At 40.3% G+C, this 57671-nt stretch carries 47 protein-coding genes and 3 rRNA genes (2 of these 50 running past the window's edge); 40 read left to right on the forward strand and 10 right to left on the reverse strand.

Translation table 11 applies throughout. The features are described from left to right. The 12 genes from AC3KZC_RS01460 to AC3KZC_RS01515 all read left to right on the forward strand — a co-directional run. Positions 1 to 2478, forward strand: the 3' portion of a protein-coding gene (locus AC3KZC_RS01460) for a TonB-dependent receptor domain-containing protein (RefSeq protein ID WP_490578211.1). The gene continues 396 nt to the left of window position 1, outside the view; the window shows 2478 of its 2874 coding nt (coding positions 397–2874); its start codon lies off the left edge, out of view; its stop codon occupies positions 2476 to 2478. An 830-nt stretch (positions 2479 to 3308) separates the two neighbouring features. Continuing rightward, the gene (locus tag AC3KZC_RS01465) at positions 3309 to 6248 is read left to right on the forward strand and encodes a TonB-dependent receptor domain-containing protein (protein ID WP_490578210.1); all 2940 of its coding nucleotides are present in this window, start codon (positions 3309 to 3311) and stop codon (positions 6246 to 6248) included. Positions 6249 to 6307: 59 nt separating this feature from the next. After that, positions 6308 to 8275 (forward strand): alpha/beta hydrolase family protein, encoded by a 1968-nt coding sequence (locus AC3KZC_RS01470; RefSeq protein ID WP_490578209.1) that lies wholly within the window; start codon positions 6308 to 6310, stop codon positions 8273 to 8275. 152 nt (positions 8276 to 8427) lie between these two features. Continuing rightward, positions 8428 to 8811 carry a YacL family protein gene (locus tag AC3KZC_RS01475; protein WP_490578208.1) on the forward strand — a complete coding sequence of 128 codons (384 nt, stop codon included), beginning with the start codon at positions 8428 to 8430 and terminating at the stop codon, positions 8809 to 8811. 524 nt (positions 8812 to 9335) lie between these two features. Beyond that, positions 9336 to 10877, forward strand: a 16S ribosomal RNA gene (locus AC3KZC_RS01480). Positions 10878 to 11148: 271 nt separating this feature from the next. Further along, positions 11149 to 14035 (forward strand): 23S ribosomal RNA (locus AC3KZC_RS01485). A gap of 182 nt (positions 14036 to 14217) precedes the next feature. Continuing rightward, positions 14218 to 14332 (forward strand): 5S ribosomal RNA (gene rrf / locus AC3KZC_RS01490). The 16S, 23S and 5S rRNA genes sit together here, the layout of an rRNA operon. A gap of 228 nt (positions 14333 to 14560) precedes the next feature. Continuing rightward, positions 14561 to 15178, forward strand: coding sequence for a transcriptional repressor LexA (gene lexA, locus AC3KZC_RS01495; RefSeq protein ID WP_490579602.1), 618 nt, complete (start codon positions 14561 to 14563; stop codon positions 15176 to 15178). 237 nt (positions 15179 to 15415) lie between these two features. Beyond that, on the forward strand, positions 15416 to 16543 hold the full coding sequence (gene coxB / locus AC3KZC_RS01500; RefSeq protein WP_490579601.1) for a cytochrome c oxidase subunit II: 1128 nt from the start codon (positions 15416 to 15418) through the stop codon (positions 16541 to 16543). 2 nt (positions 16544 to 16545) lie between these two features. Beyond that, positions 16546 to 18123 carry a cytochrome c oxidase subunit I gene (gene ctaD / locus AC3KZC_RS01505; RefSeq protein WP_490579600.1) on the forward strand — a complete coding sequence of 526 codons (1578 nt, stop codon included), beginning with the start codon at positions 16546 to 16548 and terminating at the stop codon, positions 18121 to 18123. Further along, positions 18123 to 18695, forward strand: coding sequence for a cytochrome c oxidase assembly protein (locus tag AC3KZC_RS01510; protein ID WP_490579599.1), 573 nt, complete (start codon positions 18123 to 18125; stop codon positions 18693 to 18695). Before ctaD ends, AC3KZC_RS01510 begins: the two co-directional genes overlap by 1 nt. Then, positions 18679 to 19560 carry a cytochrome c oxidase subunit 3 gene (locus AC3KZC_RS01515; RefSeq protein WP_490579598.1) on the forward strand — a complete coding sequence of 294 codons (882 nt, stop codon included), beginning with the start codon at positions 18679 to 18681 and terminating at the stop codon, positions 19558 to 19560. The genes AC3KZC_RS01510 and AC3KZC_RS01515 overlap by 17 nt, the downstream gene beginning before the upstream one ends. On the opposite strand, the gene AC3KZC_RS01520 is transcribed toward AC3KZC_RS01515, so the two are convergent. Continuing rightward, positions 19460 to 19765: a DUF2909 domain-containing protein gene (locus AC3KZC_RS01520; protein WP_490579597.1), complete on the reverse strand. Its 306-nt coding sequence runs from the start codon at positions 19763 to 19765 to the stop codon at positions 19460 to 19462. The genes AC3KZC_RS01515 and AC3KZC_RS01520 overlap by 101 nt on opposite strands. A 19-nt stretch (positions 19766 to 19784) precedes the next feature. Between AC3KZC_RS01520 and AC3KZC_RS01525 the strand changes: the two genes are divergently transcribed. The 13 genes from AC3KZC_RS01525 (at position 19785) to AC3KZC_RS01585 (ending at position 32702) form a co-directional block, all read left to right on the forward strand. Beyond that, complete coding sequence (locus tag AC3KZC_RS01525) at positions 19785 to 20525, forward strand: SURF1 family cytochrome oxidase biogenesis protein (RefSeq protein WP_518525904.1); 741 nt, start codon at positions 19785 to 19787, stop codon at positions 20523 to 20525. Beyond that, positions 20515 to 21018, forward strand: coding sequence for a redox-active disulfide-containing membrane protein (locus AC3KZC_RS01530; RefSeq protein WP_490579595.1), 504 nt, complete (start codon positions 20515 to 20517; stop codon positions 21016 to 21018). The genes AC3KZC_RS01525 and AC3KZC_RS01530 overlap by 11 nt, the downstream gene beginning before the upstream one ends. A 16-nt stretch (positions 21019 to 21034) precedes the next feature. Then, a complete protein-coding gene (locus tag AC3KZC_RS01535) occupies positions 21035 to 22030 on the forward strand; it encodes a COX15/CtaA family protein (RefSeq protein ID WP_490579594.1) in 996 nt (331 codons plus the stop codon). Between the two features lie 14 nt (positions 22031 to 22044). Next, positions 22045 to 22962 (forward strand): heme o synthase, encoded by a 918-nt coding sequence (gene cyoE, locus AC3KZC_RS01540; protein WP_490579593.1) that lies wholly within the window; start codon positions 22045 to 22047, stop codon positions 22960 to 22962. After that, the gene (locus tag AC3KZC_RS01545; protein ID WP_490579592.1) at positions 22962 to 23567 is read left to right on the forward strand and encodes an SCO family protein; all 606 of its coding nucleotides are present in this window, start codon (positions 22962 to 22964) and stop codon (positions 23565 to 23567) included. The genes cyoE and AC3KZC_RS01545 overlap by 1 nt, the downstream gene beginning before the upstream one ends. Positions 23568 to 23749: 182 nt before the next feature. Beyond that, positions 23750 to 24019 (forward strand): STAS domain-containing protein, encoded by a 270-nt coding sequence (locus AC3KZC_RS01550; RefSeq protein WP_490579591.1) that lies wholly within the window; start codon positions 23750 to 23752, stop codon positions 24017 to 24019. 11 nt (positions 24020 to 24030) lie between these two features. Beyond that, the gene (locus AC3KZC_RS01555; RefSeq protein WP_490579590.1) at positions 24031 to 24393 is read left to right on the forward strand and encodes a response regulator; all 363 of its coding nucleotides are present in this window, start codon (positions 24031 to 24033) and stop codon (positions 24391 to 24393) included. 12 nt (positions 24394 to 24405) lie between these two features. Beyond that, positions 24406 to 26511: a chemotaxis protein CheA gene (locus tag AC3KZC_RS01560; RefSeq protein ID WP_490579589.1), complete on the forward strand. Its 2106-nt coding sequence runs from the start codon at positions 24406 to 24408 to the stop codon at positions 26509 to 26511. Position 26512: 1 nt separating this feature from the next. Further along, positions 26513 to 27025 (forward strand): chemotaxis protein CheW, encoded by a 513-nt coding sequence (locus AC3KZC_RS01565; protein WP_490579588.1) that lies wholly within the window; start codon positions 26513 to 26515, stop codon positions 27023 to 27025. Positions 27026 to 27057: 32 nt separating this feature from the next. Then, positions 27058 to 30153, forward strand: coding sequence for a methyl-accepting chemotaxis protein (locus tag AC3KZC_RS01570; RefSeq protein ID WP_490579587.1), 3096 nt, complete (start codon positions 27058 to 27060; stop codon positions 30151 to 30153). A gap of 80 nt (positions 30154 to 30233) precedes the next feature. Then, positions 30234 to 31031: a CheR family methyltransferase gene (locus tag AC3KZC_RS01575; RefSeq protein ID WP_490579603.1), complete on the forward strand. Its 798-nt coding sequence runs from the start codon at positions 30234 to 30236 to the stop codon at positions 31029 to 31031. 1 nt (position 31032) lies between these two features. Continuing rightward, a complete protein-coding gene (gene cheD / locus AC3KZC_RS01580; RefSeq protein ID WP_490579586.1) occupies positions 31033 to 31650 on the forward strand; it encodes a chemoreceptor glutamine deamidase CheD in 618 nt (205 codons plus the stop codon). 8 nt (positions 31651 to 31658) lie between these two features. Next, complete coding sequence (locus AC3KZC_RS01585) at positions 31659 to 32702, forward strand: protein-glutamate methylesterase/protein-glutamine glutaminase (RefSeq protein ID WP_490579585.1); 1044 nt, start codon at positions 31659 to 31661, stop codon at positions 32700 to 32702. Positions 32703 to 32706: 4 nt separating this feature from the next. On the opposite strand, the gene AC3KZC_RS01590 is transcribed toward AC3KZC_RS01585, so the two are convergent. Next, on the reverse strand, positions 32707 to 33705 hold the full coding sequence (locus AC3KZC_RS01590) for a polysaccharide deacetylase family protein (protein ID WP_490579584.1): 999 nt from the start codon (positions 33703 to 33705) through the stop codon (positions 32707 to 32709). A gap of 9 nt (positions 33706 to 33714) precedes the next feature. Between AC3KZC_RS01590 and AC3KZC_RS01595 the strand changes: the two genes are divergently transcribed. Continuing rightward, positions 33715 to 35040 (forward strand): MATE family efflux transporter, encoded by a 1326-nt coding sequence (locus tag AC3KZC_RS01595; protein WP_490579583.1) that lies wholly within the window; start codon positions 33715 to 33717, stop codon positions 35038 to 35040. Here AC3KZC_RS01595 and AC3KZC_RS01600 read toward each other — a convergent pair. Both AC3KZC_RS01600 and nfuA read right to left on the reverse strand, forming a co-directional pair. Beyond that, entirely contained in the window at positions 34994 to 35272 is a 279-nt protein-coding gene (locus AC3KZC_RS01600; RefSeq protein ID WP_490579582.1) for a hypothetical protein, read from the reverse strand. The genes AC3KZC_RS01595 and AC3KZC_RS01600 overlap by 47 nt on opposite strands. A 9-nt stretch (positions 35273 to 35281) precedes the next feature. Continuing rightward, positions 35282 to 35857 carry a Fe-S biogenesis protein NfuA gene (gene nfuA / locus AC3KZC_RS01605; protein ID WP_490579581.1) on the reverse strand — a complete coding sequence of 192 codons (576 nt, stop codon included), beginning with the start codon at positions 35855 to 35857 and terminating at the stop codon, positions 35282 to 35284. A 139-nt stretch (positions 35858 to 35996) separates the two neighbouring features. On the opposite strand from nfuA, the gene AC3KZC_RS01610 reads away from it, so the two are divergent. Then, a complete protein-coding gene (locus AC3KZC_RS01610; RefSeq protein ID WP_490579580.1) occupies positions 35997 to 38552 on the forward strand; it encodes a M14 family metallopeptidase in 2556 nt (851 codons plus the stop codon). A 1-nt stretch (position 38553) separates the two neighbouring features. Here AC3KZC_RS01610 and AC3KZC_RS01615 read toward each other — a convergent pair whose 3' ends face one another. Then, a complete protein-coding gene (locus AC3KZC_RS01615; RefSeq protein WP_490579579.1) occupies positions 38554 to 39246 on the reverse strand; it encodes a ComF family protein in 693 nt (230 codons plus the stop codon). Between the two features lie 94 nt (positions 39247 to 39340). On the opposite strand from AC3KZC_RS01615, the gene bioH reads away from it, so the two are divergent. The 3 genes from bioH (at position 39341) to AC3KZC_RS01630 (ending at position 41399) form a co-directional block, all read left to right on the forward strand. Then, entirely contained in the window at positions 39341 to 40081 is a 741-nt protein-coding gene (gene bioH, locus AC3KZC_RS01620; RefSeq protein ID WP_490579578.1) for a pimeloyl-ACP methyl ester esterase BioH, read from the forward strand. A gap of 108 nt (positions 40082 to 40189) precedes the next feature. Next, on the forward strand, positions 40190 to 40477 hold the full coding sequence (locus tag AC3KZC_RS01625; protein ID WP_490579577.1) for a hypothetical protein: 288 nt from the start codon (positions 40190 to 40192) through the stop codon (positions 40475 to 40477). A 1-nt stretch (position 40478) separates the two neighbouring features. Beyond that, positions 40479 to 41399, forward strand: a complete 921-nt coding sequence (locus tag AC3KZC_RS01630) for a putative metalloprotease CJM1_0395 family protein (protein WP_490579576.1) — start codon at positions 40479 to 40481, stop codon at positions 41397 to 41399. A gap of 70 nt (positions 41400 to 41469) precedes the next feature. On the opposite strand, the gene AC3KZC_RS01635 is transcribed toward AC3KZC_RS01630, so the two are convergent. Together AC3KZC_RS01635 and greB are read right to left on the reverse strand one after the other, a co-directional pair. Next, positions 41470 to 43788, reverse strand: coding sequence for a Tex family protein (locus AC3KZC_RS01635; RefSeq protein ID WP_490579575.1), 2319 nt, complete (start codon positions 43786 to 43788; stop codon positions 41470 to 41472). 226 nt (positions 43789 to 44014) lie between these two features. Then, on the reverse strand, positions 44015 to 44497 hold the full coding sequence (greB, locus tag AC3KZC_RS01640) for a transcription elongation factor GreB (protein WP_490579574.1): 483 nt from the start codon (positions 44495 to 44497) through the stop codon (positions 44015 to 44017). A gap of 229 nt (positions 44498 to 44726) precedes the next feature. Between greB and ompR the strand changes: the two genes are divergently transcribed. Both ompR and envZ read left to right on the forward strand, forming a co-directional pair. Further along, a complete protein-coding gene (gene ompR / locus AC3KZC_RS01645) occupies positions 44727 to 45452 on the forward strand; it encodes an osmolarity response regulator transcription factor OmpR (protein WP_009840602.1) in 726 nt (241 codons plus the stop codon). A 75-nt stretch (positions 45453 to 45527) separates the two neighbouring features. Next, positions 45528 to 46829, forward strand: a complete 1302-nt coding sequence (gene envZ, locus AC3KZC_RS01650; protein WP_490579573.1) for a two-component system sensor histidine kinase EnvZ — start codon at positions 45528 to 45530, stop codon at positions 46827 to 46829. An 81-nt stretch (positions 46830 to 46910) separates the two neighbouring features. On the opposite strand, the gene AC3KZC_RS01655 is transcribed toward envZ, so the two are convergent. From AC3KZC_RS01655 to hslR, 3 genes are all read right to left on the reverse strand, one after another. Continuing rightward, positions 46911 to 48452 (reverse strand): phosphoenolpyruvate carboxykinase, encoded by a 1542-nt coding sequence (locus AC3KZC_RS01655; RefSeq protein ID WP_490579572.1) that lies wholly within the window; start codon positions 48450 to 48452, stop codon positions 46911 to 46913. A gap of 257 nt (positions 48453 to 48709) precedes the next feature. Further along, positions 48710 to 49558 (reverse strand): Hsp33 family molecular chaperone HslO, encoded by an 849-nt coding sequence (gene hslO, locus AC3KZC_RS01660; protein ID WP_490579571.1) that lies wholly within the window; start codon positions 49556 to 49558, stop codon positions 48710 to 48712. Between the two features lie 13 nt (positions 49559 to 49571). After that, on the reverse strand, positions 49572 to 50030 hold the full coding sequence (hslR, locus tag AC3KZC_RS01665) for a ribosome-associated heat shock protein Hsp15 (protein ID WP_490579570.1): 459 nt from the start codon (positions 50028 to 50030) through the stop codon (positions 49572 to 49574). Between the two features lie 189 nt (positions 50031 to 50219). Here hslR and gspC point away from each other — a divergent pair, with 189 nt between their 5' ends. The 8 genes in view from gspC to gspJ are tightly spaced (at most 36 nt apart) and all read left to right on the forward strand, a layout consistent with a single transcriptional unit that may run on beyond the window. Next, positions 50220 to 51152 (forward strand): type II secretion system protein GspC, encoded by a 933-nt coding sequence (gene gspC / locus AC3KZC_RS01670; RefSeq protein ID WP_490579569.1) that lies wholly within the window; start codon positions 50220 to 50222, stop codon positions 51150 to 51152. Positions 51153 to 51180: 28 nt separating this feature from the next. Next, entirely contained in the window at positions 51181 to 53250 is a 2070-nt protein-coding gene (gene gspD / locus AC3KZC_RS01675) for a type II secretion system secretin GspD (protein WP_490579568.1), read from the forward strand. Next, the gene (gene gspE / locus AC3KZC_RS01680; protein ID WP_490579567.1) at positions 53243 to 54730 is read left to right on the forward strand and encodes a type II secretion system ATPase GspE; all 1488 of its coding nucleotides are present in this window, start codon (positions 53243 to 53245) and stop codon (positions 54728 to 54730) included. The genes gspD and gspE overlap by 8 nt, the downstream gene beginning before the upstream one ends. Then, entirely contained in the window at positions 54730 to 55947 is a 1218-nt protein-coding gene (gene gspF, locus AC3KZC_RS01685; protein ID WP_490579566.1) for a type II secretion system inner membrane protein GspF, read from the forward strand. Before gspE ends, gspF begins: the two co-directional genes overlap by 1 nt. Before the next feature lie 36 nt (positions 55948 to 55983). After that, complete coding sequence (gene gspG, locus AC3KZC_RS01690; protein WP_490579565.1) at positions 55984 to 56409, forward strand: type II secretion system major pseudopilin GspG; 426 nt, start codon at positions 55984 to 55986, stop codon at positions 56407 to 56409. Between the two features lie 23 nt (positions 56410 to 56432). Beyond that, positions 56433 to 57011, forward strand: coding sequence for a prepilin-type N-terminal cleavage/methylation domain-containing protein (locus tag AC3KZC_RS01695; RefSeq protein ID WP_490579564.1), 579 nt, complete (start codon positions 56433 to 56435; stop codon positions 57009 to 57011). Next, positions 57008 to 57418 carry a type II secretion system minor pseudopilin GspI gene (gspI, locus tag AC3KZC_RS01700; protein ID WP_490579563.1) on the forward strand — a complete coding sequence of 137 codons (411 nt, stop codon included), beginning with the start codon at positions 57008 to 57010 and terminating at the stop codon, positions 57416 to 57418. Before AC3KZC_RS01695 ends, gspI begins: the two co-directional genes overlap by 4 nt. Further along, a protein-coding gene (gene gspJ, locus AC3KZC_RS01705) for a type II secretion system minor pseudopilin GspJ (RefSeq protein ID WP_490579562.1) crosses the window boundary here: on the forward strand, positions 57415 to 57671 show its start. Its footprint extends 361 nt past the window's final position; the window shows 257 of its 618 coding nt (coding positions 1–257); it begins with the start codon at positions 57415 to 57417; its stop codon lies off the right edge, out of view. Before gspI ends, gspJ begins: the two co-directional genes overlap by 4 nt.

A 57671-nucleotide genomic window follows, 5' to 3' on the forward strand; every position in this document is an offset into this window, starting at 1 on the left:
TCAGTTGATTTAAACAACATTGCGACTTCTTTTATTGATCGTATTGAAATCTCTACTGGTGGTGCGTCTGCTGTGTATGGCGCTGATGCTGTAGCGGGTGTGGTAAACATCATTACACGTAAATCATTTGAAGGTGTTGAAGTTGATGTATCAACGACGAATCCTTTAGAGGGGGCAGGTGAACAAACATTTGGTTCAATCACTTTTGGTAAAGAGTATGGTAGCGGTGGTTTTATTATTAACTACGATTATGCTGACCAAAAGCAAATGGCACGTTCTGATAAATCTTGGTACATGGATAACCCACTAACTACGATTGCTAATCCGGCAGATACAAGCGGTAGTGATGGTATTCCTGGTCGTATTATTTTGAACCAGCAAACACATTACGGTTTATATGATGAGTCGAGTGAGTTCTTATTAGGCGCTAATCAGTGGACATTTGATGAAGCGGGTAACTTACGCCCGTTTAATCATGGTGATGGTTTATTGCCTAAAGGTGGATTACCTGGTGCGGCTAAAAACTGGTATTACACGGGTGAATTTGGTGATGGGATAGCCTATGCTGCCGATCAGTTCTTTCGCACACCATTGACGCGCCATACTGTTAACTTTGCAGGTCACCAGACTTTTGCAGAAGATCACGATGTGAGTGTTGATTTTACCTATGCAAAAAATGAAGCGTTTGGACAAAGCACGCCAATTTTTTTCAGAAGCATTAAAATTAACCGTGATAATGCATTCATCAAAAATGATTTAGCAAAATTAATGGACGACGCTGGAGTTAAAAGTATTTCAATGCGTCGCTTAAGCGATGATTTTGGTCCGCGTATTTATAATCAAAAGCGTGAAACTATTCGAGCATCAATAGGGTTTGATGGTGCAATTACTGATAACTGGACATATTCGGCATACCTACAACATGGTGAGTTAACACAAGATACGTCTTGGTACGGCGAAGTGTTAATGGCAAATGTTAACAAGGGCTTTGATGCAGTTAACTTTGAAGGCAATGTAGTATGTGCTGAGCGTGATGCTAAAGGTAATGTGATTGGTGCTGTTGAAGGGTGTGTGCCGTTAAATGTATTGGGTAAATACCCGTTAAGCCAAGCACAATTAGATTATCATTCAACAGTTGCAACAGCCGAACAAGGTCATAAACAAACGAGTTACGGTGCAACGGTAACAGGTGATGTATTTGAACTACCAGCTGGTTTTGTGCAAGCAGCCTTTAGTTATGATTGGCGTAAAGAAAGTGCCTATGAAACACCCGATAATAAAATTCAAGGTGGTTTAGTCTTTGGTAACTCAGGTTTACCTTATGAAGGTGAGTTAACAGTAAAAGAATACGCAACTGAAGTATTGGTACCGGTATTTGCTGATCAATTCTTAGCGCAAGAGGTCAATGTTGAGTTTGCCTACCGCTATATGGATTACAGCTCTACAGGCACAGATAGCGCTTATAAATTAGGTCTGACATGGCAAGTAAATGACGATGTGCGTTTTCGTGTAGCCAAAGCGCAATCGGTTCGTGCGCCTAACGTAGGTGAGCTATATTCGTCAGTTGGAACGCAGTTTGCCAGCCGTGCAGAATCATGTGCCGCAGACTCAATCGCCAAAGAAGATCAATATAAAGAGCAAGTAACACGTAACTGTGCTGCCGATAATATTCCTGTCGGTTGGACGCCATCAGAAGATTGGCGCTCAGGTGGTTCATTACAAGGCAGCACCGGTGGTAACATTGGACTTGGTAATGAAGTATCAAAAGACATCACATTTGGTGTTGTTTATACCCCAAGCTTTATTGAAAACTTTGAAATTACTGCAGATTATTGGAGCTTTGAAATTGAAGATGCAATTAGCTTCTACGATTATGAAAGCGCAATGCAAAACTGCTATCGCTCTGAAAGCTTAGTTAATCCATTTTGTGGCAAATTTACCCGTGATCCAAATACGCATGAAGTGACTGATTATTTAGAAACATCACTTAATGCTGCGGTTGAGAAATTAAGCGGTGTTGATATTGAATCGGTTTATAAATTCGATACAACATTTGGTCAATTTGGTTTTAAATTAGTTGCAACATATTTAGAAAACCGCGAGCGTAACCCGACGGGTAATGCAGAAGATAACCGTGTTCACACTGGTGAAGAAGCGCGTCCTCGTTGGAGAGCTCGTTTTAATACGAGTTATACTTTAGATGATTTACGCGTTGTTTTAGTTGCAAACTATCGCCACAGCACAGTGATGGATCGTAATGATTGGTCGATTGAAGATCATGATTATAACGATATTCCGTCATACACTACGTTTGATTTAAGTAGTACTTATAACTTAAATGACAATGTTAATTTACGTTTAGGTGTGCAAAATCTAGCCGATAGAACAACACCATATCATCCAGCAGCTTTCACCGATGGCGCTTATTATGATGTGATTGGTCGCCGCATTACAGCGGGTGTCAACGTTAAGTTTTAATTTATAACTAACACAAATGCCGCTCACCTGAGCGGCTTTTTTATGCGTGTAAGCTTTTTCGTTCAACATCACCATCAATAAGTTCTGGATAAAAATATTACTAATATATTAATTTAAAAGTAGAGTGCTAGCTGTATTTCACCGTTCAAAAACTTCAGCGATAGTAAGGTAGATTGGTGGTACCTCAAGATCTGCTCATTGTAAGTTAATCTAAACGTTGTTAACGCTTAAAATTAAAGCAATCAAGTCTTTAAGTTGCATATCTTTTGTGCTTTAAAGCAATCACCTTCGTTTTGATATGTTAATGCTGATTGTATTTTAAAGTCGCTAAATACTCGCTAATTATCAAAGTTACGGGCACCTCATTTACGTAAAAATATTCCCGCTAAGTACGTATTTATAAGTGATGGCTTTATTGTATTCCCCTTATTTAGAGCAACTTTTTGTTTTAATATTATAGCTATGCAATATTTTGCATATTTATGCAGGTTTTTGGGTGAAAGCTGTTTTTTAATCTTCAGTCAAAGTGTTATAGGCTAAATAATTCATAAGTTACTGTAAATGAATGTAAATGATAATTGATTTGTAAATTTTTATTTGTATTGTTGCTTTTTTCTGTATTAATTCTAACGCCATAAAATACAGGTTAAACTTCCAATTTTAAATTTAAAATGTGAATTTTGTTAATCGCTTGTTATTTTTGTTGTGGTAAGCGGCTCTTTTTTATCTCCCTGAATATGATAAAAAAGAAGAGTTAGTAATTCTTATACATAATTATTCATATTTGCTAACAAAAAATAACAATATTTAGATACTTCAGGGAAATCATTTTGAAAAAATTAAATTTATTAGCAGTCGGTATAAAAACCGCATTGCTTGCAAGTGCTGTAGGTGGTTTTAACGCTTATGCAGAAGACGCAACCACAACTGCAGATGCAAAAAAAACAGAGCGTATTCAGGTAACAGGGTCAAGGATCCGTACTGATAGTTTTGGCAGTGATGTACCGATTGACATCATTACTGTTGATGATGCGATGAAAGAAGGTATTAAATCTTTAGGTGACCTATTAAGAACGAGTACTGCCGCAGCAGGTTCAAACCAAGTTACTGCAGCGTTATCGGTTGGTTATGTAACTGCTGGTGGTAAAGGCACTGAAACAGCAGCTCTTCGTGGTTTGGGAGCTTCACGTACACTTGTTTTACTTAATGGTCGTCGTGCTGGACCTGCTGGTACTCGTGGTCAAGTCCAAGCGTTTGACTTAAATACTATCCCTCTGTCTACGATACAAAGCGTTGAAATTTTAAAAGATGGCGCATCATCACTTTATGGTTCAGACGCTGTTGCGGGTGTAATTAATATTATCACTAAGAAAGGTGATGAAAAATCAGTGACTGTTGATTTAAGTCAACCTCTAGAGTCGGGTGGCGAAGAGCAGCGCATAAATGCCTCTTACGGCAAAGAGTTCGAAAAAGGTTCATTTCGTGTTACCGCTGATTATAAAATTCAAAAAGAATTAAAGCGTGGCGATCGTGACTTCCTTGCCTGTAGTGAGCGTTTATTATCATATCCTGATGGCACATCAGCTGATCCAATTAACCCTAGAACTGGCAAGCCGCAATGTAATGAGTCAGGCTATGGTATTTGGGTTTATGGTGCAGGCGCATCAAATGTTGTTGGAAGTGGCCCTAATTTAGCGTTTGACTATGACGGATTTTTTGCAAAAAATGGTTACGCTAACTACAACTCAACGGCAACTGGACCGAAAGATGTAAGAACTCCTGATGGTTGGTACCCAGTTTCATACGATAAAGAAAGTGATGGTTGGTGGGATCTAGATCACCCGTTTCGTGATAACGAAACAATGGGCCCTGAAAATAAAACATGGACTGTATATGCTCAAGGTGATTATGAGTTAACTGATACTATCGGTGCATATGCTGAGTTAATTCATAGCTCTCGTACTTCAACAGATACGGCTTATCGTCAATTTTGGATAGGTGATATTGGAGCTCAACCTGCAAGTTATTTTGATGGTTTTAGCGGTAACGCATATTTAATGCCTGTGGCACTTTCAGATCATTATGGTTCAGAAACAACAGTCGATTATACCCGTGCTGTTATTGGCTTTGAAGGTAGTATCGGTTTTTGGGATTGGGATGTTTCTTACCAAAACAGTTATAATGATGGGCAGTACAAGAATAAAATCTTTTATCGCGATTCATTATTAATGTCTCAATCAAATCTAGCTAACGGTGTTAACTGTAGTGGTGAAGTAACCGAGTTTTCAAACAAAACATGTGTTGACATCAATTGGATGGATCCACAGTTTTTAACAGGAAACCCATCAGCTGAAGTTAGAGATTTTATTTTTGGTAATGATGTTGGTAATACTATATATAAACAACAAACTCTTGATGCATATATTACAGGTGACTTATTCGAATTACCTGCAGGTGCAGTCGGTTCTGCTTTCGGTTTAGCTATCCAAAAAGATGAGATAGATGACACACCTGGTGAGCATACAATCAATGGTAACTCTTGGGGTTTAACAGGTGCAGGACGCACAGCAGGTTCTCAAGTATCTCGTGCTGTTTATGGCGAAGTCCGAATCCCTCTGGTTTCTGATGTATTTTTAGTTAATTCTTTAAATATGACAGCGTCGGCTCGTTGGACTGATGTATCGACCTATGGTAACGATACAACATTTAAGCTTGGTCTTAATTGGTCTATTATCGACGGTTTCAGTATTCGTGCAAATCGTGGTACTTCATTCCGTTCACCAGCTCTTTATGAGCTGTATTTGGCAGATCAAAGTGGCTTCGGTGGTCAAACATCTATTGACCCTTGTTTAGATTGGTCGGCAGAGCTTGCAGCTGGTAACATCACTGATTTACGTGCGCAAAACTGTCAAAATGATGGTATTCCTGCAAGTTATACTACCCCAGGTAGTTCGGCTACCATTTATACAAGTGGTGGTGCGGGACGCTTATCTGCAGAAACTGCAGTTAATGAAACCATTGGTTTTGTGTGGACTAGCCCAGAAGATACATTCGCAGCATCGATAGATTATTACAACATTGCAATATCTGATGAGGTTACAAGCTTATCAGGTGGCCAAATTACATCACGTTGTTATGATTCTTTAGATTTTGCTAACGAGCCATTATGTGCTCTATTTACTCGTCGTACTGGTCAAAATGGCGACTGGGGTGTTGATGTCGTTAATAGTGGTTATGTGAATGTTGCAAGTCAAATAGCTCGAGGCATTGACTATAACTTCACTTATCAAGATAACTTCGATTTTGGTTCAATTCGCTTCAGACTAGAGCATACAATGCAGATCGAGCGCAAATATAAAGTGTTCGAAGATAGCGTTGAAAATAATGAAGTGGGTGAGTTAGGAGATCCTAAGCATGTTGGTAATGCTTCGTTAACCTATTCATACGAGGACTATAGCTTAACTTGGACCGCTCGTTATGTTGATTCAACTAATAATTATGAATATAACAATGACTCGAATGAGACAACTTACCGTGGTGAAACAGTAACTGTTATTCGTGAGACACCATGGGTTACTTATCATTCATTATCGGGTTCAGCTAAATATGACAACGGTATTGATGTGACTGTAGGTGTTGCAAATTTATTTGATAAAGAGCCTCCGATAGTATCAAGCAGCGGTACATTGAATGTAGGTAATGCAGCTCTTTATTCGCAGTATGACCGTGTTGGTCGTCGTTTATTTGCTAACTTAACTTACAAATTCTAATAAATGTAATAAAAAATAAAGCTCTCACTATGTGAGGGCTTTTTTTTTAAGGAAAAAAAATGAAAGCACGTTTAGTTTTATTTATAGTTATTGCATTTCTGGTTTTTGATATTAAAGCATTTAGTATTAAAAACTCTGTTTTAGAAGCATACGCTAAGCATGATCAATATATAGATATCAAAATTTCACCCAGTGGGCAGTATTTAGCGTCAACGTCTAGAAATGAAGAGGGGGTGGTCAGCCTCACTGTATTAGATTTAACAAAAAATAAAATAGCGTCTGTCACTCGAGGTAAGGGGAAAGAGTCTGTCAGTAGCTTTGGGTGGCTTAACGATGAGCGTTTGTTACTAACCATGGCAAGGGAAGTTGGTTCGTTGGAAAAACCTATGCAAACTGGTGAATTGATTGCTATGAATGCTGATGGCAGTAAAATGGTTTTCCTTACAGGCCCTCGATCTGAGCATAAAGAAGGTGGTTTTTCTGCTTTGGTCGATATTTTACCTAATGAGCCAGATCAGGTGCTGATTTATAATGTTTCTTGGTTTTCATCAGAGCCATTTTTAGATTTATATCGCATGAAAGTAACAAATGGACGAAAACGCTCACTTGGTAGAGTGCCTTTAAAGGCTTATCGAGGTAGTAATGTTGGCGTGTTTGCTAATAAAGAAGGTGAAGTCCTCGCTGCCCAAGGAATAGATCCGAATAAAAATAATAAAATTATACTTATCGCTCGCGAGACAGTTGACGAGCCATGGAAGACTATTCTTGAAAAGGACGAAGATGAAGGAAGTTTCAGTCCACTTTATTTTTTAGATGATGGCATTACCTTGGTTGGTATCAGTACTCTTGAAACTGATACTAAGGCAATGGCGACATTGAATATAAAAACAAAAGAACACACCATTCTACTTAGTCACGAAAAGGCTGATCTATCGCCAATAATAAGTATCATTAATGGCAAAGCGGGAGAGCTAATTGGTGCTTCATATCAATATGATAAATTGGGTTATTTTTTTCTAGATTCAGTCACTGATAAGGCTAATCAGTCTGTAATTAAAAGTTTGCTGAGCTCATTTGAAGGACAGTCAGTGAGTGTGACTTCGGCAACAAAAAACAATGCATCAATGGTAATAAAGACTGAATCATCAAACTATCCCTCATCATTTTATTTATTTGATAACGTAAATAGAAAACTGAGTGTATTGACCCCATCTACTCCTTGGCTGACTCAAGATATTATTCCAACTACTGAATTGATTACGTACAGGAGCCGGGATGGACTTGAAATTACAGGTCTATTAACTTTACCGCAGGGAAAGAAAAAAGATTTGCCGCTTATTCTAATGCCTCATGGTGGGCCTCATGGTGTTAAAGATGAAATAATGCAAATGAATAATGGAAATAAAGATGCAAAAGTCTTAGCTAATCATGGGTATGCTGTTTTTCAACCTAATTTTAGAGGGTCGGGTGGGTTTGGTAAAAGCTTCCTAGCGAAAGGGTATCGTAAGTGGGGTACTGATATGATCCATGATATGACAGATGGTGTTAATTTTTTAATTGAAAAGGGTGTCGCAAATAAAGGCCGCTTGTGTGTCTATGGTGCATCCTATGGAGGTTATGCTGCTTTACAAAGTGTAATCAATGAACCTGATATGTATAAATGTAGTGTTGGATTTGTCGGTGTTTATGATTTAGATATGATGTTTACGGATGGAGATATTCCAGAAAACCAATCAGGAATCAACTTTTTAAATAAAGTTCTACCTATAGGTGAAGACCGAGTAGCTCAAACGCCAGTAAACAATGTCGATAAAATTAAAGTGCCAGTATTTATTATTCAAGGAGAGAATGATGAGCGTGTACCAAAAGAGCATGCCTTCAAGTTGCGAGATGCTTTGAAAGCAAAAGGGCATTCATACCAATGGATGATGAAGGAAGGCGAAGGGCATGGTTTTTATAAGCCAGAAAATAATATTGAACGCTGGCAAGAAATTTTGAAGTTTTTTGATAAGTATTTAGGTCAATAATAATGTACTCTAAATTGAAAAATTAAATCTATAGTCAAGAAAGCTCAAATCTTAATTTCGATTAAGTTTGAGCTTTAAATTTTACTTTTATATAGACTCTGATCCGTTAGCATTATCCGCTATACTCCTCGCTAATTTTTAAGGGGGAGATTATGGAATACCAATTTGTACGCGATCCAATTTTTGGTTTTCGCGCTAAGTTTAATGACGAGCAGGCTTTGTTTGGCCGCTGGTTAACTGAAGAAATTAATACCCACCCTGAGAAACTAAACCAGTTGCTGATGTTAATCACACAGGCAAGAACTCTCCAGCAAGATGAAGTACAATTATTAGGTCAAGAAGTAACATTAACATTGAGCTCTGCAGAAGCATTATTAGAAGCAAATGTGTTACACCATCAAAATGACGACCTATTACAATACCAAGATGATGCCCTCATGCTTGATGACGATGGATTAATGGCAGTATGCGGCTATGAAGATTTTGTTGCCCTTATACAAGCTTGGTGTGAGTTTATACGTTTTAAGCATCAATAAATATAACTTACCCACAGCTTTTTGTGAGTAAGTTGAGGGTAAGGTGGTGTTAAGTCTGTATGACTAACTAAGTGAAATAAATCGTAAATTTATGCAAAATAACGCTTGCCAAAAAAGTTAGCCGCCCTATAATGCGACCCCACTGAGACGGCAGACAGCAACGCTTAGCGAGGCAAGAGTCGACTCACAGAGTTAGATAAAACTTAGTTTGGTTTTGAAAGAAATTTAAAATTAAGTGTTGACTTGAAAAGTGAAACGTTTATTATGGCGCTCCACTTCGCAGCAAGCTCCTAGAGTTAGCGCTGCAACGTTCTTTAACAATTTAAGCAATCATCTGTGTGGGCACTCGTACAGGTTGAGTTCTAACAGCTAAGTTACTTCGGTAGCAAAGCAAAAAATTTAGAGTCTCAATAATGAATGAGTGGCTATACAGTCAATTTGATTTCACTTTCTCTTTTTATTAAGAATTGTGGAAACAAAAATCAGAATTCATTGAGCTGAACCGCAAGGTTCAAAAAAACTTTTAATTGAAGAGTTTGATCATGGCTCAGATTGAACGCTGGCGGCAGGCCTAACACATGCAAGTCGAGCGGCAGCACAAGGGAGTTTACTCCTGAGGTGGCGAGCGGCGGACGGGTGAGTAATGCTTGGGAACATGCCTTTAGGTGGGGGACAACAGTTGGAAACGACTGCTAATACCGCATGATGTCTACGGACCAAAGTGGGGGACCTTCGGGCCTCACGCCTAAAGATTGGCCCAAGTGGGATTAGCTAGTTGGTGAGGTAATGGCTCACCAAGGCGACGATCCCTAGCTGGTTTGAGAGGATGATCAGCCACACTGGAACTGAGACACGGTCCAGACTCCTACGGGAGGCAGCAGTGGGGAATATTGCACAATGGGCGAAAGCCTGATGCAGCCATGCCGCGTGTGTGAAGAAGGCCTTCGGGTTGTAAAGCACTTTCAGTCAGGAGGAAAGGGTGTGTTTTAATAGAGCATATCTGTGACGTTACTGACAGAAGAAGCACCGGCTAACTCCGTGCCAGCAGCCGCGGTAATACGGAGGGTGCGAGCGTTAATCGGAATTACTGGGCGTAAAGCGTACGCAGGCGGTTGATTAAGCGAGATGTGAAAGCCCCGGGCTCAACCTGGGAACTGCATTTCGAACTGGTCAACTAGAGTGTGATAGAGGGTGGTAGAATTTCAGGTGTAGCGGTGAAATGCGTAGAGATCTGAAGGAATACCGATGGCGAAGGCAGCCACCTGGGTCAACACTGACGCTCATGTACGAAAGCGTGGGGAGCAAACAGGATTAGATACCCTGGTAGTCCACGCCGTAAACGATGTCTACTAGAAGCTGGGGTCCTCGGACAACTTTTTCAAAGCTAACGCATTAAGTAGACCGCCTGGGGAGTACGGCCGCAAGGTTAAAACTCAAATGAATTGACGGGGGCCCGCACAAGCGGTGGAGCATGTGGTTTAATTCGATGCAACGCGAAGAACCTTACCTACACTTGACATCCAGAGAAATCGCTAGAGATAGCTTTGTGCCTTCGGGAACTCTGAGACAGGTGCTGCATGGCTGTCGTCAGCTCGTGTTGTGAGATGTTGGGTTAAGTCCCGCAACGAGCGCAACCCCTATCCTTAGTTGCCAGCGAGTAATGTCGGGAACTCTAAGGAGACTGCCGGTGATAAACCGGAGGAAGGTGGGGACGACGTCAAGTCATCATGGCCCTTACGTGTAGGGCTACACACGTGCTACAATGGCGAGTACAGAGGGCAGCAAGCTGGCGACAGTGAGCGAATCCCTTAAAGCTCGTCGTAGTCCGGATTGGAGTCTGCAACTCGACTCCATGAAGTCGGAATCGCTAGTAATCGCAAATCAGAATGTTGCGGTGAATACGTTCCCGGGCCTTGTACACACCGCCCGTCACACCATGGGAGTGGGTTGCACCAGAAGTAGCTAGCTTAACCTTCGGGAGGGCGGTTACCACGGTGTGATTCATGACTGGGGTGAAGTCGTAACAAGGTAGCCCTAGGGGAACCTGGGGCTGGATCACCTCCTTATCACGATTTAGAACTGATTTGTTCGTAGTGTCCACACAGATGATTGTTAGTTAAATGGCTTAGGCTGTTTAATTAATATTGCTCTTTAAAAATTTGGAAAGCTGATAGAAAAAATTCTTTGAATCGAAAGATTTAAAAGAGTTTTCAAAAGTAAAATTATGCCATTTGCATCGAAAGATGTGATTGGTGTCTACTTTAGTATTCAATATTTAACTTCTGGCGAAGTTTAAATCAGTCCTTTATGTATAACTCAAACTATTTTGGGTTGTATGGTTAAGTGACTAAGCGTACACGGTGGATGCCTTGGCAGTTGGAGGCGATGAAGGACGTATTAACTTGCGATAAGCCTAGTCAAGCTAGTAAAAAGCGCTTGAGACTAGGATTTCCGAATGGGGAAACCCACCTATTTATAGGTATCATATGGTGAATACATAGCCATATGAGGCGAACGCGGAGAACTGAAACATCTAAGTACCCGTAGGAAAAGAAATCAACCGAGATTCCGGAAGTAGCGGCGAGCGAAACCGGAGCAGCCCTTAAGTTTATTTGTGATTAGTGGAATGTTCTGGAAAGGACAGCGGCACAGGGTGATAGCCCCGTACATGAAAATCTATAGTAAATGAAATCGAGTAGGTCGGGACACGTGTTATCTTGACTGAATATGGGGGGACCATCCTCCAAGGCTAAATACTCCCAACTGACCGATAGTGAACCAGTACCGTGAGGGAAAGGCGAAAAGAACCCCTGTGAGGGGAGTGAAATAGAACCTGAAACCGTGTACGTACAAGCAGTAGGAGCACCTTCGTGGTGTGACTGCGTACCTTTTGTATAATGGGTCAGCGACTTATATTTTGTAGCGAGGTTAACCAATTAGGGGAGCCGTAGGGAAACCGAGTCTTAACTGGGCGTATAGTTGCAAGGTATAGACCCGAAACCCGGTGATCTAGCCATGGGCAGGTTGAAGGTTGAGTAACATCAACTGGAGGACCGAACCCACTAACGTTGAAAAGTTAGGGGATGACTTGTGGCTAGGAGTGAAAGGCTAATCAAACCGGGAGATAGCTGGTTCTCCCCGAAATCTATTTAGGTAGAGCCTCGGACGAATACTTACGGGGGTAGAGCACTGTTAAGGCTAGGGGGTCATCCCGACTTACCAACCCTTTGCAAACTCCGAATACCGTAAAGTACTATCCGGGAGACACACGGCGGGTGCTAACGTCCGTCGTGAAGAGGGAAACAACCCAGAGCGCCATCTAAGGTCCCAAAGTGTATGTTAAGTGGGAAACGATGTGGAAAGGCCCAGACAGCCAGGAGGTTGGCTTAGAAGCAGCCATCCTTTAAAGAAAGCGTAATAGCTCACTGGTCGAGTCGGTCTGCGCGGAAGATGTAACGGGGCTAAACATACCACCGAAGATGCGCCTGCGTACTTTGTATGCGGGGTAGGGGAGCGTTCTGTAAGCCGTTGAAGGTGATCCGAGAGGGTTGCTGGAGGTATCAGAAGTGCGAATGCTGACATAAGTAACGATAATGGGAGTGAAAAACTCCCACGCCGGAAGACCAAGGGTTCCTATCCCATGTTAATCAGGGTAGGGTGAGTCGACCCCTAAGGCGAGGCGGAAACGCGTAGTCGATGGGAAACGGGTTAATATTCCCGTACTCGACATGAATGCGATGGGGAGACGGAGCAGGCTAGGCAGGCATGGCGTTGGTTGTCCATGTGAAAGTAAGTAGGTTGGAGACTTAGGTAAATCCGGGTTTCCTTAAGACTGAGATACGAGACGAGCTACTACGGTAGTGAAGTTGTTGATGCCATACTTCCAGGAAAATCCTCTAAGCTTCAGTTCATGTGGAATCGTACCCCAAACCGACACAGGTGGTCAGGTAGAGAATACTAAGGCGCTTGAGAGAACTCGGGTGAAGGAACTAGGCAAAATAGTACCGTAACTTCGGGAGAAGGTACGCTGCTGACGGTGAAGGGACTTGCTCCCGGAGCTGTTGGCAGTCACAGTAACCAGGTGGCTGGAACTGTTTATTAAAAACACAGCACTGTGCAAAATCGCAAGATGACGTATACGGTGTGACGCCTGCCCGGTGCCGGAAGGTTAATTGATGGGGTTAGCGGCAACGCGAAGCTCTTGATCGAAGCCCCGGTAAACGGCGGCCGTAACTATAACGGTCCTAAGGTAGCGAAATTCCTTGTCGGGTAAGTTCCGACCTGCACGAATGGCGTAATCATGGCCACGCTGTCTCCACCCGAGACTCAGTGAAATTGAATTTGCGGTGAAGATGCCGTATACCCGCGGCTAGACGGAAAGACCCCGTGAACCTTTACTATAGCTTGGCACTGAACATTGAACCTACATGTGTAGGATAGGTGGGAGACTTAGAAGCAGGAACGCTAGTTCTTGTGGAGTCGTCCTTGAAATACCACCCTTGTAGTTTTGATGTTCTAACGTAGGTCCCTAATCGGGATTGCGGACAGTGCCTGGTGGGTAGTTTGACTGGGGCGGTCTCCTCCTAAAGAGTAACGGAGGAGCACGAAGGTTTGCTAAGTACGGTCGGACATCGTACGGTTAGTGTAATGGTAGAAGCAAGCTTAACTGCGAGACGGACAAGTCGAGCAGGTACGAAAGTAGGTCATAGTGATCCGGTGGTTCTGAATGGAAGGGCCATCGCTCAACGGATAAAAGGTACTCCGGGGATAACAGGCTGATACCGCCCAAGAGTTCATATCGACGGCGGTGTTTGGCACCTCGATGTCGGCTCATCACATCCTGGGGCTGAAGTCGGTCCCAAGGGTATGGCTGTTCGCCATTTAAAGTGGTACGCGAGCTGGGTTTAGAACGTCGTGAGACAGTTCGGTCCCTATCTGCCGTGGGCGTTTGAGAATTGAGAGGGGTTGCTCCTAGTACGAGAGGACCGGAGTGAACGAACCGCTGGTGTTCGGGTTGTCATGCCAATGGCACTGCCCGGTAGCTACGTTCGGAATCGATAAGCGCTGAAAGCATCTAAGCGCGAAGCGAGCCTCGAGATGAGTTCTCACTAGAGCTATAAGCTCTCTGAAGGGCCGTTGGAGACTACAACGTTGATAGGTTGGGTGTGGAAGCGCTGTGAGGCGTTAAGCTAACCAATACTAATTACCCGTGAGGCTTAACCATACAACGCCAAAGTGGTTTGTATGAAGCACTGATGAATAGCAAGAAGTTAGATAGCACTGAAGTAGACAAATTGAATATCAGCCTTCCGAATTTATGGTTCTGAATTTATCAACACCTTCCATGGCGTTGACCCTAACGGGCCGCACTAAAGTGCGTTAAATTTTGTTCCAGACAAAATTTTGCTTGGTGACAATAGCGTTTTGGACCCACCTGATCCCATTCCGAACTCAGTAGTGAAACGAAACAGCGCCGATGGTAGTGTGGGGTTACCCATGTGAGAGTAGGACATCGCCAGGCTCCTAATAAGAGAAACCCGTTGCAGCAATGCAGCGGGTTTTTTGCTATGTGCGTTTTAAATTATCAGAGTTAAGTTACATTTTATGTTTTTATTTAATTTTGGTTGAATTATAGCCTATTTGTATTTCATCTTATCGATCAATAATCGACTTTATAATTGTATATGTTTGCCATTTACATTAAGCTGTATATAATCACAGTATTCATTTTATGGTGGAGTCCTTGATTATGAGGCCATTAACAAGTAGACAAGCTCAAATTCTTGAGTTAATTAAAGTATTTATTAAAGATACTGGTATGCCTCCCACTCGCGCTGAGATAGCTAACACGCTCGGGTTTAAAAGTGCCAATGCAGCTGAGGAACATTTAAAGGCTTTAGCTAAAAAAGGCTTTATTGAAATGGTACCCGGTGCAAGTCGAGGCTTAAAATTAATTGAGGATGAAGCACCTGAACAATTGGGTTTACCTCTAATTGGCCGTGTTGCAGCTGGGGAGCCAATACTGGCGCAAGAACATATTGAAAGTCATTATCATGTAGACCCATCTCTTTTTAAACCCGCGGCTGATTTTTTGTTACGAGTGCATGGTATGAGTATGAAAGATATTGGAATTATGGATGGCGATCTACTTGCTGTACATCGTGCGACCGTTGCACGTAATGGGCAAGTTGTTGTTGCTCGAGTTGGTGATGATGTAACTGTTAAGCGCTTTGAGCAAAAAGGTCGTAAAGTTTATCTTCATGCTGAAAATGATGAATTTAACCCCATAATAGTGGACCTATCTAAAGAAATGCTTGATATTGAAGGGCTTGCAGTAGGTGTGATTCGAAATTCTGATTTTATGTAACTTCTGTTGATTGCTGATACTTTTGTTAGCAATCAAGTTCATTTTTTATTTAGCTTTTGTCTATAAAACTTATATTTAACATCTTATTATCATTATTGCTTGCCCTTTCTCAATTCCTTGCCTAGTTTTTTAATACCTCATTTAAAAAAATTATAAAATATTAATAAATAATAATAATGAAATTACATGTCGTATCGTAATTTTCGTTGTGCTTACAACTTGATAAGGGAGTACCGCATGAGAAAGGTCTTTATGTCCTTTTTCCTTATGTCTTTGTCGCCATTTAATGTATTGGCTGATTCCAAATACAATATGACCACAGGTGTGACTGACATAAGCGAAAACGTTTACAACCTGCATATGACAATTTTCATTATATGCTGTGTTATAGGAGTGATTGTTTTTGCTGTTATGTTTTGGGCGTTACTTCGTCACCGCAAATCAAAAGGGGCGATTGCAGCTCAATTTCATGAGAGCACTAAAGTCGAAATTCTGTGGACTGCCATTCCTTTTGTAATATTGATTGGTATGGCAATCCCAGCAACTAAAACATTAATTGCTATGGAGGATACGAGTAAGGCAGATCTAACAATCAAAATTACGGGTTCACAATGGAAATGGCATTATGAATATCTTTCTCATGATATTGGTTTCTATTCAATACTTTCTACTTCGCAAGACCAAATTCATAACCGCTCAGAAAAAGACAGTAATTACTTACTTGAGGTTGATAAACCGCTTGTTATTCCTACAGACCGAAAAGTTAGATTTCTAATGACCTCCGATGATGTTATCCATTCATGGTGGGTTCCTGCTTTTGCTGTAAAAAAAGATGCCAACCCTGGGTTTATTAATGAGGCATGGACACGAGTTAATGAGCCAGGCATATATAGAGGTCAATGTGCTGAGCTATGCGGAAAAGATCATGGTTTTATGCCAATAGTTGTGGATGCTAAATCACCAGATGAATTTGATGCTTGGTTAGTTTCTGTAAAAGATGAAAAAGAAAATCAAAACGCTGCAGAGCAAGCTTCACTTAGCCAAACACTTAGCAAAGATGAGCTTATGACTTTGGGTGAACAAGTATATATCGCCAATTGTGCAGCTTGTCATCAACCAACAGGTATGGGATTAGGCGGTGTTTTTCCTGCGCTCAAGGGCAGCCCTATTGCTACTGGTGAAATTAATGATCATATCGATATAGTTATTCATGGTAAGTCGGGTACGTCAATGCAATCTTATTTAAAGCAACTTTCACTTAAGCAACTTGCAGCTGTTATTACATATGAACGTAATGCATGGGATAACAATACGGGTGATGTAATACAACCCAGTGATGTGCAAAGCAGAATTGAGGAAAAATAATAATGACTACAATCGCGCATAATCATGAAGACACCTCACATTCCCCATCAGGAATAAAACGTTGGCTGTTTACTACAAATCATAAAGACATTGGCACGCTCTATTTATTATTTTCTTTATTGATGTTTTTAATTGGTGGTGCAATGGCTATGGTGATCCGTGCTGAGCTTTTTCAGCCTGGTTTACAGTTAGTTGATCCTAACTTTTTTAATCAAATGACGACTGTTCATGGTCTTATTATGGTTTTTGGTGCAGTGATGCCTGCTTTCACTGGTTTAGCTAACTGGATGATCCCCATGATGATTGGCGCACCTGATATGGCGCTGCCTAGAATGAACAATTGGAGTTTTTGGATTCTTCCTTTTGCTTTTACTATTTTATTAATGTCACTGTTTATGGAAGGAGGTGGCCCAAATTTCGGTTGGACTTTCTATGCCCCGCTTTCAACTACCTATAGTAATGATAATACTGCTTTTTTTGTTTTTGCTATCCATATAATGGGCATTAGTTCAATTATGGGCGCGATTAATGTCATTGTAACGATTGTCAATTTACGCGCTCCAGGCATGACTTGGATGAAACTCCCCCTATTTGTATGGACATGGTTGATCACTGCTTTTTTACTCATAGCTGTAATGCCAGTATTGGCTGGTGCCGTTACAATGGTTCTGACTGATAAATATTTCGGCACTAGTTTCTTTAATGCAATGGGAGGGGGTGATCCTGTTATGTTCCAGCATATTTTTTGGTTCTTTGGGCATCCTGAAGTTTATATCATGATCTTGCCAGCCTTTGGCATTATCTCTTCTATTGTACCAACCTTCTCTAGAAAACCATTATTTGGCTATGCATCAATGGTTTATGCAACTGGTTCGATCGCATTTCTATCTTTTATTGTGTGGGCTCATCACATGTTTACCACTGGCATGCCACTGGCTGGTGAATTATTTTTTATGTATAGCACTATGCTAATTTCCGTTCCGACAGGTGTAAAAGTATTTAATTGGGTTGCCACTATGTGGCGAGGTTCAATTAGCTTTGAAGTGCCGATGTTGTTTAGTGTGGCCTTTATTGTGTTGTTTACCATAGGTGGTTTCTCTGGATTGATGCTCGCAATTACACCTGCGGACTTTCAGTATCACGATACTTATTTTGTAGTTGCGCATTTTCACTATGTTTTAGTTACAGGGGCTGTTTTTTCAATTATGGCGGCAGCTTATTATTGGTTACCTAAATGGACGGGCCATATGTACCATGAAGGTTTGGCGAAAACACATTTTTGGTTGTCACTGATTAGTGTCAATGTCTTGTTTTTTCCTATGCATTTTGTTGGGCTCGCTGGTATGCCAAGACGAATCCCTGATTATGCGCTTCAATTTGCTGACTTTAATGCGATTATCAGTATTGGTGGTTTTGCTTTTGGTTTGTCACAGCTGCTATTTGTTTGGGTTGTATTTAAATGTATTAAAGGTGGGGATAAAGCAACATCTCAAGTTTGGGAAGGTGCACAAGGCTTGGAGTGGGAAGTTCCATCACCAGCACCTTATCATACATTTGAAACGCCACCGGTTATAAAATAATGGCTACCGCTAATTCTAAGCTGTTAAAAAAATTGCTTTTAATTGCTTTTGGTATGTTTGGTTTTGCGTTTGCATTGGTTCCTTTATATGACGTTTTTTGTGAGGTTACAGGTTTAAATGGAAAGCCATCACTTGAACAAGCGGTAGTTAGTACTGATGTTGATAAAAACCGAATCGTTGATGTTGGATTTATCACTCATATTCAAGGGCTTGCCCCATTTGAAGTTTCAGCAAATACCCAAAAGGTGAGTGTTCAACCCGGTGCGATGCATAAGGTGGTATTTAGTGCAAAAAATATCAGTAATACAGACCGAGTTATGCAGGCGATTCCATCAGTATCACCTGGTTTGGCTGCTAAGTATTTACATAAAATAGAGTGCTTTTGTTTTAATAAGCAGCCCTTATCTGCAGGTGAGGAAGCGGAACTAGCACTTATTTTTTATGTTGATACAGCACTGCCTTATAAGTTTGAAGAATTAACTTTATCTTACACTGTTTTTGATATCAGCGAACAAGTTCAGCAAGCAGTATCAACCCCTCCAAAGGAGACTGTTAATGAAACAAGAATATGAACATTACTACGTACCCGCGCAAAGTCCTTGGCCAATTGTTGGAGCTGTAGGATTATTTTTCATTGCTATAGGTGCAGCGAGTACGGTTATTAACTCGACCAAAGCAGAACCTTCGGGTTTCACACATTACTTATTATATGTTGGCATTTTAACGATCATTTTTATGTTATTTGGTTGGTTTAAGAATGTCATCACTGAATCTGATGCTGGTTTATATTCTAAACAGATGGATCAATCTTTTCGTCAAGGAATGAGCTGGTTTATCTTTTCTGAAGTGATGTTTTTCTGCGCTTTTTTTGGGGCATTATTTTATGCTCGGGTGTTATCTGTGCCTTGGCTTGGTGGGGCTGGAAATAATGCAATGACGCATGAAGTATTGTGGCCTTCTTTTGAAGCTGTGTGGCCGTTATTAACTACTCCGTCAGGAGAAACAACTCAGGCTATGGGTTGGTTTGGTTTACCGTTGGTGAATACAGTGGTACTACTAATTTCTTCAGTTACCGTGCACTTTGCACAGCAAGCCTTAGAAACAAATAAAAGAACCCAACTTAAAATATTTCTCGCCATTACAGTTTTGTTAGGGATAGCTTTTGTTGGTTTGCAAGTTGAAGAATATATCCATGCTTATAAGGAGCTTGGTTTAACTCTCGATGCAGGTATTTATGGGAATACATTTTTTCTGTTAACCGGCTTTCATGGCATACATGTATCGATAGGTAGTGTATTACTTTTAATTATATTAATTCGGGTATTTAAAGGCCATTTTACTCCAAAGAATCATTTTGCTTTTCAGGCTGCTGCTTGGTACTGGCATTTTGTTGATGTGGTTTGGTTGTGTCTGTTTGTATTTGTTTATGTACTGTAAATGGTGTTTGGTGTGGCGTTATCCAGCCTAAACTTAAAGCGGTAATAGCAAAAATTAGAACAGCAATTGAGATGAATACTCGTCGGCCTAGAAACTTTGACATGCTCGGTGCTTCTGGGTCGCCTTTCATCATAATAATCAGCGCTTTAAATAGATTGAATATAATAAATATTAATAATAAAACAATAATAGCTTTAATGACCATGAGCTTTCCTAAGGTGTTTATGGATATCAAATTAAAAAAGCAAACTGTTCACTTTTCACCATTTGCACTGTTTTGTACAGTTGTCGTTTTTAGTACTTGTATTGCCTTGGCGTATTGGCAATTACAGCGAGGTACTACGAAACAATATAAACTCAATTATCTCAATGAGAAAGCTTTACAAGGTGGTATGAGCTTAAAAAGTGTACTCGCTTTGCCTCTTGAGGTGAATAAAAATGGAGTACTTGTTAGCCTTGTTGGTGATGTTGATAAAGAGCATTATTGGCTGTTAGACAATCGTATTTTAAATGGCAAGATCGGATATGATTTATTGGTGTTGGTCACCGTATCCGGTATAGATAAGCGTTTATTGGTTAATCTTGGCTGGATCCCTGCTTCAAATCTTCGTTCGGAACTTCCCCTCGTTACGCTTCCTCAACAAATAGTGTTATCTGATTCAGTAATTAAAGCGGGTGATCTTGCTGGATTTTACTTACCCCACCAGGCAGAAGTAACAAATAGTTGGCCAAAGCGAATTCAATATATTGATTTACAACAACTTGAAATAGCATCATCAACTACTGTACTACCTTTTATAGTATATGCTCAAGAAAGTATTGTTGGGGCTTTGCCGCATTATCAGGCTGTTGTGATGCCTCCTCAAAAGCATTATGCCTATGCATTACAGTGGTGTTTAATCGGTTTTTCGGTACTTGTTATATTTTTTTATGCAGCAAAAAAAGGATCTTCTAATGAAAAATAAAAAAATACTAATTCTTTTTATCGCATGTTTTATTTCGCCATTTTTAGTTGCGGCCATTGTCTTACAGTTGAACTGGTTGCCTGACAATACAGTGAATAAAGGTCAATTAGTCCGTAATGAAACACATCTTCAGAATTGGAAAAATCCAAATGGCTATCTATGGACAATGGTGGTTGTGAGCCAAAGTGCTTGCAATGATGATTCCTGTCAAAAACGATTAGAATCAGTAAAAAACATTCAGTTGGCCCTTGGGAAAAAAAGTGAACATGTTGCTGTTATGGTGCTGAGTCAGAAGGCTAATGATGTTTTTACTCCTTCTGCGCAAGCATCTTCTCAAAATGGGCTAAGTTCAGATGAAATCTATTTAGTGGATCATATGGGGTTGGTTGTTTTGAGTTACCCGTATTCTGCTGACGAAAGTTTAAATAAGCCAGTTTTTAAAGGAATGTTAAGCGATATTAAAAAGTTGCTCAATTATGCAAGAAGCAGCTAAGTCTAGGAGTGTTAACATGATAAAAAAATATAAAAATCTAGTGTTAATTAGTTGTTTGTTCTCTATTTTGGTTATTGGTTTAGGTGCTTATACGCGTTTGAGTGATGCAGGTCTTGGCTGTCCAGATTGGCCTGGTTGTTATGGTTTTTTGACCGTACCACATCATGAAGTACATGCTGAAATAATCACTGAGAACTTTCCTGGTATGGTACTTGAAACAGCTAAAGCGTGGAAAGAAATGATCCATCGCTATTTTGCTGGCACGTTAGGGATCTTAATTTTATTCATTGCGATTGGTGCTGTATTACTGAATCGAAATAATATCGTTCCTACACGCTTACCCTGGTTTTTAGTGATTTTAGTTATTTTTCAGGCAGCTCTGGGCATGCTCACGGTGACAATGCAATTGCAACCTTTGATAGTTATGGGGCATTTGCTTGGTGGTTTTGCTATTTTTAGTTTAACTGGGTTACTTTATCTTCGGTTGTGCAGCAAATCAATACCAGGAGGTGATGAAGGTGCAAAGCCTCATTATTCTGCTGCAATATTGTCGTTAGCTGTTTTACTCGTCCAGATCGCGTTAGGTGGGTGGTTGGCAGCTAATTACGCCGCCTCTCATTGTGCAGACTTTCCATTATGTGGGTCAGAATCACTGCAACAATTCTCGCTGTGGGAGGTGTTTCAGCTGCCTTTGTCAGAAAGTAATTATGAATATGGAGTTCTCCCATATGAAGCTCGTATGTCTATTCATTTACTACATAGGTTTTGGGCAGTCATTACATCTATTACAATTTTATGGGCGCTTTATCGTATTTGGAGCCATAGTTATTCAAGTAAAATCAAGCAATGCGTTTTAACCGTGTTATGTGTTTTGATTGCTCAGCTTTCTTTAGGTGTCGTACTGGTGTTATTACAATTTCCAATATCCATTGCTCTTGCCCATAACTTAATGGCTGCTGCTCTTTTATTAAGTGTTATTCGATTAGCTTATTACATCAAAGTGCACAGTTAAAAAGGACAATAATAATGACCTTAGTTATTTCTAGACCGAAGCTGTTCAATGCCAAAATACCATTTATGGTAGTGGTTAAGGATTATTTAGAATTATGCAAAATTAAAGTTGTTGCGTTGCTCGTTTTAACTGCTTGGGTTGGGTTGGCCTTAGCACCTGATTTGTTAGTGCCTCGAAGTTTCTTAGCACAGTTTTTTACTTTGTTAGGTATTGGTTTGTTATCGAGTAGCGCTGCTGTAATCAATCATTTAGTTGATCGTGAAATAGATGGCCAAATGGCGCGTACCCGCCATCGTCCGGTTGTAAAAGGGCGGGTAACACAAGTTAAAGCAGCGTTCTTTGCATTTTTAATCGGAATTATAGGTTTTGTCTTATTGCTAGAGTACGCGAATTTACTGACAGCAATCTTAACTTTATTTGCTTTGGTAGGTTATGCGGTCGTATACACGTTATTTTTAAAACGTGCAACACCTCAAAATATTGTTATTGGAGGGTTAGCTGGTGCGATGCCGCCACTACTTGGGTGGGTTTCTGAAACAGGCCAATTGGCGGCAGAACCTTGGTTGCTAGTGATGATTATTTTTACTTGGACACCGCCGCACTTTTGGGCTCTAGCAATTCATCGGCGCGACGATTATGCCAGAGCAAAAATTCCAATGTTACCCGTAACTCATGGGATAAATTTTTGTAAAACGTGCATCTTACTGTATTCAATCTTGTTGGCGATTGTCTGTTTAATTCCATATTTAATCGGGATGTCTCAAGAATTATATTTGGGTGTTGTCTGCGTGCTAAACGGGCTGTTTATTTACAAAGCGAGCATGTTGAAATTTCGGCCTAAAGTTAACAGTGCGATGGATCTTTTTAAGTATTCAATATGGCAATTAATGATACTATTTATTGGGTTATTCATTGATAAGTGGTTATTTTAATGCGATTGATTTTTTTTACTTTGCTTAGCTTCGTTGTCCTATTTTTAACTGGATGTCAAAAGCAGCCTGTAGTTGAGCATGCATTAGTTTATGAAAAGGCTAAAGAAATAAAGTCATTTGAATTAATTGACCAAAATGGTCAAAAAATTACAAATGAGGCATTGATAGGTAATTGGAGTTTTTTATTTTTAGGGTACATTAGTTGTCCTGATATTTGTCCAATGACAATGGCTAAATTACAGCATGTGAAACGCTCCTTGGTATCTGAGTATCCTGTTAAAGTTTGGTTTGTTTCCGTTGATCCTAATCGAGATACTAGTGACAAGTTAAAAGCATACGCTCAGTATTTCGATTCAGAGTTTATCGCTGCAACGGCAGAGCATGTGAATCTTTTTCCGTTTGTGCGAAACATCGGTTTGATGTACGCAATGACAGATGGATCATTAATCGACTATAGTGTTGATCATAGTGCTTCGGTTGCCTTGATTGACCCTGCTGGAAAGCTTAGGGCAATTTTTAAACCTGAATTTACGTCTAATGCAGTTCCTACAATAAATACCCAACACTTAATCAAAGACTTTAAGATTATTGCCCACATTGACTAGTCTTAACTTCTAAGTTTTATCTTTCCTTAGCGATAGCATGAATTACTTATAAATGCAGTCGCTAAATTATTGATATCAAATCCTAAATTGAAGTTTACTAATTAAAAAAATTTAATTTTTGTGGCAAATCAATTATGAGCGTCTAAGCTTTTAACTAGATGATATACAAGGATTGAGTTTATATGTATCACTTGCCAGAAGAGCTAGTAATTAACAACATTAGTACGCTTTACCAATCACTCATTGAAATGCTAAATAGTGGCGGTGACATCGTTATTGATGTATCTAAAGTTTCTCAAGCTGATACAGCTTCTATTCAATTATTGTGCGCTTTGCAAAAACATTTGCATTCAACAGATCATCACATTCAATGGCATGGTAATAGCAAAGCATTGCTGTCCTCCGCTAAGACTCTGGGTGTTTCAGAGTTCCTATCACTTGAACAAATTTAAATGGGGTCGATATGAAAAAAATCTTGGCAGTCGATGATTCTGCGTCAATGCGTCAGATGGTTGGCTTCACACTAAAAAAGGCTGGCTTTGATGTTACAGAAGCAAAAGATGGTAGCGAAGCGTTAGCAATTGCAAAGCAGGCTACATTTGATGCAATAATTTCAGATGTGAATATGCCAATTATGGATGGTATTACTTTAATTCGAGAATTAAGGGCCTTGCCTGAGTATAAGTTTACACCAATGTTGATGTTGACTACAGAATCTGGCCTCGATAAAAAAACAGAAGGCAAAGCTGCCGGTGCAACAGGTTGGATAGTAAAACCTTTTAATCCTGAGCAATTGTTAGCGGTAATAAAAAAAGTAATTCGTTAACAAGGAGCGATTATGAGTATCGATCTCAGCCAGTTTTTTGAAGTTTTCTTTGAAGAGAGCTTTGAAGGGTTAGATACAATGGAGTCTGAGTTGCTTAACTTGCAACCTGGTGATCTTGACTCAGAAACTATAAATACAATTTTTCGGGCTGCTCATTCAATTAAAGGGGGCAGCGGTACGTTTGGTTTTTCATCAGTAGCAGATTTTACTCATGTATTAGAGACGTTACTTGACCAGATCAGAGATGGAAGAAGGGCTCTTGAGCCTGAACATGTGAATCTATTGCTTCAATCTGTAGACTGCTTAAGAATGTTGCTGTCGGCTTTACAGGCAGAACAAGAACCCGATCTGACACAATCTATTTCTCTTCGAAAGGAATTTGAACGGATATTAGATAACAAAAGTAGTACTACATCAGTTGAAGTTAAAAAAGAAACTCCTCAATCTTCAGTGGAGTCGTCACCAGTATCTATAGATACCTTGCAAATATCATTTAAGCCTCTACATCATTTATTTAAAACGGGTAATGAACCGTTGTTTATGATTAGTGAGCTTAGTGAATTAGGCATGTTGGATGTCACTGCCAATCTTGATGACATCCCAAATATTCATGACATGCAACCTGATGATTGTTATTTATCTTGGGTCTTTTTTCTGGAAACCACTGAAACAGAACAGAGAATTAAAGAGGTGTTTGAGTGGGTTGAAGATGATGCTGAATTAGCCATTACAGTGTGCGGAGGTCTCTTTGAGCTAGATGATGAGACTGAAAGTACGACACCAACAAATAACACATCAGTTGAGGTTGCATCAGCAGCGATAAAAGAGCCGCCATTATCCGTAGCAAAAACAGAACAAGACACAAGTAATGCAAAAGGTGGAGCTGCAGCTAAAGGAGGTGAATCAACGTCAATACGGGTGAGTATTGATAAAGTGGATTCGTTAATCAATATGGTTGGGGAGTTAGTTATAACCCAAGCTATGCTGACTCAGCTGGGTGAAGGTGATATCACAGATAATAAAATTATGGCATTGCAAGAGGGATTGGCACAACTTGCTCACAATACGCGAGATTTACAAGAAAGTGTCATGCGGATCCGAATGTTGCCTATTAGCTTTGTGTTTAGCCGTTTCCCTCGATTAGTCCGAGATACATCTCAAAAACTGGGGAAGCAAGTTGAGCTTAAATTACTTGGTGAACAAACCGAACTAGATAAAACCGTAATGGAAAAAATTTCAGATCCTATGGTTCATTTGGTGAGAAACTCGCTGGATCATGGACTTGAAACCCCTGATGTTAGAATTAAAGCCGGTAAAAATCCTATTGGTAAAGTGACCCTAAATTCGTTTCATCAAGGTGGTAATATTGTTATTGAAATTATGGATGATGGGAATGGACTCAATACGCAAAAAATCAGAAGTAAAGCGTTACAAAGTGGCCTAATTAACGAAACTGACGAGCTAACTGATGATCAAATTAATGAGCTGATATTTATGCCAGGTTTTTCGACAGCAGATACGGTTAGCGATATCTCTGGGCGCGGTGTTGGAATGGATGTGGTCAGACGTAACATTCTAGCATTGAACGGCTCTATTGAAGTTACATCAGAGCTAGGTGTAGGTTCAACATTCACAATTCGATTACCTCTGACTCTGGCTATTTTAGATGGGCAGTTGGTCACGATTGGTCAGCATACCTACATTATCCCTTTGATTTCTATTGTTGAATCGTTACAAGTTGATATGACCAAAGTCAATAGTGTGGGTGGCGGTGTTGATGTATTGAGGCTTCGAGATGAGTATGTCCCTATCTTGAGGTTGTATCAGATATTTAATCATACTGGTGCTATTGAGGATTTAGATAAAGGTTTGTTGGTTGTCGTGGAAAGTGATAATCAAAAAGTAGGTTTATTAGTTGATGACTTATTGGCTCAACAACAAGTGGTTATCAAAAGTTTAGAAGCTAATTACCAAAAAGTTGAGGGTGTATCTGGAGCGACTATTTTAGGTGATGGTCGGGTCTCTTTAATTGTTGATATCACGGGACTCATCAAATTGGCAGGGCTTAAGAAAGCCGGTAAGCAAGAGCTTGCAATTGACTCTATGGGAGTTAATTAATATGGAACATGATTTATTCGAAACAGAGAATACGAAGCAAGAAGCGAATAATATCAGACAGTTTCTGACCTTTATAATGGATGATGAGGAGTATGGTGTTGATATTCTGACAGTTCAAGAAATTAGAGGTTGGGAGGAGATTACAGCTATTCCGAATTCGCCAAAATATGTAAAAGGTGCCATTAACTTACGCGGCACGATTGTGCCCATCATTGATTTAAGGCTGCGATTTGGATTAAGAATGGCTGATTATGGACCTTTAACTGTGGTAATTGTTGTAAAAGTTGAATTAAAACACGGTACCAAAATTATGGGTTTAGTCGTTGATGCCGTTTCAGATGTTTATAGTATTGCAGAAGACCAAGCTAAAGATGTCCCTGATATTAATCGTAGCGATAATGCAGAGTTTGTGCATGGATTGGTCAATGTTGGGGAAAAAATGGTTGTTCTATTAAAGCTAGAGCGTGTACTTAATTTATCAAAAGATTCAGAAAGAGAGGCGTTACCTAATTAAGTTCTAGGTTACGAATCCATAAAGGGGGCATGATGGAGACTGTCAATACAAAAGCAAAAGCCGTAAATAAGTTGTTTGTCGCAACTGTTATTATTTTGGTGTCGTTTGTTATTAGCTTACAGTTAGCAGGTGTAGGCATAGATAAAACCTCAATGTTAGCGATAAGCGTTTTTTCTATCGCTTTAGCTGGTTCAATGTTTTTTCTTTATCAGGCTGTTGAATTGATGAGTAAAAAGCTTGAGGTTGTTGAAAGCGCTGTTCTTTTTCTCAAGCAAGGTGACACCGACGCTTTTGAGGATTTAAATCACAGTTTATTCCCTGGTTTTTTTAGATTGATTAATGGTCAACTAGTAGCTAAACCAGATAAACAAAAGAATAGCGAAAATGTAAGTGCTTCAACTGAAAGTCTTTTAAAAGCCCTCGACGTATGCCAAGCCAACGTCATGCTTGCTGATGAGGATTGTAAGATCACTTACGTAAATGCCTCTGTTGTTCAAATGTTAAAAAACAACGAATCCAAGTTGCATTCGGTGGTTCCTAGTTTAAATGTTGCCACTTTAGTTGGAACCTGTGTCGACCAATTTCATAAGTCTCCAAGCCATCAAAGAACATTACTTCAATCGTTACAGCAACCATACAAAACTAAGCTTGAACTTGCAGGCCTTACCTTTAGTTTAATCGCAACACCTCTTTTTTCTGACTCAGGAAAACGATTAGGTACCGTTGTTGAATGGCAGGATTTAACAGCTGAAGTGGCCGCACAAAAAAGAGAACAAGAGCTTCTTGCGAAAAGTGCTCGAGTGTCAAGAGCTCTTGATGTGTGCCAAGCGAATGTCATGATGGCAGATAATGATTTAAATATTGTTTATATCAATAAAGCAGTTGAGAAAATGCTGCGAGGTAATCAGAATCAGCTTCGCACCGTCATTCCATCATTTGACATCGACAAAGTGATTGGCACGTGTATTGATGACTTCCATCAAAATCCTGCACATCAACGTGGTTTACTTAAATCTCTTACTTCTGTTTACCGCACAGATATCAAAGTAGCTGGTTTCACTTTTGGTTTGATTGCAACACCTGTATTTTCAGACACTGGTGAACGCCTGGGTACAGTTGTTGAGTGGGACGATAAAACTGAACGCTTAAAAGCCGAAGTTCAAGCAGATTTAGAAGCTGCTAAGAATGCACGTATCGCCAGTGCCTTAAAAGTGTGTAAAGCAAATGTAATGATGGCTGATGCAGATCTAAATATTGTTTATACAAATGATGCAGTTGTTGAGATGTTAAAAGGTAATGAGCAAAAATTACGTACCGCATTACCAAGTTTTAATGTTGATAAATTGATAGGCACATGTGTTGATGACTTTCATAAAAACCCATCCCATCAACGGTCTATGCTGGCTCGCTTAACTACAACTTATACCACCAATTTAGAGCTAGCAGGTTTCACTTTTGGCTTAACCGCGACTCCTGTATTTGCTGAAAATGGTGATCGTTTAGGTACGGTTGTTGAGTGGGAAGATAAAACAGAGCGGTTATTTCAGGAGCAACAAGCAAAGGCTATTGCGGAAGAAAACTTAAGAGTAAGGCAAGCGCTTGATACTGTCGCGACTAATACTATGATTGCAGATGCGACAAATACAATTGTTTACATGAATAAAGCAGTCTTGAATATGATGCAAAATGCGGAGAGTGATCTCAAAAAAGATTTACCTAACTTCGATAGTCAAAAGCTCTTAAATGCAAATATTGATCAATTCCATAAAAACCCGTCTCACCAGCAGGGGATGTTAGATAAATTAAAAACGACCTATAAAACAGAAATCGAAGTTGGAGGACGTACCTTTGGACTAATAGCTAATCCAATACGTTCAGATGAGAATGTGCGGATTGGGACTGTAGTAGAATGGGTTGATCGAACTGCGGAGGTCGTGATTGAACAAGAAATAGCCGATTTAATTGGTGCAGCGGGTCGTGGTGAGTTAGATGCTCGGATTACCGAAACAGGTAAGGATGGCTTTTTCCTTAATTTAACTAAAGGGCTTAATACATTAGTTGAAATTGTAGATGATGCCGTTTCTGAAACTGCAAAAATGCTTGATGCAATGGCCCACGGTGATCTTACACAACGTATCGAAAAAGATTATCAGGGTGCATTTGATAAATTAAAACGAGATGCAAATACAACCGCCGACAAATTAACTGAAGTAATCGATAAAATTAATTCCTCGTCAAATCTTGTTGCCAGTGGTGCTGAAGAAATATCACAAGGTAATGCTGATTTAAGCCAGCGAACAGAAGAGCAGGCCTCTTCACTAGAAGAAACTGCTTCTAGTATGGAGGAGATGACCAGTACGGTAAGGCAAAATGCCGACAATGCTAAAGTCGCCAATGAACTTGCTGCAGACACTCGAGATAAAGCGCTTCAAGGCGGCGCGGTTGTTGAGCGTGCGGTGTCGAGCATGGCTGAGATTAATGATTCAAGTAAAAAAATCTCCGATATCATCGGTGTTATTGATGAAATTGCGTTCCAAACAAACCTATTAGCACTGAATGCTGCTGTTGAGGCTGCAAGGGCTGGCGAACAAGGGCGTGGTTTTGCCGTTGTAGCCGGAGAGGTGAGAAATTTAGCACAGCGTTCAGCTGCAGCTGCTAAAGAAATTAAAGAGTTAATTAGAGACAGTGTTAGCAAAGTTGAAGATGGTACTGTGCTTGTTAATGAATCAGGAAGCACGCTGCAAGAAATTGTTGCTGCTGTGCAAAAGGTAACTGAAATGATTGCTGATATTTCTACTGCTTCTGAGGAGCAAAGTTCTGGTATCGAGGAGGTTAATAAAGCAATCACACAGATGGATGAAATGACACAGCAAAATGCTGCACTCGTTGAGCAAGCTTCGGCAGCAAGTGAGTCAATGTCAGAGCAAGCCAATAGTATGCGGCAATTACTAAGCTTCTTTAATATCAATGTTGAGTCTAGTGCGTTAATGGCTCCTGCACCACGCAACCAAGTAGCGAGTGCCAAAGAGAAAAAACGCCCAGCTGTTACTAGTCGTTCAGCGAGGCTGAGTAGTCCCCCTTCGGGAGATAACTTTGTTGACTCATCTGAAGAATGGGAAGAGTTTTAATCTAATCACATGACGATTTGATATGTTCAAATCGTCATGATTACACCGAATAAGGAGCTAAAGTGGCTAAAGAGTTTCTAATGACTGATGGCGAATTTAAGCTCATCGTTGAAATGGTATACAAGGCTTGCGGTATTGTGCTTGGTGATCATAAGCGTGAAATGGTGTATTCAAGATTAGTCCGCAGAGTAAGAAAACTAAACTTTGAATCTTTTGCAGATTATTTAGTTTACCTTGATGAAAATAAAGACGATGAATTTAGCCATTTTATAAACTCTATCACCACAAATCTCACTTCTTTTTTTAGAGAAAATCATCATTTTGAATTTCTTCAAAGTACCGTAATTCCATTTTTGCTTAACGCTAATAAGCAATCGCGTAAAGTTCGTATTTGGTCAGCTGGTTGTTCGACAGGCGAAGAGCCTTATTCAATCGCTATGACAGTTGCAGGTGCGTTTCCTGCTGGTTGGGATGTGAAAATTCTAGCAACAGATCTTGATTCTAATGTATTAGAAAAAGGAATGTGTGGTGAATATAGCGCATCATCTGTAAACGGTTTAGATAAAGAGCATTTGAAGCGTTGGTTTTTACGAGACAAAGATGGGCTTTTATACAAAGTTAAACCTGAGCTGCAAAAGTTTATTCATTTCAAACGATTAAATTTGTTACAAGACTGGCCTATGAAAGGGTCGTTTGATGTGATTTTTTGTCGAAATGTTGTCATTTATTTTGATAAACCAACCAAAGAAGAGCTGTTTTGTCGATACGCTAATATTTTATCAGAACAAGGATTTTTGTTTTTGGGTCACTCAGAAAGTATGGGAAAAGATCAAAAAAACTTTAAGAGTTTAGGTAAAACTATGTATAGGAAATTGTAGTGTGGAGCATAATTTTAAGCCGGTCTTTTCTGGATTTGAGAATGTAAAACGGTATTGGGATCGCCAGCGAGAAATAGTGGTTGCTAAGATATTGCCTGGTGAGTTTTATGTCACTAAACAAAATGAATCTATATCAACCGTGCTTGGGTCGTGTATTTCAGCGTGTATTTATGATTCAAAAATGGGAATAGGTGGTATGAATCATTTTATGTTGCCAATTAAAGCTGGCCATGCAGATGATTTTACCGATGCACTGAGTTGTCGATATGGTAATTGGGCAATGGAATTTTTGATTAATGAAGTTCTTAAAAATGGTGGGTCAAAGCAAAACTTAAGAGTTAAATTATTTGGTGGTGGAAAAATTATTAGCTCTATGACAGATGTTGGTGAGGGTAATATCCGCTTTGCATCCCAATATTTGAAGCAAGAAGGGCTTGTTATTGAATCTCACGATGTAGGTGGGCCGTGGCCAAGAAAGGTATTGTTTAATCCAACCACAGGCAAAGCCCATGTTAAAAAATTAAGAAGCATGCACAATGATACGATTAAAGAGCGTGAGTATCGCTATCTAACAGAAATTGAGCAACAAGATTCACATACGGATATTGAGCTTTTTTAGGGGGATGTATGATTAAAGTATTAATAGTTGACGATTCTCCACTCATTCGCGCATTGCTAACCGAGATTTTGCAGCAAGCTGGCGATATTAAAGTTGTTGGGGCAGCTGAAGATCCGCTGCATGCAAGGGAATTAATCAAAGCGCTTAATCCTGATGTGATAACATTAGATGTTGAAATGCCTAAAATGGACGGCATTAGTTTTTTAAAGAATTTAATGAGATTGCGTCCAATGCCTGTGGTAATGGTCTCTACTCTGACACAAGAGGGTGCCCCTACCACACTTGAGGCGCTTGAATTAGGCGCGGTTGATTTTGTTGCCAAGCCAACTAAAAATGTTACTCGAGAACTGCATGCATACGCTGAGATTTTGCATGATAAAATACGCGCAGCAGCCCAAGCAAAAATCAGGGCGTATCACCCACCTCAAGCAGCAAACCATGCAAATAAAGTAAACTCTCCTGAGGCTCTTGTTTTTAATCCTAGCGCTTTGGTTGCTATTGGTGCATCAACGGGTGGTACAGAAGCGATTAAAGAGGTGCTAATTCGCTTGCCGGCACATTTTCCACCCGTTGTTATTACGCAGCATATTCCACCTGTTTTTAGTACTTCATTTGCAGAACGGATGGATAGAGTGTCGAAAATGAACGTAAAAGAAGCGGCAGACGGAGATGTACTCCAAGTGGGTTGCGTTTATATTGCCCCAGGTGATTACCATTTAAAACTCGAAAAAGTAGGCACGCGGCTGGTTTGCCGTTTAGATCAGGGTCCGCCAATAAATCGCCACCGACCGGCGGTTGATGCGCTTTTTGATTCTATTGTTGATATTGCTGGAGCTCGCACAACTGCTGTTGTGTTAACGGGAATGGGGGCTGATGGCGCAAAAGGGTTATTAAACTTAAAGCAAGCTGGCGCAAAAACGTTTGCCCAAGATGAAAAAACTTCTGTTGTATGGGGGATGCCACGTGCTGCTATGGAGTTAGGCGCTGCCGATAAGGCCGTTCCTCTGGAGCAAGTGGCTGATGTACTAATGCGGTCGGTAATCAAGCGCTAGCCTTTTATTCCACAATGACCCAAGGTTGAGAGAACCAGTAAAATTGGCCACGTTTGCTTATTGATGGTGCTGTACAGTTAAATCGAGTTCGACCTAGTTTTAACGGATTTGTAGCATCGATACGAACTTGCGTGGCAGAGCGCCAAGTCAAAATAGCTTGATTACTTGATGAAATAAAGCACTGAAATGCTTCTTTTTTGAAATCTAGCTCACTAAAGTTCAGTATTATACTTGGTGGATTTTGTGTGGTTACTGAATCCACTTCAGGCTCAATTTTAAATTCAAACGCCAGTGTTGTAAGTTTTGTTTTGAGTGTTTCTAGATTGCTATATGTTCCTGATGCTGGAAAACGGGGTAGTCGAGTTAAATCGTTGCTTAATCCAACCGCTCCAGAGTGTTGACCAATTCCTACAAAACCTAGTTCGTGCACAAGTTTTTGTAAGTCAGAATTAAATTCCCCATAAGGGTAAGCCAAATAGCGATAGTTATGGCCAATTTCTTCTTTAATACGTTGCTCTGATGTGACTATATCTTCACGAATACGTGACAGCCATTGAGATTTATCTTCGTTTTCTAGTCGCTTATGCAAATAAGCGTGATCTGCACTGTGGTTGGCAATCGTCGCCCCCTTGTTACTGAGCTCTTTTAATTGTGACCAAGTCATTACATAGCTCGCGGCTTGGTCAATTAACTTGGGATTCACAAAAATAGTGTAGGGTAGCTTATATTTTTCAAGTAAAGGTGCGGCATCGGTGTAGTTGTTGTTATAACCATCATCGAAGGTAATAGCGATTGTTTTTGGTGGCAGTGCAGTCTGTTTTTTTAATGCATCAATAAGTTCAGGTAGTGGGATAATATGAAAGTTATTGCTGATTAAATACTGCAAGTGCGATTCAAACTCTTTTGCACTTAAGCTTGTTACTTTTGGTAAGGTGTCACTCACGTGATGATATTGTAAAATCACCGCCGCTTGGGCTGAAGTAACCAAACCGAGAAAGGTCATAATTATTACATGAAAAAAATGTTTAAAGTAAGTTGGCAGCATCATAAAAGCCTATTAATAATTGCATTGCCAATGATCTTATCAAACATTAGCACCCCACTGTTAGGATTAGTCGATACTGCTGTAATCGGGCATTTATCAGACAGCGTTTATTTGGCTGGAGTCGCTATTGGGTCAATGTTGATTAGTTTAATTTATTGGCTAGCAAGTTTTTTAAGAATGTCGACCACAGGTTTAGTTGCTGCAGCTTATGGCGCTGATGATCAAGCCAAACAAATGAAGTTTTTAAAGCAAGGGTTGGTTTTAGCTTTACTGCTAGGCCTCGCTTTGCTTGTTTTGAGCCCTGTTATTGGCTGGTTAGTTGGAAAGTATTTTTCAGGTAGTGAGCAGGCACTAGCTCATGCACAAGCTTATGTATCGATTCGGTTATACAGTGCACCTGCTGCACTGATGAATTTAGTATTGCTTGGCTATATGCTCGGAATGGGCAATGCTCGAGGGCCATTTTATTTAGTGTTGGTTACCAATGCACTGAATATTTTACTCGATTTGTTACTGGTCGTTTATTTAGACTGGCAAGTTGAAGGGGTTGCTTGGGCATCTTGTATTGCAGAATACCTCGCTTTTATATTTGGTTGTTACTGGGTTGCAAAAATAGCTAAACAGCATGGATATTCTTTGCGCTTGCTTTTAAGAAAAAAAATCGTGGGTTTTAAACCTTTGATGAGAGCTAACAGTGATATTTTTATTCGTTCACTATTTTTACAGCTTTGCTTTACCTTTATGACTTACTACGGCGGGATTTTAGGCGATACAGTGCTTGCAGCCAATGCAGTATTGCTTAATTTTTTGTTGCTTGTCAGTTTTGCAATTGATGGTATTGCGTATGCTACAGAGGCGAAGGTAGGGCAGGCTAAAGGTGCAAATACCATTGGATTACAACATGTTTGGGTTGGCTTAAGCTTGGTGTGGGGAGGTTTTTTTTCTCTCATATACTGCGTAATATTTTTTGTGTTTGGGGAGCAGGTCATACAACTGCTAACTGATATAGATACCGTGCGCAATATTGCTTATGAATATTTAGTTTGGCTTTATTTTTTGCCTGTTTTAGCGGTAGCAAGTTTTATTTTTGATGGTGTTTTTATTGGATTGATGAATACCCAAGCAATGCGAAATAGCATGATATTTTCGGCCGTTGTTGGATTTTTTGCGGTGTTTTTGATTTTAAAACCAATGGGAAATCATGCACTTTGGGCTGCTATGAGTTGTTTTATGTTGTTACGCGGAGCTAGTCTTGCTGTGATTTATTGGCGTCGATTTTATCGGGGTCATTAATTGAAATGACTTGAGCAAAGCGATTAGCAAACAGCCCAAGGTAGCCATAAATAGCAAAAAAAAGTGCCAGCGGTAAGATCAGTAAACCAGGAATTTGTAGTAGATGATGATAAAAGTAGCCTGAAATAATAAGTGCAGCAGAAACAGCAAACAACGCTAAACCGATTAAAAAGCGATTTAAACTAAGCTTGGGCGTACTGCCCAAGCGATAGATTATCTGTTTGAAATTCAAGTTAGGCGCTTAGTAGTATGAATGCTCACCGTGGTCGTGGTCAGTGATATCACGTACGCCAGTGATTTCATCAAACTTGGCAATCATTTCTTTTTCAATGCCGTCTTTCAAAGTGACATCAATCATCGAGCAGCCATTACAGCCACCACCAAATTGCAATACGGCAATACCATCTTTGGTAATTTCAACCAAGCTAACTTGGCCGCCATGATTTGCAAGTTGCGGATTTACTTCGGTATCAATCATGTGCTGTACACGTTCAGCTAAAGAGGCACCATCCGATAGCTTTTTAGCTTTGGCATTGGGTGCTTTTAAAGTGAGCTGAGAGCCCATTTTATCAGTTACAAAATCAATTTCTGCTTCTGTTAAAAAAGGGGCGCTTTCGGCATCTACTACAGCATTAAAACCAGTAAATTCAAGATGGATATCAGTTTCTTCAACGGCATCAGGTGGGCAATACGATACACCACACTCTGCTTTTGAAGTGCCTGGATTTACAACGAAAACACGGATGTTAGTCCCTTGAGCCTGATCGGCTAGGAGTTTTGCAAAATGACTTTGTGCTGTTTCAGAAATAGTAATCATAAGTGACGGTATAGTTGACTAAAATACTCGGGTATCATACTCCGCTCGTCTTATTCTCGCTAGTACTCACCGAAAAAAGTTGGTAATAAAAATCAGGGGTGTTAATTTTTAGTTATCTATTTATTATTTTTGGTTTTTTATGCGTTTCTTATTTTGGCTGGTGGTTAGCGTCTGTTGTTTAACCAATGTGAGTGTAGCAAAACCGTTAGATTTTTATTTTGATCCAGAGGTTCAATTTGACTCAAGCATCCCAACACCTGAAAGTGTGCTGGGGTATCAGGTGGGTCAATGGCATGTGCGTCCTGATCAAATAACACATTATATGACACTCTTAGCTGAAAAAAGTGACCGCATCAGTATTCAAACCATAGGTTACAGTCACGAACAGCGACCATTGTTGATGTTAACAATCAGTGCGCCTAATAAGCTTAAATCAATCAATACGATCCAGCAGCAACATTTAGCGCGCATTAATGGTGAAAGTTCTAAGGCAGACTCACCTGTTGTGATGTGGATGGGTTACAGTGTGCATGGCAATGAATCATCAGGGAGTAATGCGGCGTTATTGGTGGCTTATTATTTAGCTGCAGCACAAGGCGAAACAATTGACGCTCTACTCAACAATGCGGTTATTTTACTTGACCCATCGCTCAATCCTGATGGGTTAGCTCGTTTTGCACAATGGGCGAATATGCATAAAGGCACAGTACTCAATCCTGATCCAAATCATAAAGAGCATGATGAAAATTGGCCAAGTGGTCGCAGCAACCATTATTGGACAGATTTAAATCGAGATTGGCTATTGCTGCAGCACCCAGAATCGCGCGCGCGAATTGCACAATTTCATCAGTGGAAACCCAATGTGGTAACTGATTTTCATGAAATGGGATCGCACGGTACATTCTTTTTTCAACCAGGTATTCCTAGCCGAAAGCATCCTTTAACGCCGCAAGAAAACGTAACGCTGACGCAAGAAATAGCTCAGTTTCATGCTAAGGCATTTGATGCACAAAAATCCTTATATTTTACAGAAGAAAGCTTCGATGATTTTTATTATGGTAAAGGATCAACTTACCCTGATATTAATGGCGGTGTTGGTATTTTATTTGAGCAGGCCAGTAGCCGTGGGCACCAGCAAACAACAATAAACGGTTTGCTTGAGTTTCCTCAAACAATCAAAAATCAGCTTATTACCTCGTTATCTACTTTTGAAGCCGCCATTGCGAACAAAGATAAGTTACTTACTTACCAAAAAAGCTTTTATCAAAGCGCGATAAACGAGGCTCAAAACGATAAGTTTAATGGTTATATTGTGCATGAAGAGCATGATAAAACGAGGATGGCTGCATTTTTGGCCATTTTAAAGCAGCATCAAATTTTGGCATACCCACTTACAAAAGAGTTTAAAACCCAAAATGAGACCATTGACGCCAATAACAGTTATTACATTCCTTATGCCCAACCACAATATCGTTTAATTAAAGCGATTTTTAGTGAACAAAAATCTTTTGCAGATAATACATTTTATGATGTCTCAGGATGGACGCTAGCACATGCTTTTAATTTAGAATTCATTCAAGTTGATACTAAAAGAGGATTAAAATTTGATTCTAAACCTTGGCATGAGCAATCTTCTTCATCATCAATCTTAGTGGCAGACAAATATGCTTATGCATTTGAATGGCATGATTATTTAGCACCAAAATTACTTAATCAATTATTAAATCAAGGTGTTGAGGCGAGAGTTGCCCTTTCTGACTTTTCAGCGCTAACAAATGAAGGTGAGCGAGCATTTACAAAAGGAGCAATTGTGATTCCTGCCGGTGTTCAACAGCGCGAAGATTGGTTCGCTCGTTTAGTTCAGGTGAGTGCGAATTATGCGATTGATATTTTTGCAATTGAATCAGGATTAACGCCTAAGGGGATTGATTTGGGATCAAGACAGCTAGCGAAGTTAAACCCTGTAAAAGTACTTTTATTGGGTGGTGCAGGCACAAGCTCAACAGAAGTGGGTGAAGTGTGGTATTACCTTGATAGATTTGTAGGGCTTGCGCCAACCATAGTTGATCTAACTAAATTGGGCGGAATAAATTTTTCGGATTATAGCCATATTATTTTAGCTGACGGTCAATATAAGCAGGTAAGTGATAGTGTAAAAGTAGCACTAAGGCGTTGGGTCAAAGAAGGTGGGGTGATTTGGGGGCATAAAGGTGGCTCTAAGTTTTTAGTGGATAACCAATTATTAAATACACGCTATACCTCGAGTAAAGAAATGGCCGAAAACTTTAGTACTGAAGGCTTGCAATATCAAGATAAAGAAGCACTTGCTGGGCAGCAGCGCATAGCGGGTGCAATATTTAATACTCAGCTGGATTTATCGCATCCCTTGAGCTTTTCATTTCATCGCCCATCATTAGCCATGTTTAAAAATAGTACATTTTTACTTGAACCAATCAAGATGCCATTTGTAAATATTGCACAATATCAATCAGATCCATTACTTGCAGGTTTTGCGGATGAACGCAATGTTAGCCAAATTGCTGGTGGGCTAGCATTTGTTGCTCATAATTATGGTCAAGGCAGGGTGATAGCAATGACGGATAATCCTGTTTTTAGAGGGTATTGGTACGGAACCAGCCGATTATTAAGTAACGCATTGTTTTTTTCTCACGCTTTTAGCGCTAGCGCAGAGTAATTTACGAATTAAGGGGAGTAATGCACGTCACCCAAAGGCTGATGTGTTTTGCCCCAGCTTGTTTTAAACAAAGTGCCGCGGCGTTTGCTGTTGCACCTGTCGTGATCACATCATCAATTAACGCAATATGTAAGCCTTTGACTTCTTGGGTACAGCTAAATGCGGTTGCCACGTTTTGTTTTCTGCTTGCTGCGGTTAGTTTACTTTGGGGTTGGGTGGGTTTTTGTCGCACCAATAAATCTTCTCTTATTTTGTCTTGAACCAAAAAACGGTGCCATGTTTGGCTCACTTGGTTAAAGCCTCGTAACTTAAAGCGCTTGCTATGCAATGGTAAAATAATGATGACATCAGGCCAAATAAACTCAGGATGTAGAGTGAAAGCGGCAAAGCGTTGCCAAAGAAGCTGTTCAAGTGCGGTACTTAAATAAATTTTATTATGAAATTTAAGGTTGGTAAGCCAGTGTTTAAAAGGGGCTTCATACCAAGCTAATGCCCACAAATCATCAAAATGGGTCACTGGAAATAGCCTTGCAATATCAGGGCGATAGAGTAAGTTCGGGCTGATTGATGAGATTTCAATAAAGGGTAGGTCAGCAATACACAATGAACATAGTTGAGCACTGTTTTGAGAAATACGCTCTTGGCACATTAAGCACCGACTGGGAAATAACCAGTTAATCAGCGGTTGCCACATCTTCACTTTCCTTGCGCTTGCTCGCTGCGTTAAGATAAACCAAGTTAAAAATGATATATTTGAGCTTTTCAATCATGGTAAAGGTGAAGTAAAAATGCAAAAAAAATGTGTGCTGCTACATGGCTGGGGAATGAATAGTAATGTTTGGCAGCAGGTTTTACCTCAACTGAATCAAGAGATTAAAGATTATAGCTTTGAAGCGTTTGATCTTGCTGGTTTTGGGGAGAACCAGCAACTACCATCACCGTATTCGCTAGAAAATGTTGCTGCTGAAATAGCCGAAAAATTAACGGCAAACACGGTATTAGTCGGTTGGTCTTTAGGTGGTTTAATCGCTATTTACATCGCAAAACATTGGCCTGAAAAAGTGGCTAAAATTGTATTGGTGGCATCCACGCCTTTATTTAGTGAACAGCAAGATTGGCCTGGAATTAAAGTTAAAGTGTTAGAAAATTTCACTGAACAGTTGCAACAAAACCCAATTCGTACGGTTGAGCGATTTTTAAGTATTCAAGCCCTTGGAAGTGACTCTGCAAAAGATGACATTAAAGCGCTAAAAATAGCATTGTCACTTAGTCATCCAGCACATGAAATTGCATTAAAACAAGGTCTATCAATGTTGTTGAATGATGATTTGAGAGCTGATTTTGCGTCACTGAAACAGCCGGTTACTGGTATATTTGGTCGATTAGATGCGCTGGTGCCTGTGAAGGCTGAGTTACAAATGCAGATGCTAAACCCTCAATTTGAAACGGTGGTGATAGACAAGGCCTCTCACGCACCTTTTATTTCTCACAAAGTGGAGTTTGTAAGTGCTTTAAAAACGTTACTCTAAATTGTTAAACGTTTTTATGGGGTTAACTATTATTGCGTGAATAGCTTTATTTTGTTTCTTTTTTGAACGATAATATAAAGTAATTGCAAGTTCATGGGAGGGTTAAAAATGAATGTTAACTCAGCATTAAGCGCTGGAGTTCAAGGTTTTAATCAAGCAAGCAAAGGCGTTGAAAAAGCGGCTCTTGAAATTAATCGTGCAACGACAGAAAGCCAAACTAATGAGCAACAAAAATTACAGGCAACACCACCTGAATCGGCAACAACTCAGGCTCCTACGCGCGTAGATGAAGCCTTAGTTAATTTACGTGTCGAGCAATTTAACGCTCAAGCTAATACCCGTACTATCCAAACGGCGGACGAGGTGTTAGGGACACTTATTGATGTAAGAGTGTAACGTGAATATTGTAACGAGTTATCCGACCATAAATCTTAATACAGCTAATGTACATACAGAAGTTGCGCGCCGTGATAACCAAAATCGAGAGCTTATTCCTCAAGCCAAAGAACTCACAGCAATATCGCCAGAAGCTCGTTTATTATCTGACAATGAGAAAGCCAAAACCCCGGGTCAGTCTGTTATTGATAACCATGATGCGTTGCAATCAGAAGCAACAAAGGATGAAACTATCAATGCCAAAGAAGGGCAAGAGAATGAAAGTAACGAGAACTCGGCTTCAGAAGATGAGCTTTCTGATAATCAATTAGCCAAACAGGCAACTGAAGAAGAGTTAGAGCAAGCTGAGCTTGAGCAACTTAATCAGCTTAAATCTCGCGATCAAGAAGTAAGAGCCCATGAGCAAGCTCATGCATCTGTTGGTGGGAGTTTAGCGGGTTCGCCCAGCTACGAATATGAAAAAGGGCCTGATGGTAACCGTTATGCAATTGCTGGAGAGGTACCTATTGATGTATCTGAAGTACCAAATAACCCGCAGGCAACAATAGATAAAATGCAACAAGTGCAGGCTGCTGCACTTGCACCGGCAGAGCCTTCATCACAAGATCGCGCCATAGCGGCACAAGCTGCGCAAAAGTTAACTGAAGCAACAGCAGAGCTTTTACGTCAGCAAAATGCAGATCCTGATGAGGACGAAACATCATCCACGGATAAATCTGTAAACTCTGATGATCAAGCTACTGAATCTGAGCAAAGTACTAAGGTGGGTTCAACTGATAAGCAAGCTGAGTTTAAAAGTGCATTAGAGCAAGCTGCCAAACAACGATCTCCTGAAATTGAGCAGCGGGCAGAGCGCATTGCCAATCATTATTTTTCTGCTGCAGCGCCTTATCAACCCGCGCAATTTGTTCAAAACGTTTAGCTTGTTACTGACATAAAAAAACCGCAATGATTGCGGTTTTTTTATGGGTTGAACTTTATTCGCTAAATAATTACTTTTTACCTTTCGCTTTTGCAAACGCATCGGCAAATGCATTACCAAATGCAGCGTTCACAGGCTCTTTTTTAGCTTTTGCATGTTGCGCCACTTGTTTCGGTTGATGGCGTTTAGCTGTGTTGCCTTGTTCTGAATGAGTGTGCTGAATCTCGTCATTTAATCGCATTGTGAAGCTAATTCGATTGCGCGCAGCGTCCACTTCTACAACTTTTACTTTAACGATGTCGCCTGCTTTTACCACTTCGCGCGGATCTGAAATAAACTTATTCGTAATCGCTGAAATATGCACTAAACCATCTTGATGAACACCAACATCAACAAAGGCACCAAAGTTAGCCACATTGGAGACAACACCTTCTAAAATCATACCTGGTTTTAAATCAGATACTTTTTCAACGCCTTCTTTGAAGGTGGCGGTTTTAAATTCAGGGCGAGGATCTCGGCCAGGTTTATCTAATTCGCTAATGATATCTTTGACTGTCGGTAAACCAAAAGTCTCGCTTGTAAAATCAGCGGGGTTAAGAGCTTTTAATTGCTCACTATTACCAATTAAATCAGTAATTTCAATGGCGCTTTGTTTTGCCATTTGCTTCACAACTTCATACGCTTCAGGGTGTACGGCTGAACGATCTAGCGGATCTTTACCTTGGCTAATTCTTAAAAATCCAGCTGCTTGTTCAAAAGCTTTTGGCCCTAAACGCTCCACTTTTTTAAGTTCGATTCTGCTGGCAAAGATCCCGTGCTCATCACGATATTTTACTATGTTTTGTGCGAGGGTTTTGTTTAAGCCTGATACGCGAGTAAGCAATGGCACCGATGCCATGTTGACGTCAACACCAACAGCATTTACACAATCCTCAACCACAGCTACTAAGCTTTGGCCTAATTGACTTTGCGATACGTCGTGTTGATATTGGCCAACGCCAATTGATTTTGGTTCAATTTTAACGAGCTCTGCAAGAGGATCTTGTAAACGACGAGCAATTGAAACCGCACCTCTGATTGATACATCTAAATTTGGAAACTCATTTGCGGCAAATTCAGAAGCTGAGTAAACGGATGCGCCTGCTTCACTGACCACGATTTTACTCATTTTTAAGTCAGGTTCAGCTTTAATTAGTTCACCGGCTAGTTTGTCAGTTTCTCTTGAAGCGGTACCGTTACCAATCGCAATCAATTCAACTTTATGCTCACGACACATTTGGCTTAATGTACGTAGTGATTTTTCCCATAAATTTTGTGGCTGATGTGGGAAAATCGTATTGGTTGCAAGTAATTTTCCTGTTTTATCAACTAAAGCGACTTTTACTCCAGTGCGTAAACCAGGGTCCAGACCTAATGTTGTTTTAGCTCCAGCGGGTGCTGCCATGAGTAAGTCTTTCAGGTTTTTAGCGAAAACATCAATTGCGGCAGTTTCAGCTTTTTCACGCATACTGGCTAAAAACTCATTTTCAAGATGTAGAGCTAGTTTTACTTTCCAGGTCCATTGCACCACGGTTTGCAACCACGCACTGTTGGCATTATTGATAATATCTAGTTTAAAATGCTTCGCAATCATGCCACTACAGACATCGTGTGGGGTTTCAGATTGTGGGTCTGGATTAATATTCAGCTGAATAAATCCTTCGTTTCGCGCTCGTAACATAGCTAATGCTCGATGCGACGGTACTTTGCTTAGTAGCTCAGTATGATCAAAATAATCTTGATATTTAGCTGCTTCTTTTTCTTTTCCGGCAATTAATTTGCTTTCAATAAAACCATTTTGTTGCAAGTGCTGGCGAAGGGTCGCTAATAGTTTTGCGTCTTCTGCAAAACGTTCCATTAAAATAAATTTGGCACCTTCAAGTGCTGATTTTTCATCAGTAATTTTAGCTTCGATATTGACGTATTTAGCGGCTTCAACTTCTGGAACTAAGTGTGTATTGACTAATAACGCATTTGCTAAAGGCTCTAAACCTGCCTCGATTGCTATTTGCCCTTTAGTACGGCGTTTTGGTTTATACGGTAAATAAAGATCTTCTAGCTCTGTTTTACTCGCTGCATTTGTAATATCTAGAGAAAGAGAATCTGTTAACTTACCTTGATCTTTGATGGTAGTGAGAATAAATTCGCGGCGCTCATTTAATTCTCTTAAGTAACCAAGGCGCTGTTCAAGTAGGCGTAATTGTGTATCGTCTAAGCCGCCAGTCACCTCTTTACGGTAACGAGCAATAAAGGGCACTGTTGCGCCTTCGTCGAGTAATTTTGTAGCAGCAAGCACTTGCTGCGAAGATGCGTTAATTTCGAGAGCTAATTGCTGTGAGATATTGGTCATTAATAAACCTTTGTCAGTTTTCGCGAGTTATTTAATCCATTGGCGCTCAATTACAGCCAATGGATTATTACTTATGGGTCGATTGTCGCTATTGTATTAGCAGATGTCCAATTAAATCACCTGTTAGCGAGGATCTAAGCTAGTTTGCTCGCTATAAATGGACGGTGGTTTTTCTATCGTTTTAATAGTGTATGGAATATCGACGCACTTTTTATCGTATCAGTATTTAATTGTTTTTTTGATAAACAATCTTATTGATATACCAAATTTTTTCACCTTCAGGGGTTTTTACAATGACTTCATCATCGACTTCTTTTTTGATGAGCGCGCGTGCCATAGGCGAATCAACAGAAATATAATTTTTGCTATCACCATAAATTTCTTCAGGGCCAACAATACGTAAGTTTTTGATATCGCCATCATCATTTTCGATTTCAACCCAAGCACCAAAAAAGACTTTGCCTTCTTGTTCAGGAGAGTAATACACAATTTTTAGATCTGGCATTATTTTGCGTAGATACCTGACGCGACGATCAATTTGACGCAATAAACGCTTATTAAAAGTGTAATCAGCATTCTCTGAGCGATCGCCTAAGCTTGCAGCCCAAGTGACTATTTTAGTTACCTCAGGACGCTGTTCTTTCCAAAGGTAATCATGTTCTTGCTTGAGTTTGTTATAACCTTCAAACGTTATGAGCATCGTTTTCATATTTTTCTTCGTAAATTAAGGGTTATGAGGTTAAGCAATAGCAGGTGTTATTGGGCTATTTGCCGCATACTTCAACCTAAACCATGATTTTTTGTTTAATGTTCTTTTTATTTTGTACCCGTTATTGGTTGAAACGTTGTGTAACAAACTTGTGTATAAAAGCATTTCGTAATTTAACTATTTTCTTTTATATTAAAAGTAACTAATTGAATAAAGAATAATATCACTTATGACTATCGGACATGAAACCACTAAAATTTTAGTTGTAGACGATGATATGCGTTTGCGCAGTTTATTAGAGCGCTATTTAGTTGAGCAAGGCTACATTGTGCGTTCTGCTGCTAATTCTGAACAAATGGATCGATTATTAGAGCGCGAAAATTTTCATTTATTGGTACTCGATTTGATGTTGCCAGGTGAGGATGGGCTGTCTATTTGTCGCCGCCTCAGACAAAAAGAAAATGACATTCCCATTGTTATGCTGACAGCGAAAGGGGATGAAGTGGATAGGATTATAGGCTTAGAGCTAGGTGCCGATGATTATATTCCAAAGCCATTTAATCCAAGAGAGTTATTGGCTCGCATAAAGGCGATTTTACGCCGTCGTTCTAAAGATGTGCCTGGCGCGCCCACTGCTGAAGAGAATCAAATTACGTTTGGGCAGTTTACGTTAAACTTAGCTACGCGAGAAATGGCCAAAGGTGACGAGGTTATTTCGTTAACCAGTGGTGAATTTGCAGTACTCAAAGCTTTGGTAACACACCCAAGAGAGCCGTTGAGTCGTGATAAATTGATGAACTTAGCGCGTGGTCGAGATTACAGCGCACTCGAGCGCAGTATTGATGTGCAAGTATCACGTTTGCGTAGAATGGTTGAAGTTGACCCTGCTACCCCTCGTTATATTCAAACTGTCTGGGGTTTAGGTTATGTATTTGTGCCTGATGGTGACAAATAAACTTAACAAAGGCTTAGAATAAGGTGAACTTAGGTTCACCTTTTTTCTTTTTTACTTATTGAGAATTTATATTTCATGAGAATTTTCCCTCGAAGTGCGTTTGGTCAGACGGTATTTTTAGTTGGTGCACTCTTGTTGATCAATCAAATCGTTTCTTACATCTCGGTGACGTTTTATGTCGTAAAGCCAACAATCGAACAAGTTAACCTGATGCTCGCGAAACAAGTTAAAACGGTATTTATTGGTTATAACGATGGCATAAAAATGAGTGCTGAGATTTCTGATAAATTCTTTGATGCAACAGGTGTTGAGCTAATGAGTGAAAAACTGGCTCAAAAACGGGGTTTAGATATGGCGTCAGAATACCCGATGTTGTCGCGTATTATGTCAGAGCAATTAGGCGGAAAAGCGAGGGTGAGGATCAGTCAATCCGATACCTTAGTTTATTGGGTTGAGCCACCGCAAATGCCAGGGCATTGGGTTCGAGTACCTTTGATGGGATTTAAGGAAACGAATTTAGAGTTTTTGTCTTTTTATTTAGCTTGTATTGGCGTATTGAGTGTCTTGGGGGGATGGCTTTTTGCCACACACCTTAATCGGCCGCTTAAAGAATTACAGCAAGCGGCAATGAAGGTCGCGGCAGGGGATTTTTCATCTCATGTCAAAGAGCAAGGCTCGACCGAGGTCATTGAAGTAACAAAAGCGTTTAATCAAATGTCACGTAGTATTGCTGCCCTTGAAGAAGATAGGCGCTTATTAATGGCGGGAGTATCACATGATTTGCGTACGCCATTAACGCGCATCCGTTTAGCAACCGAAATGATGTCGGAAACAGATGACTATTTTCGAGAAGGTATTATCGCTGATATTGAGGATATGAATGCGATTATTGATCAATTCATCGAGTACTTAAGGCATCATAAAGTGGCTGATTTAGAACCTGAAGATTTGAATTCGTTGGTCGCTGAAGTGGTGAGTGCTGAACTTCAGCATCTGCGCATTATTACCACGGATTTTAATGAAGGGATCCCTAATGTACCCTTGAGTCATGTAGCAATTAAGCGAGTTGTAACTAATATGATTGAAAATGCCCTGCGTTATTCTGATGGTGATATCCATGTTGTTACTGGCATTGATAAAGCTAAAAAGTATGCTTATATCTCCGTGCTCGATCATGGCCCTGGTATCCCCGAAAATCAATTAGAGCGCCTATTTCAGCCATTCACACAAGGTGATTTAGCGCGTGGAAGTGAAGGCAGTGGCTTAGGGCTTGCAATCATCAAACGGATAATAGATATGCATAATGGCAAAGTTGAATTAAAGAATCGCTCTGAAGGTGGTCTAGAAGCTAAGGTGAGCTTTTTATTAAAACATTAGCCTGAAGCGACTTTAAATGTGAAATCAGAGTAACAAAAAAACCCGCTAAAAGCGGGTTTTTTATCGGGTTTTAAACGTAGATTACTGCGCTTTTGGACCCGCGTGTTTGATTGCATCAGATACATCGTATTGTGCAAAGTTAGCTGTAAATTCATTTGCTAATTTTTGTGCAAATTCAGCGTATTTTGCTTTATCAGCCCAAGTATTTACAGGGTTTAATAACTGGCTATCAACGCCTTCAACAGCAACGGGTACATTTAAGTTTAAGATGTCGATATGTTGCGTCTCAACATCGGTTAAGCTGCCAGATACAATCGCTTCAACGATAGCGCGTGTTGTTGGAATATCAAAACGCTTACCTGTGCCGTATGGGCCGCCTGTCCAACCTGTATTTACTAAATATACTTTTGCACCAAACTCACGTACACGCTTCATTAGAAGCTCAGCATATACACCTGCTGGACGTGGGAAGAATGGAGCACCAAAACAGGTTGAGAATGTTGATTCGATGTCAGAAGTTGAACCGATTTCTGTTGAACCTACTTTTGCAGTGTAACCACTTAAGAAATGGAATGCTGCCGCTTCTTCAGTCAAAATTGAAACCGGTGGTAATACGCCACTTACGTCACACGTTAAAAATACCACTGAACGAGGCTCGCCCGCGCGGTTTTCAACTTTACGTTTTTCAACGTGCTCAAGTGGGTAGGCAGCACGTGAATTTTGCGTTAAAGAAGTATCGTGGTAATCAGGTGTGCGGTTTTCGTCTAAAACAACGTTTTCTAAAATTGTACCAAAACGGATTGCATCCCAAATCACAGGCTCATTCTTTTGTGATAAGTCGATACATTTGGCATAACAACCGCCTTCTATGTTGAATACACTGCCAGGTGCCCAGCCGTGCTCGTCATCACCAATTAAGAAACGAGTTGGATCGGCAGAAAGCGTTGTTTTACCTGTGCCTGATAAACCGAAGAATAAAGCAGTATCGCCAGCTTCGCCCACATTAGCAGAGCAGTGCATTGGTAATACACCTTTAGCTGGAAGAAGGAAATTTTGCACAGAGAACATTGATTTTTTCATTTCGCCTGCATAACGCATACCCGCAAGTAGCACTTTACGCTCAGCAAAATTAATGACGACCACACCATCGCTGTTTGTACCATCGCGCTCTGGATCACATACAAATGAAGGCACGTTCATAACTTGCCATTGTGGTAAGTTTGAAACGTTGTATGTTGCAGGCTTAATAAACATGTTATTAGCAAACACATGGTGCCATGCTGTTTCAGTTGTAACAACGATTGGTAAATAGTGCTCAGGATCAGCACCGACTTCTAAGTGAGAGACGAAGTGGTCATTTTTTTGCACATGAGCTTCTACTTTGCTCCATAACGCATCAAATTTACCTGCATCAAAAGGTTGATTTACTTTACCCCATTGAATTTCATTTTGTGTGCTTGGCTCTTGCACAATAAAACGATCGCGCGGTGAACGACCAGTACGGTGACCAGTTTGTGCAACAAATGCACCATTTGCTGCTAAAGTACCTTCACCTTTGGCGATGGCGTGTTCAATTAATTCTGCAACTGTTAAATCAACAAAACGAGTAGCGCTTGAAGTCATGTGTATACCTAAAATGTGAGAGTTTGAACGGGTAACTCAATAAATCAATGAGCTTAAAAAGTCAGCTAAATAGTAACAGAACAAATGGGGATATACGACCGTTAAATCGGCTTTAAATGCTTATTTTAGTAGGTTTTTCTGTGGTTTTTTTCATGATACCGGTGTCATTTTTTTATTGTTAAAAATGACACCGGTATCATTTTTTGAGAATAAAAAACCGAGATTAACTCGGCTTTTCAATTTATCTTTTTAGCGGCCTAGAATAAGGCACGAACTTCTTCTTCATTAAAAGTGTAATCGGTTAAACAGTAGTGACATGAAATGGTCACGTGCCCTTTGTCGTGAATATCTTCTAATAATGGTTCTAAACCAACATTGATTAATGCAGTCATGGTTTTTGTGCGGCTACAGGTGCATTTAAAATTAATTGACTGAGGTTCAAACACTTCAGGGTTATCTTCATGATATAAACGCGTTAATAACGTCATAGCATCTATATTTAGTAGCTCGTCATTAGTAATGGTGCTGCTAAGCGCTTCTAAATGTTCAAAATCTTCAGTAGATTTTTCTTTGTTATTCGTTACAGGGAGGGTTTGCAATAATAGACCAGATGCTTTTAAACGATCTTTCTCAATCGATGTTGCTAGCCATAAGCGGGTACTTAATTGTTCTGATTGTTGGAAGTATGTCTCGATACACTCAGCTAAAGAATCAGAACCTAACGGTACAACACCTTGGTAACGCTCACCTTGTACTGGTGTTAAAGTAATAACCATGTAGCCATTACCGATAAGTTGCTTAACACCACGCCCTGTAACTTCGCCATTTAAACGTGCAACACCACGCATGTTTTGTTTGTTATCACCATTGATAACTATATATTTTACTGGTCCATCACCTTGCAATTGAACGGCGATGTCGCCTTCAAATTTAAGGGTGGCTGTGAGTAAACATGTCGATACAAGCAGCTCTCCGAGTAGCTCTTTAACTGGCTCTGGGTAGTCATGACCTGCCAACATTTCTGTGAAAGTTTGCTCAATTTGGACTAATTCGCCACGGGCATCGAGCTTTTCAAAAATATATCTGTGAAGTAAATCGTGTTGCATGTTTATGTATTACCTAGCTTTGCTTAAATTTAATAAGAGTCCGACGTTGTTTTTTATCGGGCTTACGATCTGGGCTGGGTGAGAAAAACGCATTGAGTTTACGCGCTTGGTGGTTTTCTTCCCGTTTTTTAATACTTTGCTCTGATTCTTGATATAACAACTGCGCAAGTTCAGCTTTTAGCCGATTGGCCGACAGTTGCATTACCGTAATTATTTTTTCGTCATGGCCTTGAGAGAGCTTAATAATTGCGCCTACCTCGACAATTTTACTTGGTTTGCAGCGCTGGCCATTATATTGCACTTTACCCCCTAAAATCACTTCTCGTGCTAAAGCCCGTGTTTTGTAAAAACGCGCTGCCCAAAGCCACTTATCAAGCCTAAGTGCATCGTCTTCAGTTGTGTTATTTTTCTTTGTTGAGTGAGCCACGATGACCGAATATCGCCATAAGTAAAATTGGCGAAAATGTAGCATAAATTAGGCGCCAAGAACAGTTGCTACATTTATTTACAATCACTCGGGTGCTAGGAGTTTTGTGTAACAAATGGCTGCTTTTACCTTAAATAATGACAGGCGAGGGGATAATTCACATTACTGCGCTTGTTGAATGAAATATGAAAGGGTACTATTGGGCTGGATTTCAGCATTTAAATTCAGCAGGTCATGCAAGCAAAACTACAACAATTACAAAAAATAATTGCAAAATTACCAGAGAAAAAAATAAGTTACGGGCTTTTTATTTTAATTTTGGTTTACCTTGCTTTTTTAGCTGCGCAGATGGTTTGGTTACTTATACCTGCACCAAAATCAGATCTGGTTCCTTTTCCTTCTAATACAACACGAATTCAAACTACACATAGCTTTAATAGTCGCGCAGTGACCGATCTTAATATGTTTGGTTCGGTATCACTTGCCCCTAAAGCTGAACCAGTCGAAACGCCTAAGGTCATCAATAGTGCCCCAGAAACACGTCTTAGTATTACGTTAACCGGTGTGGTTGCTATTAATAGTGATGAAACTGCGGGGTCTGCCATTATTGAAAGTCAAAATAGCCAAGAAACATACCAAGCAGGTGATGTAATTAAAGGCACGCGTGCCCAATTAAAGCAAATTTTTTCAGATCGAGTTATTTTACAGGTTAACGGCAACTTCGAAACTTTGATGCTCGATGGATTTGAATTCAGTAAAACGTTTAGTGCTCCAAGTCCTAACGATAATAACCGTGGTAAGTTAGTCGCGAACGATGGTCATGCTGTGTTAAAACCAACGGATGACCCTGAGGTTCAATCGGAGCTAACAGAGACGCGCGACGAAATTTTACAAGAACCGGGTAAGTTATTTGAATATATTCAAGTTTCACCAGAGCGCCATGATGGTGAGTTAGTAGGTTATCGCTTACGACCTGGTAAAGACCCAGAGTTGTTTAACCGAATGGGATTACAAAATAATGATTTAGCGGTTTCAATTAATGGTTATCCGCTAAACGATATGAAACAAGCTATGAGCGCAATTAATGAGCTGCGCACTGCAACATCAGCAAACATCACTATTGAGCGTGATGGTGAGCAACTCGATGTGCAATTTAGCCTTGAATAAAACAAATAAGATTCGGAGTTTATTAAGAATGAATCACTTGCTACACCTAACAAAAATTAAAAAGGGGTTAGCAAAATACGCTACGTTATTGCTTGCGACAGGCCTTTCTTGTTCAGCTATGGCAGTACAGTATTCTGCCAATTTTAAAGGGACCGATATCAATGAGTTTATTAATATCGTCGGTCAAAACTTAAATAAAACCATCATTATCGATCCTAATGTGCGCGGTAAAATTAATGTGCGCAGTCCAGAGCTGATGGACGAAGCGCTCTATTATCAATTTTTTTTAAATGTGCTTGAAGTGTACGGTATTGCTGTTGTTGAAATGGACAACGGTATTTTAAAAGTTAAAAAAAGTTCGGATGCTAAGAAATCAAATGTGCCTGTTATGGGTGATGATTTTGATGTACAGGGCGATATGCTAATAACACGCGTAGTGCGGGTTAAAAACGTTAGCGTACAAGAGCTTGGACCAATCATTCGGCAGTTTAGCGATCAAAAAGATGGTGGTCATGTCACCAACTACAATCCATCAAATGTGCTAATGATGACGGGCCATGCGTCTTCGGTAAACCGTTTGGTTGAAATTATTCGGTTAGTTGACCAAGCAGGTGATCAACAAGTTGATATTGTGAAGCTGCGTTATGCGACCTCAGCTGATGTTGTTTCAGTGGTTGATAATATTTATAAACCGGCTTCAGGTAAATCTGATATCCCCGCCTTTTTAATTCCCAAAGTGGTGGCAGATGAGCGTACTAATAGCGTCATTGTCAGTGGTGAAGCACAAGCGCGTGAGCGTGCAATCACTTTAATTAAGCGCCTAGATGATGAATTAGAAACGCAAGGCAATACCAAAGTATTTTATTTAAATTACGCTAAAGCCGAAGACTTAGTGAAAGTCTTACAAGGAGTCAGTAAAACCATTGCAGAAGAGCAAAAACAAGGTGCTAAAACAAGCTCTCGCGGTCGTAATGATATTAGTATTGAAGCCCACCCAAATTCAAATTCATTAGTGATCACTGCCCAGCCTGACATTATGCGCTCATTAGAAGGTGTTATTGCTAAGCTCGATATGCGCCGCGCGCAAGTTTTAGTTGAAGCAATTATTGTTGAGGTATTTGAAGGCGATGGTATTAACCTCGGTTTTCAATGGATTAACAAACAAGGTGGCATGCTGCAGTTTAATAATGGTACAACTGTACCTGTTGGTAGTTTAGGTGTTGCGGGTGAATTAGCTCGCGATAAAACAATCAAAAAAACGGTGCTTGGAACAAACGAAGGTTCAGCTAATCAATACGAAGAGACTAAAGAAGGTGATTTAACAGCCCTTGCAAGTTTGCTTGGTGGTGTAAATGGCTTAGCACTTGGTTTTGCCCGAGGTGATTGGGGCGCAATTTTACAAGCGGTTTCAACTGATACTAATTCGAATATCCTAGCGACGCCGTCGGTAACGACCATGGATAACGAAGAAGCCTCAATGATTGTTGGTCAAGAAGTACCTATCATCACCGGTTCTCAAACCGGCACTAATAACGCTAATCCATTTCAAACGGTTGAACGCCAAGAAGTGGGTATTAAGTTAAAAGTCACCCCACAAATCAACGATGGTAGTGCCGTACAGCTGACTATCGAGCAAGAAGTATCAAGTGTAAGCGGTGCAACAGCAGTTGATATCACTATTAATAAACGTGAAGTGACTACCACCGTCTTAGCCGATGATGGCGCTATGGTGGTGCTAGGAGGTTTAATTGATGAAGATGTGCAAGAAAGTGTCTCTAAAGTGCCGCTTTTAGGTGATTTGCCGATTTTAGGCCACTTGTTTAAATCAACCAGCACAAATCGTCGTAAACGTAACTTACTGATTTTTATTCGCCCAACTATTATTCGTGATAGCGCGACGATGAATCAGTTGAGCAATAGCAAATATAATTACATTCGCACAGAGCAACAAAAGCAAAAAGATGATGGTGTTGATTTAATGCCGACAGTTGATACACCAGTATTGCCATCGTGGAACGATGCCTTGGTTTTACCACCAACATATGAGCAATATTTACATTCGCAAAATGTAAAAGAGCAAGAGCAAAAAAATGACTGAACAAGTAGGTCTAATTAAGCGCTTACCTTTTGCATTTGCTAAACGCTTTGGCGTATTGCTGTCGCAGCAACCAACTGGCTATACCTTATATTGCCATGGACAAATAAACCCCGAAACGCTGCTTGAGGTTCGCCGTGTTGCAGGAGCTGAATTTATTGTTGAGTCATTAAGTGATGATAAATTTGAGCATTTGCTAGAGTCTGTTTATCAACGTGATAGCTCTGAAACTCAGCAAATCATGGAAGACATTGGTAACGAAGTTGATTTGTTTTCACTCGCAGAAGAAATGCCACAAACCGAAGATTTATTAGCCGGTGAAGATGATGCACCTATCATCAAATTGATTAATGCGATGCTTGGTGAAGCGATTAAAGAAGGTGCGTCGGACATTCATATTGAAACCTTCGAACAAGACTTAGTCATCCGTTTTCGGGTTGATGGTGTGCTCAAAGAGGTGCTCAAACCGAACCGTAAGTTAGCGTCTTTATTGGTATCACGTATCAAAGTAATGGCCAAGCTCGACATTGCTGAAAAGCGCGTGCCGCAAGATGGTCGTATTAGTTTACGTATTGCGGGCCGTGCGGTTGATGTGCGGGTTTCAACTATGCCATCAAGCTTTGGTGAGCGCGTGGTATTGCGTTTACTCGATAAAAACAATGCACGTCTGAATCTTGAAGATTTAGGCATGCTCAAGCAAAACCGTGAGCGTTACGCCGAGTTAATTCGCAAACCTCACGGCATTATCTTAGTCACAGGGCCAACGGGGTCGGGTAAAAGTACCACCTTGTACGCAGGACTTGCTGAAATCAATTCTCGCGATCGTAATATTTTAACGGTTGAAGATCCGATTGAATATGAAATCCCAGGCATTGGTCAAACTCAAGTTAATTCTAAAGTGGATATGACTTTCGCCCGAGGTTTACGCGCTATTTTACGTCAAGATCCCGATGTGGTGATGGTGGGTGAAATACGTGACCTTGAAACTGCACAAATTGCAGTGCAAGCGTCACTTACGGGTCATTTAGTGATGTCGACGCTGCATACTAATACCGCCGCAGGTGCTATTTCGCGGATGGAAGATATGGGTGTAGAACCATTTTTACTTTCATCGTCTTTGCTCGGTGTCCTGTCGCAGCGTTTAGTACGTACTTTATGTAAAGACTGTAAAGAAGCGCATTTAGCCGATGAAAAAGAATGTAAATTACTCGGTGTGCCATTTGGTGAAAATACCAAAATTTACCGTCCTGTTGGCTGTGAAAAGTGTAACCATAATGGTTACCGAGGTCGTACTGGTATCCACGAGTTGCTAGTGGTTGATGAAGCCATTCGTGAGTTGATCCATAGTGGTAAAGGCGAACAAGCGGTTGAAAAATATATTCGCAAGCATACACCAAGTATTCGTCAAGATGGTTGTGCTCGCGTACTTGCCGGTGATACCAGTCTAGAAGAAGTGCTAAGAGTAACTAAAGAGGAACTCTAATGGCGGCATTTGAATATAAAGCGCTTGATAAAAATGGCAAAACTAAAAAAGGGATTCTGGAGGGCGATACCGCCAAACAAATCCGCCAGGCTTTGCGTGAGCAAGGCTTAACGCCACTTGAAATTAATCAAGCGGCTGATCAAGAAAAAGCGCAAGCCAAGCAAGGTTTCTTCAAAACAACGGTATCAACCTCAGATTTAGCTTTAGTGACGAGGCAGCTTGCAACACTGATTCAATCGGCGTTGCCGGTGGAGGCTGCGGTACTAGCAGTTGCAGAGCAAAGTGAAAAACCTCGTTTAAAGCGTATGCTGATGGCGGTGCGCTCAAAAGTCGTAGAAGGTTATACCTTGGCAGATGGGCTGGGTGAGTTTCCGCATATTTTTGATAATTTATTTCGTTCTATGGTGGCGGCAGGTGAAAAGTCGGGCCACTTAGATCAGGTACTCAATCGCTTGGCTGATTACACTGAGCAGCGCCAGCATATGCGCAGTCAAATTACACAAGCCATGGTTTACCCAACGGTGTTAGTGGTTTTTGCAATTGGTATTGTGGCTATTTTGTTGGGAACAGTTGTACCAAAAATACTTAAAACGTTTGAAAAGTCTAAACAAGCTTTACCTTGGACAACTGAGTGGGTAATGGCCGCCAGCCATTTTGTCCAGAACTATTGGGCAATTACCTTGGTCTTATTTATTGCGTTAGTGGTTGGTATCAAACACGCACTGAAAAAACCGAACGTACGTTATTGGTATGACAGTAAATTACTTACTTTACCTGGTATTGGCAAGGTCGCAAGAGGTGTAAATACTGCACGTTTTGCTCGCACACTTAGCATTTTGTCATCAAGTTCAGTTCCTTTATTAGAAGGGATGAAAATTTCAGGGCAAGTCTTGACTAATACTCGTATTCGAGATGCAGTTGCAGGTGCTGCAACGCGAGTGAGTGAAGGGGCGAGCTTGCGCGCGTCATTAACCGAAACAAAATTATTCCCACCTATGATGTTGCACATGATCTCAAGTGGCGAAAAATCCGGTGAGCTTGAGCAAATGCTTGAGCGCGCAGCAGATAATCAAGACCGAGAGTTTGAAACCTTAGTGAATGTTTCATTAAAATTATTAGAGCCCGCGATGATTGCAGGAATGGCTGTGATTGTTTTATTTATTGTTATGGCAATTTTGCAGCCAATTATGGCTATGAATAAAGCCATTGGTTTATAAACCACTGGCTAATAAAAACTGTAAAAGAGGTGTTTAATGCGAAAGCAAAGTGGATTTTCATTATTAGAAGTAATGGTGGTACTGGTGATCATCGGCATGATCATGGCGATAGTCGCGCCAAATATCATGGGTCAGCAAGAAGAAGCTGCAGCAGATAAAGCGCGTATAGATATTCAACAGCTTGAAGATGCAATGAGCATGTATAAATTGCGCAATAAAGTATATCCAACAACCGAACAAGGTTTAGAGGCGTTAGTCACTGCATCAACAATCGACCCAGTACCAAAACGTTTTCCTGAAGGTGGTTTTATTGAATCACTGCCTGAAGATCCATGGGGTAATCCGTACATTTTGATTAACCCTGGTGTAAAAGGCAAATTTGATATTTTATCTATGGGCCCAGATGGCACTATGGATACCGAAGATGATATTGGTAATTGGAGTGATGACGAACAGAAATAATTGTTCGCCACCAATAATCCTTTATGAAAAAACGCCAAGTTGGTTTTAGCCTAATCGAAATTTTAGTGGTCTTAGTGATCATTGCATTTGCTACTAACTTGGTTGTTTATAGTATCAGTGACGGTGATGAGGAGTTATTAGAAAAACAAGCGCTTCGGGTTCATACCTTAATTAATTTAGCGTCGGACTTTGCAGTGCTCAATCAAGTTGAACTTGGTTTTCACCTTGAAAAAAACAAGCTTGAATTTTTAGCCTTTGATGGTGATAAATGGGCGTCATTTGAGCAAGTTAGCGATCAAACCATTTTTAAAGCATTTGAATTTGAGCCTGTATTAGTGGCTGAGCTCAATTTAGATGACCTACCTTGGGCACAAGAAAACTTACTGGAACAAATTGATTGGCGCGAGCTGATGAACTCCGATGATGAAGAAAACTTTCTTGAGCTTGATAAAATGAAAGTGCCACAAGTTATTATCTTGTCTTCAGGCGAAGTGAGTGCTTTCTCTTTCTCTTTATCGATTAAAGACAAATCAGAGCCTTTGTATATTATTGAGGGCGAATTTATGGCACCTGTTACTATGCGCAGAGAGCCCCTTGAATGAAAAACATGCTAAAAGTGCATCCTAAGCTTCAGAAATTAGTGCAAGGTTTTACGTTACTAGAAGTGTTAGTGGCACTGAGTATTTGCGCCATGGCGGGTATCGCTGCGATGCAAGTGGCCGGTGAGCACATCAATCATTTAAGCTCCCTTGAGCAGCAAACCTATGCCTCATGGGTGGCTGAAAATCGTTTGGTCGAAATTGTGGCTAAAGGCGATGAGTGGGATGCAAAAAATGGCGAGCGGGGGCAAGAAGAGATAGCAGGCCAAGCATGGTACTGGCAGCAAAAAGTGATTGCTACCACCGCAGGTTCATCATTTGTGCAAGTAACGGTTGAAGTGTACAGCGATGAAGAGTTAAAAAACTCACTCTATGAATTGTCGACTTATGTTAATAAGGGCGGCAAATGAAGCAACGTGGTTTTACTTTACTTGAAGTGATGGTTGCACTGGGTATTTTGGGTTTTATTGTAGTCGCGACACACCAAATTTTGCAAACCACCCTTCGCACAAATGAAATATCAGAACAAACCATTGCAGAACTTGAAGGGTTGCAAACCACCTTTAGATTGATGGAACAAGATTTTAGCCAAATAACGCGCCGTGTTGCCCGCAACGAAGCCGGTGATAGTGTTGAGCAATATCTGTTAGTGGGGCGAAATTT

The organism is Pseudoalteromonas sp. J2K-J031 (genome assembly GCF_058197095.2).

What these genes read in the sequence shown, in the direction of transcription:
- AC3KZC_RS01470 (WP_490578209.1), top strand. Translation starts at nt 6,308, where the DNA reads ATGAAAGCACGTTTAGTTTTATTTATAGTTATTGCATTTCTGGTTTTT.
- AC3KZC_RS01475 (WP_490578208.1), top strand. Translation starts at nt 8,428, where the DNA reads ATGGAATACCAATTTGTACGCGATCCAATTTTTGGTTTTCGCGCTAAG.
- lexA (WP_490579602.1), top strand. Translation starts at nt 14,561, where the DNA reads ATGAGGCCATTAACAAGTAGACAAGCTCAAATTCTTGAGTTAATTAAA.
- coxB (WP_490579601.1), top strand. Translation starts at nt 15,416, where the DNA reads ATGAGAAAGGTCTTTATGTCCTTTTTCCTTATGTCTTTGTCGCCATTT.
- ctaD (WP_490579600.1), top strand. Translation starts at nt 16,546, where the DNA reads ATGACTACAATCGCGCATAATCATGAAGACACCTCACATTCCCCATCA.
- AC3KZC_RS01510 (WP_490579599.1), top strand. Translation starts at nt 18,123, where the DNA reads ATGGCTACCGCTAATTCTAAGCTGTTAAAAAAATTGCTTTTAATTGCT.
- AC3KZC_RS01515 (WP_490579598.1), top strand. Translation starts at nt 18,679, where the DNA reads ATGAAACAAGAATATGAACATTACTACGTACCCGCGCAAAGTCCTTGG.
- AC3KZC_RS01520 (WP_490579597.1), bottom strand. Translation starts at nt 19,765, where the DNA reads ATGGTCATTAAAGCTATTATTGTTTTATTATTAATATTTATTATATTC.
- AC3KZC_RS01525 (WP_518525904.1), top strand. Translation starts at nt 19,785, where the DNA reads ATGGATATCAAATTAAAAAAGCAAACTGTTCACTTTTCACCATTTGCA.
- AC3KZC_RS01530 (WP_490579595.1), top strand. Translation starts at nt 20,515, where the DNA reads ATGAAAAATAAAAAAATACTAATTCTTTTTATCGCATGTTTTATTTCG.
- AC3KZC_RS01535 (WP_490579594.1), top strand. Translation starts at nt 21,035, where the DNA reads ATGATAAAAAAATATAAAAATCTAGTGTTAATTAGTTGTTTGTTCTCT.
- cyoE (WP_490579593.1), top strand. Translation starts at nt 22,045, where the DNA reads ATGACCTTAGTTATTTCTAGACCGAAGCTGTTCAATGCCAAAATACCA.
- AC3KZC_RS01545 (WP_490579592.1), top strand. Translation starts at nt 22,962, where the DNA reads ATGCGATTGATTTTTTTTACTTTGCTTAGCTTCGTTGTCCTATTTTTA.
- AC3KZC_RS01550 (WP_490579591.1), top strand. Translation starts at nt 23,750, where the DNA reads ATGTATCACTTGCCAGAAGAGCTAGTAATTAACAACATTAGTACGCTT.
- AC3KZC_RS01555 (WP_490579590.1), top strand. Translation starts at nt 24,031, where the DNA reads ATGAAAAAAATCTTGGCAGTCGATGATTCTGCGTCAATGCGTCAGATG.
- AC3KZC_RS01560 (WP_490579589.1), top strand. Translation starts at nt 24,406, where the DNA reads ATGAGTATCGATCTCAGCCAGTTTTTTGAAGTTTTCTTTGAAGAGAGC.
- AC3KZC_RS01565 (WP_490579588.1), top strand. Translation starts at nt 26,513, where the DNA reads ATGGAACATGATTTATTCGAAACAGAGAATACGAAGCAAGAAGCGAAT.
- AC3KZC_RS01570 (WP_490579587.1), top strand. Translation starts at nt 27,058, where the DNA reads ATGGAGACTGTCAATACAAAAGCAAAAGCCGTAAATAAGTTGTTTGTC.
- AC3KZC_RS01575 (WP_490579603.1), top strand. Translation starts at nt 30,234, where the DNA reads ATGACTGATGGCGAATTTAAGCTCATCGTTGAAATGGTATACAAGGCT.
- AC3KZC_RS01585 (WP_490579585.1), top strand. Translation starts at nt 31,659, where the DNA reads ATGATTAAAGTATTAATAGTTGACGATTCTCCACTCATTCGCGCATTG.
- AC3KZC_RS01590 (WP_490579584.1), bottom strand. Translation starts at nt 33,705, where the DNA reads ATGACCTTTCTCGGTTTGGTTACTTCAGCCCAAGCGGCGGTGATTTTA.
- AC3KZC_RS01595 (WP_490579583.1), top strand. Translation starts at nt 33,715, where the DNA reads ATGAAAAAAATGTTTAAAGTAAGTTGGCAGCATCATAAAAGCCTATTA.
- nfuA (WP_490579581.1), bottom strand. Translation starts at nt 35,857, where the DNA reads ATGATTACTATTTCTGAAACAGCACAAAGTCATTTTGCAAAACTCCTA.
- AC3KZC_RS01610 (WP_490579580.1), top strand. Translation starts at nt 35,997, where the DNA reads ATGCGTTTCTTATTTTGGCTGGTGGTTAGCGTCTGTTGTTTAACCAAT.
- AC3KZC_RS01615 (WP_490579579.1), bottom strand. Translation starts at nt 39,246, where the DNA reads ATGTGGCAACCGCTGATTAACTGGTTATTTCCCAGTCGGTGCTTAATG.
- bioH (WP_490579578.1), top strand. Translation starts at nt 39,341, where the DNA reads ATGCAAAAAAAATGTGTGCTGCTACATGGCTGGGGAATGAATAGTAAT.
- AC3KZC_RS01625 (WP_490579577.1), top strand. Translation starts at nt 40,190, where the DNA reads ATGAATGTTAACTCAGCATTAAGCGCTGGAGTTCAAGGTTTTAATCAA.
- AC3KZC_RS01635 (WP_490579575.1), bottom strand. Translation starts at nt 43,788, where the DNA reads ATGACCAATATCTCACAGCAATTAGCTCTCGAAATTAACGCATCTTCG.
- greB (WP_490579574.1), bottom strand. Translation starts at nt 44,497, where the DNA reads ATGAAAACGATGCTCATAACGTTTGAAGGTTATAACAAACTCAAGCAA.
- ompR (WP_009840602.1), top strand. Translation starts at nt 44,727, where the DNA reads ATGACTATCGGACATGAAACCACTAAAATTTTAGTTGTAGACGATGAT.
- envZ (WP_490579573.1), top strand. Translation starts at nt 45,528, where the DNA reads ATGAGAATTTTCCCTCGAAGTGCGTTTGGTCAGACGGTATTTTTAGTT.
- AC3KZC_RS01655 (WP_490579572.1), bottom strand. Translation starts at nt 48,452, where the DNA reads ATGACTTCAAGCGCTACTCGTTTTGTTGATTTAACAGTTGCAGAATTA.
- hslO (WP_490579571.1), bottom strand. Translation starts at nt 49,558, where the DNA reads ATGCAACACGATTTACTTCACAGATATATTTTTGAAAAGCTCGATGCC.
- hslR (WP_490579570.1), bottom strand. Translation starts at nt 50,030, where the DNA reads ATGCTACATTTTCGCCAATTTTACTTATGGCGATATTCGGTCATCGTG.
- gspC (WP_490579569.1), top strand. Translation starts at nt 50,220, where the DNA reads ATGCAAGCAAAACTACAACAATTACAAAAAATAATTGCAAAATTACCA.
- gspD (WP_490579568.1), top strand. Translation starts at nt 51,181, where the DNA reads ATGAATCACTTGCTACACCTAACAAAAATTAAAAAGGGGTTAGCAAAA.
- gspE (WP_490579567.1), top strand. Translation starts at nt 53,243, where the DNA reads ATGACTGAACAAGTAGGTCTAATTAAGCGCTTACCTTTTGCATTTGCT.
- gspF (WP_490579566.1), top strand. Translation starts at nt 54,730, where the DNA reads ATGGCGGCATTTGAATATAAAGCGCTTGATAAAAATGGCAAAACTAAA.
- gspG (WP_490579565.1), top strand. Translation starts at nt 55,984, where the DNA reads ATGCGAAAGCAAAGTGGATTTTCATTATTAGAAGTAATGGTGGTACTG.
- AC3KZC_RS01695 (WP_490579564.1), top strand. Translation starts at nt 56,433, where the DNA reads ATGAAAAAACGCCAAGTTGGTTTTAGCCTAATCGAAATTTTAGTGGTC.
- gspI (WP_490579563.1), top strand. Translation starts at nt 57,008, where the DNA reads ATGAAAAACATGCTAAAAGTGCATCCTAAGCTTCAGAAATTAGTGCAA.